This window comes from Pelomonas sp. CA6 (assembly GCF_022549225.1).
In the GTDB taxonomy this organism is placed as follows: domain Bacteria; phylum Pseudomonadota; class Gammaproteobacteria; order Burkholderiales; family Burkholderiaceae_C; genus Roseateles.
Genome location: NZ_JAKZFD010000002.1, coordinates 275,579 through 331,604 on the forward strand (window position 1 = coordinate 275,579; position 56,026 = coordinate 331,604).

At 69.7% G+C, this 56,026-nt stretch carries 48 protein-coding genes and 1 pseudogene (2 of these 49 cut by a window edge); 29 read left to right on the forward strand and 20 right to left on the reverse strand.

Features of this window, described 5'->3' with window-relative positions:
* A protein-coding gene (locus LZ017_RS05035; protein WP_241298978.1) for a DUF1611 domain-containing protein crosses the window boundary here: on the reverse strand, positions 1-895 show its 5' portion. It extends 134 nt beyond the left edge of the window; 895 of the gene's 1,029 nt are visible here — the first part of the coding sequence; its start codon is at positions 893-895; its stop codon lies off the left edge, out of view.
* Positions 896-1,306: 411 nt separating this feature from the next.
* Positions 1,307-1,897 (reverse strand): annotated as a pseudogene (locus LZ017_RS05040) (transposase).
* A gap of 146 nt (positions 1,898-2,043) precedes the next feature.
* On the opposite strand from LZ017_RS05040, the gene LZ017_RS05045 reads away from it, so the two are divergent.
* Both LZ017_RS05045 and LZ017_RS05050 read left to right on the forward strand, forming a co-directional pair.
* A complete protein-coding gene (locus tag LZ017_RS05045) occupies positions 2,044-3,231 on the forward strand; it encodes a hypothetical protein (protein WP_241298979.1) in 1,188 nt (395 codons plus the stop codon).
* A 71-nt stretch (positions 3,232-3,302) separates the two neighbouring features.
* On the forward strand, positions 3,303-3,815 hold the full coding sequence (locus LZ017_RS05050) for a GNAT family N-acetyltransferase (protein WP_241298980.1): 513 nt from the start codon (positions 3,303-3,305) through the stop codon (positions 3,813-3,815).
* Between the two features lie 12 nt (positions 3,816-3,827).
* On the opposite strand, the gene LZ017_RS05055 is transcribed toward LZ017_RS05050, so the two are convergent.
* Positions 3,828-4,388 carry a hypothetical protein gene (locus LZ017_RS05055; protein WP_241298981.1) on the reverse strand — a complete coding sequence of 187 codons (561 nt, stop codon included), beginning with the start codon at positions 4,386-4,388 and terminating at the stop codon, positions 3,828-3,830.
* A 304-nt stretch (positions 4,389-4,692) separates the two neighbouring features.
* On the opposite strand from LZ017_RS05055, the gene LZ017_RS05060 reads away from it, so the two are divergent.
* Together LZ017_RS05060 and LZ017_RS05065 are read left to right on the forward strand one after the other, a co-directional pair.
* On the forward strand, positions 4,693-5,058 hold the full coding sequence (locus LZ017_RS05060; protein ID WP_241298982.1) for a helix-turn-helix domain-containing protein: 366 nt from the start codon (positions 4,693-4,695) through the stop codon (positions 5,056-5,058).
* Positions 5,059-5,213: 155 nt separating this feature from the next.
* Positions 5,214-7,148 (forward strand): MFS transporter, encoded by a 1,935-nt coding sequence (locus LZ017_RS05065; RefSeq protein ID WP_241298983.1) that lies wholly within the window; start codon positions 5,214-5,216, stop codon positions 7,146-7,148.
* Between the two features lie 3 nt (positions 7,149-7,151).
* On the opposite strand, the gene queA is transcribed toward LZ017_RS05065, so the two are convergent.
* Positions 7,152-8,198: a tRNA preQ1(34) S-adenosylmethionine ribosyltransferase-isomerase QueA gene (queA, locus tag LZ017_RS05070; protein ID WP_241298984.1), complete on the reverse strand. Its 1,047-nt coding sequence runs from the start codon at positions 8,196-8,198 to the stop codon at positions 7,152-7,154.
* A gap of 169 nt (positions 8,199-8,367) precedes the next feature.
* Between queA and LZ017_RS05075 the strand changes: the two genes are divergently transcribed.
* Together LZ017_RS05075 and LZ017_RS05080 are read left to right on the forward strand one after the other, a co-directional pair.
* Positions 8,368-8,763, forward strand: coding sequence for a TraR/DksA family transcriptional regulator (locus LZ017_RS05075; protein ID WP_241298985.1), 396 nt, complete (start codon positions 8,368-8,370; stop codon positions 8,761-8,763).
* A 60-nt stretch (positions 8,764-8,823) separates the two neighbouring features.
* Positions 8,824-9,204, forward strand: a complete 381-nt coding sequence (locus tag LZ017_RS05080; RefSeq protein ID WP_241298986.1) for a hypothetical protein — start codon at positions 8,824-8,826, stop codon at positions 9,202-9,204.
* A gap of 53 nt (positions 9,205-9,257) precedes the next feature.
* On the opposite strand, the gene LZ017_RS05085 is transcribed toward LZ017_RS05080, so the two are convergent.
* Complete coding sequence (locus LZ017_RS05085) at positions 9,258-10,412, reverse strand: aminotransferase class V-fold PLP-dependent enzyme (RefSeq protein WP_241298987.1); 1,155 nt, start codon at positions 10,410-10,412, stop codon at positions 9,258-9,260.
* Positions 10,413-10,508: 96 nt separating this feature from the next.
* On the opposite strand from LZ017_RS05085, the gene recG reads away from it, so the two are divergent.
* Positions 10,509-12,656, forward strand: coding sequence for an ATP-dependent DNA helicase RecG (recG, locus tag LZ017_RS05090; protein WP_374109888.1), 2,148 nt, complete (start codon positions 10,509-10,511; stop codon positions 12,654-12,656).
* Between the two features lie 12 nt (positions 12,657-12,668).
* Here the strand turns inward: recG and LZ017_RS05095 are convergent, their stop codons facing one another.
* A complete protein-coding gene (locus tag LZ017_RS05095) occupies positions 12,669-14,120 on the reverse strand; it encodes a beta-lactamase family protein (RefSeq protein WP_241298989.1) in 1,452 nt (483 codons plus the stop codon).
* A gap of 247 nt (positions 14,121-14,367) precedes the next feature.
* On the opposite strand from LZ017_RS05095, the gene LZ017_RS05100 reads away from it, so the two are divergent.
* The gene (locus LZ017_RS05100) at positions 14,368-15,852 is read left to right on the forward strand and encodes an alkaline phosphatase (RefSeq protein ID WP_241298990.1); all 1,485 of its coding nucleotides are present in this window, start codon (positions 14,368-14,370) and stop codon (positions 15,850-15,852) included.
* Between the two features lie 18 nt (positions 15,853-15,870).
* On the opposite strand, the gene LZ017_RS05105 is transcribed toward LZ017_RS05100, so the two are convergent.
* From LZ017_RS05105 to panB, 4 genes are all read right to left on the reverse strand, one after another.
* A complete protein-coding gene (locus tag LZ017_RS05105) occupies positions 15,871-16,575 on the reverse strand; it encodes a peptidylprolyl isomerase (RefSeq protein WP_241298991.1) in 705 nt (234 codons plus the stop codon).
* 97 nt (positions 16,576-16,672) lie between these two features.
* The gene (locus LZ017_RS05110) at positions 16,673-17,335 is read right to left on the reverse strand and encodes a peptidylprolyl isomerase (RefSeq protein WP_241298992.1); all 663 of its coding nucleotides are present in this window, start codon (positions 17,333-17,335) and stop codon (positions 16,673-16,675) included.
* A 124-nt stretch (positions 17,336-17,459) separates the two neighbouring features.
* Positions 17,460-18,293 carry a pantoate--beta-alanine ligase gene (gene panC, locus LZ017_RS05115; RefSeq protein ID WP_241298993.1) on the reverse strand — a complete coding sequence of 278 codons (834 nt, stop codon included), beginning with the start codon at positions 18,291-18,293 and terminating at the stop codon, positions 17,460-17,462.
* 2 nt (positions 18,294-18,295) lie between these two features.
* A complete protein-coding gene (gene panB / locus LZ017_RS05120; protein ID WP_374109879.1) occupies positions 18,296-19,150 on the reverse strand; it encodes a 3-methyl-2-oxobutanoate hydroxymethyltransferase in 855 nt (284 codons plus the stop codon).
* A 107-nt stretch (positions 19,151-19,257) separates the two neighbouring features.
* On the opposite strand from panB, the gene LZ017_RS05125 reads away from it, so the two are divergent.
* Positions 19,258-20,178, forward strand: a complete 921-nt coding sequence (locus tag LZ017_RS05125; protein ID WP_241298995.1) for a hydrogen peroxide-inducible genes activator — start codon at positions 19,258-19,260, stop codon at positions 20,176-20,178.
* A gap of 18 nt (positions 20,179-20,196) precedes the next feature.
* Here LZ017_RS05125 and LZ017_RS05130 read toward each other — a convergent pair whose 3' ends face one another.
* Positions 20,197-20,871, reverse strand: coding sequence for a LysE family translocator (locus LZ017_RS05130; RefSeq protein WP_241298996.1), 675 nt, complete (start codon positions 20,869-20,871; stop codon positions 20,197-20,199).
* Between the two features lie 243 nt (positions 20,872-21,114).
* Here LZ017_RS05130 and LZ017_RS05135 point away from each other — a divergent pair, with 243 nt between their 5' ends.
* The 7 genes from LZ017_RS05135 (at position 21,115) to LZ017_RS05165 (ending at position 29,778) form a co-directional block, all read left to right on the forward strand.
* Entirely contained in the window at positions 21,115-22,578 is a 1,464-nt protein-coding gene (locus tag LZ017_RS05135; RefSeq protein ID WP_241299272.1) for a catalase, read from the forward strand.
* 321 nt (positions 22,579-22,899) lie between these two features.
* Positions 22,900-24,387: a methyl-accepting chemotaxis protein gene (locus tag LZ017_RS05140; protein WP_308194061.1), complete on the forward strand. Its 1,488-nt coding sequence runs from the start codon at positions 22,900-22,902 to the stop codon at positions 24,385-24,387.
* Between the two features lie 83 nt (positions 24,388-24,470).
* Entirely contained in the window at positions 24,471-24,968 is a 498-nt protein-coding gene (locus LZ017_RS05145) for a DNA starvation/stationary phase protection protein (protein ID WP_241298998.1), read from the forward strand.
* Between the two features lie 6 nt (positions 24,969-24,974).
* On the forward strand, positions 24,975-26,411 hold the full coding sequence (locus tag LZ017_RS05150; protein ID WP_241298999.1) for a TolC family protein: 1,437 nt from the start codon (positions 24,975-24,977) through the stop codon (positions 26,409-26,411).
* 37 nt (positions 26,412-26,448) lie between these two features.
* The gene (locus LZ017_RS05155; RefSeq protein ID WP_241299000.1) at positions 26,449-27,420 is read left to right on the forward strand and encodes an HlyD family secretion protein; all 972 of its coding nucleotides are present in this window, start codon (positions 26,449-26,451) and stop codon (positions 27,418-27,420) included.
* Between the two features lie 4 nt (positions 27,421-27,424).
* Positions 27,425-28,606, forward strand: a complete 1,182-nt coding sequence (locus tag LZ017_RS05160) for an ABC transporter permease (RefSeq protein WP_241299001.1) — start codon at positions 27,425-27,427, stop codon at positions 28,604-28,606.
* On the forward strand, positions 28,603-29,778 hold the full coding sequence (locus LZ017_RS05165) for an ABC transporter permease (protein ID WP_241299002.1): 1,176 nt from the start codon (positions 28,603-28,605) through the stop codon (positions 29,776-29,778). The genes LZ017_RS05160 and LZ017_RS05165 overlap by 4 nt, the downstream gene beginning before the upstream one ends.
* A 13-nt stretch (positions 29,779-29,791) precedes the next feature.
* On the opposite strand, the gene LZ017_RS05170 is transcribed toward LZ017_RS05165, so the two are convergent.
* Positions 29,792-31,270 carry a PLP-dependent aminotransferase family protein gene (locus LZ017_RS05170; RefSeq protein WP_241299003.1) on the reverse strand — a complete coding sequence of 493 codons (1,479 nt, stop codon included), beginning with the start codon at positions 31,268-31,270 and terminating at the stop codon, positions 29,792-29,794.
* Positions 31,271-31,422: 152 nt separating this feature from the next.
* Here LZ017_RS05170 and LZ017_RS05175 point away from each other — a divergent pair, with 152 nt between their 5' ends.
* On the forward strand, positions 31,423-31,731 hold the full coding sequence (locus LZ017_RS05175) for a DUF2917 domain-containing protein (RefSeq protein WP_241299004.1): 309 nt from the start codon (positions 31,423-31,425) through the stop codon (positions 31,729-31,731).
* A gap of 85 nt (positions 31,732-31,816) precedes the next feature.
* Complete coding sequence (locus tag LZ017_RS05180; RefSeq protein WP_241299005.1) at positions 31,817-33,469, forward strand: peptide chain release factor 3; 1,653 nt, start codon at positions 31,817-31,819, stop codon at positions 33,467-33,469.
* 15 nt (positions 33,470-33,484) lie between these two features.
* On the opposite strand, the gene LZ017_RS05185 is transcribed toward LZ017_RS05180, so the two are convergent.
* Entirely contained in the window at positions 33,485-34,015 is a 531-nt protein-coding gene (locus LZ017_RS05185) for a porin family protein (protein WP_241299006.1), read from the reverse strand.
* Positions 34,016-34,257: 242 nt separating this feature from the next.
* Between LZ017_RS05185 and LZ017_RS05190 the strand changes: the two genes are divergently transcribed.
* Complete coding sequence (locus LZ017_RS05190; protein WP_241299274.1) at positions 34,258-35,355, forward strand: PQQ-dependent sugar dehydrogenase; 1,098 nt, start codon at positions 34,258-34,260, stop codon at positions 35,353-35,355.
* 19 nt (positions 35,356-35,374) lie between these two features.
* Here the strand turns inward: LZ017_RS05190 and LZ017_RS05195 are convergent, their stop codons facing one another.
* The gene (locus tag LZ017_RS05195) at positions 35,375-36,328 is read right to left on the reverse strand and encodes an MBL fold metallo-hydrolase (RefSeq protein WP_241299007.1); all 954 of its coding nucleotides are present in this window, start codon (positions 36,326-36,328) and stop codon (positions 35,375-35,377) included.
* A gap of 262 nt (positions 36,329-36,590) precedes the next feature.
* On the opposite strand from LZ017_RS05195, the gene LZ017_RS05200 reads away from it, so the two are divergent.
* The 6 genes from LZ017_RS05200 to ubiA all read left to right on the forward strand — a co-directional run bounded on the left by LZ017_RS05200 (position 36,591) and on the right by ubiA (position 42,248).
* A complete protein-coding gene (locus tag LZ017_RS05200) occupies positions 36,591-37,364 on the forward strand; it encodes an ABC transporter ATP-binding protein (protein WP_241299008.1) in 774 nt (257 codons plus the stop codon).
* Positions 37,361-38,071, forward strand: coding sequence for an ABC transporter ATP-binding protein (locus LZ017_RS05205; RefSeq protein ID WP_241299009.1), 711 nt, complete (start codon positions 37,361-37,363; stop codon positions 38,069-38,071). The genes LZ017_RS05200 and LZ017_RS05205 overlap by 4 nt, the downstream gene beginning before the upstream one ends.
* 27 nt (positions 38,072-38,098) lie before the next feature.
* Positions 38,099-39,316, forward strand: coding sequence for an ABC transporter substrate-binding protein (locus tag LZ017_RS05210; protein ID WP_241299010.1), 1,218 nt, complete (start codon positions 38,099-38,101; stop codon positions 39,314-39,316).
* A gap of 128 nt (positions 39,317-39,444) precedes the next feature.
* Entirely contained in the window at positions 39,445-40,332 is an 888-nt protein-coding gene (locus LZ017_RS05215; RefSeq protein WP_241299011.1) for a branched-chain amino acid ABC transporter permease, read from the forward strand.
* Position 40,333: 1 nt separating this feature from the next.
* Positions 40,334-41,317: a branched-chain amino acid ABC transporter permease gene (locus LZ017_RS05220; RefSeq protein WP_241299012.1), complete on the forward strand. Its 984-nt coding sequence runs from the start codon at positions 40,334-40,336 to the stop codon at positions 41,315-41,317.
* Between the two features lie 28 nt (positions 41,318-41,345).
* A complete protein-coding gene (gene ubiA / locus LZ017_RS05225) occupies positions 41,346-42,248 on the forward strand; it encodes a 4-hydroxybenzoate octaprenyltransferase (RefSeq protein ID WP_241299013.1) in 903 nt (300 codons plus the stop codon).
* Positions 42,249-42,260: 12 nt separating this feature from the next.
* On the opposite strand, the gene LZ017_RS05230 is transcribed toward ubiA, so the two are convergent.
* The 4 genes from LZ017_RS05230 to LZ017_RS05245 all read right to left on the reverse strand — a co-directional run bounded on the left by LZ017_RS05230 (position 42,261) and on the right by LZ017_RS05245 (position 46,094).
* On the reverse strand, positions 42,261-43,049 hold the full coding sequence (locus tag LZ017_RS05230) for a hypothetical protein (RefSeq protein ID WP_241299014.1): 789 nt from the start codon (positions 43,047-43,049) through the stop codon (positions 42,261-42,263).
* Positions 43,050-43,127: 78 nt separating this feature from the next.
* The gene (locus LZ017_RS05235) at positions 43,128-43,685 is read right to left on the reverse strand and encodes a chorismate lyase (protein ID WP_241299015.1); all 558 of its coding nucleotides are present in this window, start codon (positions 43,683-43,685) and stop codon (positions 43,128-43,130) included.
* Between the two features lie 15 nt (positions 43,686-43,700).
* A complete protein-coding gene (gene proC / locus LZ017_RS05240; protein ID WP_241299016.1) occupies positions 43,701-44,513 on the reverse strand; it encodes a pyrroline-5-carboxylate reductase in 813 nt (270 codons plus the stop codon).
* A gap of 63 nt (positions 44,514-44,576) precedes the next feature.
* Positions 44,577-46,094: a PLP-dependent aminotransferase family protein gene (locus LZ017_RS05245; protein WP_241299017.1), complete on the reverse strand. Its 1,518-nt coding sequence runs from the start codon at positions 46,092-46,094 to the stop codon at positions 44,577-44,579.
* A 189-nt stretch (positions 46,095-46,283) separates the two neighbouring features.
* Here LZ017_RS05245 and LZ017_RS05250 point away from each other — a divergent pair, with 189 nt between their 5' ends.
* Positions 46,284-46,622 carry a hypothetical protein gene (locus LZ017_RS05250; protein WP_241299018.1) on the forward strand — a complete coding sequence of 113 codons (339 nt, stop codon included), beginning with the start codon at positions 46,284-46,286 and terminating at the stop codon, positions 46,620-46,622.
* Positions 46,623-46,782: 160 nt separating this feature from the next.
* Here LZ017_RS05250 and LZ017_RS05255 read toward each other — a convergent pair whose 3' ends face one another.
* Positions 46,783-50,367, reverse strand: coding sequence for an L-glutamate gamma-semialdehyde dehydrogenase (locus tag LZ017_RS05255; RefSeq protein WP_374109880.1), 3,585 nt, complete (start codon positions 50,365-50,367; stop codon positions 46,783-46,785).
* Positions 50,368-50,475: 108 nt separating this feature from the next.
* On the opposite strand from LZ017_RS05255, the gene LZ017_RS05260 reads away from it, so the two are divergent.
* Positions 50,476-50,946: an Lrp/AsnC ligand binding domain-containing protein gene (locus LZ017_RS05260; protein ID WP_241299019.1), complete on the forward strand. Its 471-nt coding sequence runs from the start codon at positions 50,476-50,478 to the stop codon at positions 50,944-50,946.
* Positions 50,947-51,103: 157 nt separating this feature from the next.
* Here LZ017_RS05260 and rtcR read toward each other — a convergent pair whose 3' ends face one another.
* A complete protein-coding gene (gene rtcR / locus LZ017_RS05265; RefSeq protein ID WP_241299020.1) occupies positions 51,104-52,708 on the reverse strand; it encodes an RNA repair transcriptional activator RtcR in 1,605 nt (534 codons plus the stop codon).
* A 206-nt stretch (positions 52,709-52,914) separates the two neighbouring features.
* Here rtcR and LZ017_RS05270 point away from each other — a divergent pair, with 206 nt between their 5' ends.
* Both LZ017_RS05270 and LZ017_RS05275 read left to right on the forward strand, forming a co-directional pair.
* Positions 52,915-54,489 carry an RNA-binding protein gene (locus LZ017_RS05270; RefSeq protein WP_241299021.1) on the forward strand — a complete coding sequence of 525 codons (1,575 nt, stop codon included), beginning with the start codon at positions 52,915-52,917 and terminating at the stop codon, positions 54,487-54,489.
* A 655-nt stretch (positions 54,490-55,144) separates the two neighbouring features.
* On the forward strand, positions 55,145-56,026 hold the 5' portion of the coding sequence (locus LZ017_RS05275; protein WP_241299022.1) for an RtcB family protein. Its footprint extends 345 nt past the window's final position; 882 of the gene's 1,227 nt are visible here — the first part of the coding sequence; the start codon lies at positions 55,145-55,147; its stop codon lies beyond the right edge, outside the window.

The window sequence follows — 56,026 nt, forward strand, 5'->3', positions numbered from 1 at the left end:
CGTCCAGCGTGGACGAATTGATGCTGATGCCGACGCAGCGCACCGCCGGATTGGTCAGCCGCCCGGCGCGCAGGTAGGCGTCGATGGCCTCGGCCAGCGAGGGTGTCGGGAAGTCGGGCCAGCCGTCCAGGCGCTCTCGGCCAGCGTGATGACACAACACCAGCGCATCGGGCTGCGAGCCATGCAGCAGCCCCAGGCTGACGCCGGCATAGGCGGGGTGGAAGAGCGAGCCCTGGCCTTCGATCACGTCCCAGTGGCCGGCCTCGTTGTCCGGCGACAGTTGCTCGGCCACGCCGGCGATGAAGTCGGACACCACCGCATCGATGGCCACGCCGCTGCCCGCGATCATGATGCCGGTCTGCCCCGTGGCGCGGAAGCTCGCAGGCACGCCGCGCGCCTGCAGCGCGCGGGTCAGCGCCAGCGCGGTGTACTTCTTGCCCAGCGCGCAGTCGGTGCCCACGGTCAGCACGCGCTGCCCGCGGCGCTTGCGCCCGGTGCCGGTCACGCGGGGCCAGTGGCCGTGGCGCACGTCGTGCAGCTGCACGCCCGCCGCGCGCGCGGCCTCGGCCAGCTCGGGAATGTCGGCCAGCCGCGTGTGCAGGCCGCTGACGATATCCAGCCCGGCGCGCACCGCGGCCATCAGCGTGGGCAGCCAGTGGTCCGGCAGCCGGCCTCCGATCGGTGCGATGCCGATCAGCAGCGAGCCGGCCCCGGCCGCGACCGCCGCCGCGATGTCCATCGCCGGCTTGCCGGTGCTGACCGCGGCCTCGGGGAAGGCCAGCTCGCCGAGCACGTCGTCCGGGCACCAGTCGGCCACGCCCAGCGCGGTCTTGGCGTCCGCGACCGAGGCCGCGTCGCCGAGGAAGATCAGATAGGGTTTGCGCAGTACAAGCATGGTGGAAGCTTCCGCAGGGAAAAACCGGGGGGCCGTCGCCGCAACGCTCGAACGTCAGGAGGCAGGGGCGCGGTAACAGGCGCTGCGCCCCCGCAGCGCCATCCCGACGGCCAGCCCCGGCGCGCCGCCGCGGTCCAGCGGGTCGAGCCGCGCATCCGGCGCGACGCTATGGGACTCGGAGGACATCGGGACGGAAGGCATCGGGGAGGGCTCTGAGGCCTTGTGGCAAGACCTAGACGAGCCACGCGGCCGTTTCCCCCAACAACATGGGGTATCTACCGAGGCCCGCCGTGCGGGCAAAGCCTTTGCGCCCGGCATATCGGAGGGGAGTGCCGCCTCCGGACCAGCGTGCCGGTGGATGCCGTCCATACGTAAGCTCCTCCGTCAAGTAGACAGCTCAGAAGCGGAGACTTACTGGTTGAATACTGTGGGCTTGACAACAGCCGGCGGCACACTGCCCGAGGAATCGTGCGGCCGGTATTCGTTGTAGTCGGTGCGCCAATCGTCGGCGGCCTGGACTTCGCTCGCAGCGTTGAACAGCCAGGCATCGAGCACCTCGAAGGCTCCGGCAGTCAACTCCGGCCCGTTGTCCACGCGGATCGCTTCGGGCTTGCCGTAGACCTCGACCAACTGGCCCATCACGCGCAGCACGCGCGACGACGGGATCGCGGTGACGCACTCGATGCGCAGCGCCTCACGGTTGCCTTCGTCGATCACGTTGAGCGGGCGATCGGCCTCACAATTTTCGCGACAGGACGTCCTTGATCGCGACGTTCTTCAGGGCCAACTCGGCGCACATCTTCTTCAGTCGCGCGCTCTCGGCCTCCCGCTCCTTGCCCCGCTTGAGCTCGTTGACTGACATGCCCGCGTGCTTGTTCTGGCACTGGCAGCACGTCGCCGCCCTGCCGCCGTGCTGTCGGCATACCTCCGCCATCGGCAGGCCAGGGCCCCCTTTTCCCGGATCGCCATGATCTGGGCCTCCGTGAATCTCGACTTCCTCATCGCTCTTTTTCCCGAAGATGCGGAAGCCTCTATTTTCAGACTGTCCCTTTAATAAGGGAGCTTACGGGCATGAATGCGTTCAACCAGGAAAGAAAATCTTTAACCTCAACTCCACACCACCAGCAAATCACCCCAGGGGGTTTCGAATGAAATATCCGATTTACACACAAATCCACTTTCTCCTGACGATGACTGCGTCCACATTTTCAGCCCTCGGACAGACTTGTGCCGCCCTGGTGGAAGGAAATGGAAAACTCTACGCAACCACCAGTGACGGGAAAATACTAAATCAATTTCCCACCAACGCAAGGGATAAATCAAACATTTCTCTCTCCCCCGATTTTAAGAAGGTATCTTTTCAGTCCACGACTGAACCACAATATCTCAGCATAATCAATGCGGCTGGAGTGTCGTCTAAGATCTACATCGCGGGCAACATGTACTCGAATTTATTTGAATCAACCTGGGATTCAGAAGACTTGTTGCAAATACGTCACCGCTACGGCCACATACAAGATAAGTTTTCTTTTATATATGTAGACGAAGCGCCATCCCTCCATATAAAACCAAGTCACATTCGCACGGATTCCGCTGCATGCCAAGCTCATGGGCGCCCAGTTTCGATAGCATGCATTACCGAAGGCGTGGTTGAAATAAATTCGGAAAGAATATATACACCGAACAAGTTCGCACAAGGAAAATCTAGAACTCTGGCCGTACACAAAATTCATGTTGGAACAGGAATTTACACACAAACAGCCCCAAGCTTCCATATTGAATTAATCTCCATCAAAGACGGCATTACACTGAAGTTGAGTTCTCCCACGGGGTACTCCTCAACATCGCGCATCAACGAAGGAGAGGTTTTCGACATACCTCTTGGTGACGACATTTATGGTGTAACAGCAAAGGTTCTTGATTCAAGAACTGGCATCGTCGAAGCAAAACTTCTCAAAAGCGGCTACAACTCAACAATTGCCGAAACTGCAATCGCGTGGAAGGGAAAGGGGAAAGTGGTAATTTTTGAGAGGCTTCATTCGGGAGATAGCTTGGTGATCATCAACACCACTTATCCACACCAGCATACAAAATTCCCTGCTTCACTTCCGATGTCCATTTCCTATATGAAGTTCATCTCTCCTTCAAAAATATTTTTCAAGGGTTCGCCGGATGAGTTCACCTTGGGCACAATCAATCTCAATAATTCAAACGGGAATGTCATTGAATCAATTGAGGTTCTGCCACGCTTACTGGCGGTGAAGTCCGAAGACGAGCCCTTGCCGCTACCTGTCCTCGACTGGGTCTGTGGGGTACAGGCCAAGGATCGCCCTTGAGGGCAGCCCCCGCCGTTCATCATCGATATGCTGCGAGCCGCCTTCTCCCCCCTGGATTCCGCTTGCCCACCATGACTGCTACGCCGCGACCACAGATCCGCCCCTACGCCGCTGCCGACCGCGCAGCCTGTCTCGCGATCTTCCGCAGCAACCTGCCACGCTACTTCGATCCGTCGGAACTGCCGGAGTTCGAGGACTTCCTTGAGCGGCCCAGCGGCGACTACGTCGTGGTGGAACAGGACGGCCTCGTCGTCGCCTGCGGCGGCTGCTATCTCCGCGAAGGCGTCGGGCGCCTGAGCTGGGGGATGGTGTCGCAGCAGCACCACCGGGCCTCGCTGGGCACTGCGCTGCTGGTCTGGCGCATCAACCACCTGTTCCAGCACACCGAGACACCCGAAATCACGATCGACACCAGCCAGCACACGGCGGGCTTCTTCGCGCGCCACGGCTTCCGCACGACGCTGCAGGTCGCCGATGGCTTTGGCCCGGGCATAGACCGGGTCGCGATGTCGCTGCGGCGCGAGGACTGGCTGGCGCGGGCTCAGCCGTCCCCACGGGGCGCCACCGCATCGCCAGGGGCCTGAGGGCGGACGGGCCTACGCCCCCGGCGAGCCGCCACGCGTTGCCGGCACGCGCAGCAGGTCCCGCCGCCGCAGCAGATGGCGCCGAATGAGCAGCCGGCCCCGACGGTCGAAGGCGATCAGCACGCCGACCCAGGCGGCCAGTTCGGGCGGACAGACCCGCTGACGCGCACGCAGCTCCTCGATCAGCGAGCCATAGCGCAGGCACTGCGACTCCAGCAACTCGATGCGGGCCCGCTGCGCGGCGCGCAGTGGCGGCGTCCGTCCGCGACAGGACTGCCAGCACACGCGCTGCCACAACCGCTCCAGCCGTAGACGCTGCCGTTCAAGCGCCCGCAGGGTCTCGGCCATGTCTTCGCTGTGCACCTCGGACAGCGTGGGCGCATCGCGATAGGCCTGCCAGACGGTCGCATCGAAGACCAATGCCACATCCACCCAGGCCCAGCCCTCCCGGTCGCGCAGCGTCACGGCCCAGGCCTGCAGCTGCTCCAGCGCACGGTACTGCGCCGCGCTCAGCGCGTCGAACCCGCCCTCGGGGAGCCCGCGCACCAGGCCGGTCGCGATGGACCCGTACACGCAAGACCCGCCCCCCTGCCCTGACGGCAAGGCGTCCGCGGCCGCCGCCAGCAGCGCCGGCCCGGCATGACCGCTCCCCGGAGCGGGCCTCTTCCTGCCCAGACGTAGCGCTCTCACCGGCAATGCCCCGTCGTGGCGGATTCCGACGGACCGACCGTGTGCAACACCGGCGGACGCGCCGGACCTCGAACCTCTTTGCCTGCTTCAATCACCATCGGGAACCTGAGATCAACACGGGGATCCCTCAATTGTGTGTTACGTATAACGTAACGACAATTATGAACGATGTTACGAGACTCGAAACATGTCTCGTAGCTCCGAAAGTCCATCCGTCCTCGGCCGGCGCATGCGCGCGCGGCGCGAGGAGCTGGGTTGGTCGCAGGAGAAGGTAGGCGTCGAGATCGGCATCGACGAGTCCAGCAGCCGCACCCGCATCAGCCGGTACGAGTCGGGGATTCACGAGCCACCCGGTCCCACGGCCAAGGCGATCGCCAGGGCCTTGAAGGTGCCACTGGCCTATCTGTACTGCGAGGACGACGGCGTGGCCGCGCTGCTGCTGGCTCTGCACTCACTGCGCCGCGAGGAGCGGGACGCCCGGGTCAGGCAGTTCGTCCGCCTGCTGGCCGAAGGTGGCGGCACTCAGGCCGGGCCCGGCCGGATGAACCGCTGAACGCCCCGGGGCCCGGCCCCGGCACGGGTCCGTCATTCACCGCGGGTAGCATCAGACGCGCCCGCCCGGGCCAGCGGCTGCGCCCCCAGGGTTCGGCCTCATCGAAGGGGCGCCGGGGCGGGCGATGATGCGCCCCACACCACCCGAGCCCACCCATGAGCCGACCTCCCGAGCACGCCAACCAGTTCGCCCTGCTGACGCAAGCCCGCTTCGCGCCCTTCTTCTGGACGCAGTTCCTCGGCGCGGCCAATGACAACCTGTTCAAGTTCGCGCTCACCGTGCTGCTGACCTATCAGCTGCAGATCGCGTGGCTGCCGCCCGCGCAGGCCGGGCTGGTGATCGGGGCGCTGTTCATCCTGCCCTTCGTGCTGTTTTCCGCGACCGCGGGCCAGCTGGCCGACAAGCACAACAAGACAAGGCTGATTCGCCTCGTGAAGACGCTGGAGATCGCGATCATGGCCCTCGCCGCCTGGGGCTTCATGGCCGGCCATGTGGCGCTGCTGCTGGCCTGCGTCTTCCTGATGGGGCTGCACTCCACGCTGTTCGGCCCGGTGAAATACGCCTATCTGCCGCAACAGCTGGACGAGCGCGAGCTGACCGGCGGCAACGGCATGGTGGAGATGGGCACCTTCGTCGCGATCCTGCTGGGTAGCCTGGCCGGCGGCGTGCTGGTGGCCTCGCCGCAGGTGGGCGCCACCCAGGTCGCGCTGGCCTGCCTGGCGCTGGCGTTGCTGGGCCGACTCGCGGCCCAGGCCATCCCGCCCGCGCCGGCGACCGACCCGGGCCTGCGCATCAACTGGAACCCCATCAGCGAAACCCTGGCCAACCTGCGCCTGGCGCATGGCCAGCTGGCGGTGTTCCGTTCGCTGCTGGGCATCTCGTGGATGTGGTTCTTCGGCGCGGTGTTCCTGGCCAACTTCCCGGCGTTCGCCAAGGAGGTGCTGCACGGCAACGAGCAGGTCGCCTCGCTGCTGCTGATGGTGTTCTCGGTGGGCATAGGCGTGGGCTCGCTGGCCTGCGAGATGCTGTCGCGTCGCCATGTGGAGATCGGCCTGGTGCCCATGGGCGCGCTGGGCATGAGCGTGTTCGCGCTGGACCTGTACTTCGCCTCGCGCGCGCTGCCGCCGGTCCCGACGGCCTGGAGCGTCGGCGAGTTCCTCGCCCAGCCGGCGCACTGGCGCGTGCTCGCCGACCTGGCCCTGGTGGCGCTCAGCGCCGGCCTCTACAGCGTGCCCATGTATGCGCTCATCCAGCTGCGCGCCGAGCCCACGCACCGCGCCCGCATCATCGCGGCCAACAACATCCTCAATGCGCTGTTCATGATCGTCAGCTCGTTGATGGCCGGCGCCTTCCTCGGCGCGGGGCGCAGCGTGCCGGAGCTCTTCCTCGCGGTGGGCCTGCTCAACGCGGTGGTCGGGGCCTACATCTTCCTGGTCGTGCCGGAGTACCTGCTGCGCTTCGTCGCCTTCCTGCTGTCGCGGCTGGTCTACCGCTACCGCCTGCGCGGCGACGAGCACATCCCGCTGCAGGGCCCCGCCGTCCTGGTCTGCAACCACGTCAGCTTCGTCGACGCGGTGCTGCTGATGGCCGCCAGCCCGCGCCCGGTGCGCTTTCTGATGGATCACCGCATCTTCCGCATCCCGGTGCTGGGCTGGCTGTTCCGGCTCGCCAAGGCCATCCCCGTCGCGCCGCAGAAGGAGAATCCCGCCGTCTACGAGGCCGCGTTCGCGCAGGCCCGCGCGGTGCTGGACGAGGGCGAGCTGCTGGGCCTGTTTCCCGAAGGCGGCATCACCCGCGACGGCGCGCTGCAGCCCTTCAAGGGCGGCATCATGAAGATCCTCGAGACCCACCCGGTGCCCGTGCTGCCCATGGCGCTGCAGAACCTGTGGGGCTCGTTCTTCTCGCGCGTCGAGCAGGGCCAGGCCATGGTGCGGCCCTTCCGCCGCGGGCTGTTCAGCCGCGTCGTGCTGCAGGTCGGTGCGCCGCTGGCGGCGGCCGAGGTGTCGCCGGAGCTGCTGCGCGAACGGGTCGGCGCGCTGCTGGCGTCGGATGCCACCGGGCCCACGCCGGGCCGCGTCGAACTCTCCTGAGGCTCAGGCCGGCGCCCGCTCCAGCAGCATCGCGTCGCCATAGCTGAAGAAGCGGTAGCGCTGCTCGATCGCGTGGCGGTAGAGCGCCATCACCGGCTCGTAGCCGGCGAATGCGCTGACCAGCATCATCAGCGTGCTCTTGGGCAGGTGGAAGTTGGTCACCAGGCGATCCACGACGCGGAACTGGAAGCCCGGGGTGATGAAGATGTCGGTCTCGCGTGCGCCCGGCTCCAGCACCCCGCCCCGCGCCGCCGATTCCAGCGCGCGCAGCGTGGTCGTGCCCACGGCGGTGACGCGCCCGCCGCGGGCGCGGCAGCGCGCGATGGCGGCCACCGTCTCGTCCGGCACCCGGAACCACTCGCTGTGCATCTTGTGCTCGGCCAGCTGCTCGACGCGCACCGGCTGGAAGGTGCCCGCACCCACGTGCAGCGTGACATGCGCGCTGTCCACGCCACGCTCGGCCAGCGCCGCCAGCACGCCTTCGTCGAAGTGCAGCGCCGCCGTCGGCGCCGCCACCGCACCGGGCTCCTTGGCGAACACCGTCTGGTAGCGGCGCACGTCGTCCTCGGAATCGCCGTGCTCGATATAGGGCGGCAGCGGCACATGGCCGTGGCGCTCGAGCAGCTCGAAGGGGTCACCCGACAGGCGCAGATGGAACAGGCCCTGGTCCGGGCCGCAGCGGCCCAGCACCTCGGCGTCGAAGGCGCCATCGGCAAAGCTCACCCGCGCGCCCGGCTTGGGGCTTTTGCTGGCACGCATGTGGGCCCAGACCTCGCGGGTACCGGGCAGCACGCGCTCCACCAGCGCCTCCACCGCACCGCCACTGGCCTTGTGACCGTACAGCCTAGCCTTGATCACCTGGGTGTTGTTGAACACCAGCAGATCGCCGGGATTGAGCAGCTGCGGCAGATCGCGGAAGACGCGGTCCACCGGCGGCCACTGGCGGCCGTCGAGCAGGCGCGAGGCGCTGCGCTGCGCGGCGGGATGCTGGGCGATGAGTTCGGGAGGCAGAGCGAAGTCGAAGTCGCTCACCGTGTAGTGACGGGACATGGTGTTGAGGGCCGGACAGACCCGTGCCAAGCGAAGGATGGGCGGCGATTGTCGCACCGCCCCCCCGGCCGCACGCCGCCGCCGGGCCCGCGCTGAATTGACCCGCGTCAACCTTCGCGGGCGGCGCGGGTGCCACCATGGAAGCGCCAATCGGAACAAAGGACAGACGATGAGCAGCGCGTTGACACCCGGCCAGCATGCCCTTCTGGAAGCCGCGCTGGTCCGCCGGCAGCATGAGCTGGAGCGGACTTTGCACACGCAGCTGGGCGACCAGGACCGCGTGGCCCACGCACGCGAACAGCTGCTGCAGGACCTGGACGGCGAGACCGCGCATGAGGCCGACCGCGAGGTCGATCTGGCGCGCAGCGACCGCGGCCTGCAGGCGCTGCGCGAGATCGGCGCCGCGCTGACCCGGCTGCGCGAGGACGCCGACTACGGAAGGTGCACGGACTGCGGCGCCGCCATCCCCTTCGACCGCCTGAAGCTGCAGCCCGAGGCGCTGCGCTGCGTCGCCTGCCAGGGCGCGCTGGAGAGACAGGCCGGGCTCTCCACCCCCAGCCTCTGAACCCCTTTACTGACCCCGCGCGGCCCGCCGCGCACCCGTGAGCGAGAAAGCGAGAGAACCATGAGCCTGTTTCACGCCGTCGTCTGGCTGGACCACCACAACGCCAACATCCTGCAGTTCGACGCCGAACATGTGCAAGCCGAGAAGGTGAAGTCCAGCAGCCGCCACAGCAAGCAGCACGGCAGCGCCGTGCGCACCGAGCACGAGTTCTATGCCGAGGTCTGCGCCGCGCTGGACGGCATCGCCGAGATCCTGGTCGTGGGCTCCAGCACCGCGCAGGCGGACTTCAAGCACTACGTGGAGAAGCACCGCCCCGCGCTGGCGCCGCAGATCGTGGGCTACGAGACCGTGGACCACCCGAGCGACAAGCAACTGGTCGCGATGGCGCGCCAGTACTTCCTGAAGTACGACCGCATGAACGGCACGCCGACGCCGATGTGAGCCGGACCGGCACGCCGCGTCGCTGAATCAAGGCCCCTCGCGAGGGGCCTTTCTCATGCCGGGTCGCCCCGGGGCCCGTGGCCCAGCACGCGACCCAGCGCGGCGTCCAGCGCCGCCACCGTGCGCTGCGGCTGGGCGAGCTTGTCCAGGCCGAAGAGCCCGATGCGGAAGGTCTTGAAGCCCGGACCCTCGTCGCATTGCAGCGGCACGCCGGCGGCGCTCTGCAGCCCCTCGGCCGCCAGGGCCTTGCCGCTGTGCAGCCCGTCGTGCTCGGTGTAGCTGACCACCACGCCGCTGGCCTCGAAGCCCGGCGCGGCGACGCTGGGCAGGCCATGCGCGCGCAGCATCGCGCGCACGCGCCGGCCCAGGTCGATCTGCGCGTCGCGCAGCGCCTCGAAGCCGCGGCCGCGGCTCTCCAGCATCGCGTCGCGGCAGCGCGCCAGCGCGTCGGTGGGCAGGGTGGCGTGGTAGGCATGGCCGCCGTTTTCGTAGGCCTCCATGATCTGCAGCCACCGGCGCAGGTCCATCGCGAAGCTGGTGCTGCTGCTGTCGTCCAGCAGCGCGCGGGCACGCTCGCTGAGCATCACGAAGGCGCAGCAGGGCGAGCCGCTCCAGCCCTTCTGCGGCGCGCTGATCAGCACGTCCACGCCCAGCGACTCCATGTCCACCCACAGCGCGCCGGACGCGATGCAGTCCAGCACGAACAGCGCGCCCACCTCGTGGGCCGCCTTCGCGACGGCGCGCAGGTAGTCGTCCGGCAGCAGCAGGCCCGAGGCGGTTTCCACATGCGGCGCGAAGACCAGCTCGGGGCGCTGCGCGCGCAGGGTCTCGACGACCTCGTCGAGGGGCGGCGGCGCATAGGGCGCCTGCGCGTCGCCGGACAGCGGCCGGGCCTTGAGCACCAGCTGCTCGGACGGGATGCGCCCCATCTCGAAGATCTGCGTCCAGCGGTAGCTGAACCAGCCATTGCGCAGCACCAGGGTCTTGCGGCCGCCGGCGAACTGGCGCGCCACCGCCTCCATGCCAAAGGTGCCGCTGCCCGGCACGACGATGGCCGAACGCGCGTGATAAACCGACTTCAGCACGCCGGACAGATCGCACATCACGTGCTGGAAACGGCGCGACATGTGGTTGAGCGCGCGGTCGGTGTACACCACCGAGTATTCAAGCAGGCCATCGGGATCGACGTCGGGCAGCAGTCCGGGCATGGGGCGTCTCCTCGTTGCATGACGAAGCCGAGTCCAGCTTAGCACCCATGCGCCGGAGCCGGCGGCAACCGGGGCAGAATCGCGGCCATGTCCGACATGCCCGAGGCCAGCCCCGCTCCCGCGCCCCGTCCCAAGTCCGCGCCGCAGAAGGCGATGGAGAAGCTGGGCCTGCTGCGCGACATCGACCTGGCCCTGCACCTGCCGCTGCGCTACGAGGACGAGACCCGGCTCACCCCCATCGCCGAGGCGCGCGACGGCGACACCGTGCAGTGCGAGGGCGAGGTGGTGGACAACCGCATCGAGCTGCGCGGCCGGCGCCAGCTGCTGGTCAAGCTGCGCGACGAGCGCGGCGCCCAGCTGCTGCTGCGCTTCCTGCACTTCTATCCCGCGCAGCAGAAGGCCATGGCCATCGGCCTGCGGCTGCGCGTGCGCGGCGAGATCCGCGCGGGCTTCTTTGGCCGCGAAATGGTCCATCCCAGCTTTCGCAAGGTGGACGAGGACACGCCGCTGGCCGCCGCGCTGACGCCGGTCTACCCGGCCAGCGCCCAGCTGCCCCAGGCCTATCTGCGCAAGGCCATCGCGTCGGCGCTGAAGCGTGCGCCGCTGGACGAGGTGCTGCCCCCCGCGCTGATGCAGCTGCCGATCACGCGCGGCCTGCCGCCGCTGCGCCAGGCGCTGGAGTTCCTGCACCATCCGCCGCCGGACGCGCGGCTGCAGACCCTGGAGGACCACAGCCACCCGGCCTGGCAGCGCCTCAAGTTCGAGGAGCTGCTGGCGCAGCAGCTGAGCCAGCAGCGCGCCCAGCGCGAACGGGCGCTGCTGAAGGCCCCGGCGCTGCGCGCCGCGCCCGGCGGGCTGCACGAGCGGCTGCTGGCCGCCCTGCCCTTCCGGCTGACCGACGCGCAGCAGCGCGTCGCCGAGGAGATCGCGCAAGACCTGGCACGGCCGCAGCCCATGCACCGGCTGCTGCAGGGCGACGTGGGTTCGGGCAAGACCGTGGTCGCCGCGCTGGCCGCGGCGGTGGCGATCGACGCCGGCTGGCAGTGCGCGCTGATGGCACCGACCGAGATCCTGGCCGAGCAGCATTTCCGCAAGCTCATCGGCTGGCTGGAACCCTTGGCGGTGAAGGTGGCCTGGATCACCGGATCGGTCAAGGGCAAGGCGCGGCAGAAGATGCTGGACGCCGCCGCCTCCGGCGAGGCGATGCTGATCGTCGGCACCCACGCGGTGATCGAGGACAAGGTGCAGTTCAAGCGCCTGGGGCTGGCCGTGATCGACGAGCAGCACCGCTTCGGCGTGGCGCAGCGGCTGGCGCTGCGCAAGAAGCTGCAGTCCCAGGTCGCGCACCTGGACATGGCCCCGGGCGCGCCCGCCACGGCGCAACGCCCCGCCGCGCCGGCGGCATCGCAGGCGCCGGCGCAGGAGCCGCACATGCTGATGATGAGCGCCACGCCCATCCCGCGCACGCTGGCGATGACCTACTTCGCCGACCTCGCCGTCTCCACCATCGACGAGCTGCCGCCCGGCCGCAGCCCCATCGTCACGCGTGTCTTCGCCGACAGCCGGCGCGACGAGATCATCGAGAAGATCGCCGCCGCGGTGCGCGACGGACGCCAGGTCTACTGGGTCTGCCCGCTGATCGAGGAGAGCGAGGCGCTGGACCTGAAGAACGCCACCGAAACCCACCAGGAACTCAGCGCCGCGCTGCCGCAGCAGATGGTGGGGCTGCTGCACGGCCGCATGCCGCCGAGCGAGAAGGCGGCGGTGATGTCCCTGTTCTCCGGCGGGCAGATGAGCGTGCTGGTCGCGACCACGGTGATCGAGGTGGGCGTGGATGTGCCCAATGCCAGCCTGATGGTGATCGAGCACGCCGAGCGCTTCGGGCTCAGCCAGCTGCACCAGTTGCGCGGCCGCGTGGGCCGGGGTTCGGTGGCCAGCGTCTGCGTGCTTCTGTACACCGGCCCGCTGTCCGACACCGGCAAGTCGCGCCTGCGCGCGATGGCCGAAACCACCGACGGCTTCGAGATCGCGCGGCGCGACCTGGACATCCGCGGCCCCGGCGAGTTCATGGGCGCACGCCAGAGCGGCGCCCAGCTGCTGCGCTTCGCCGACCTGCAGGAAGACGCGCCGCTGCTCGGCGCGGCGCGCCGGCTTGCGCCCCAGCTGCTGGACCAGCACCCGGCGGCGGCGGCGGCGCAGGTGGACCGCTGGCTGGGCGGCAAGGCCGAGTATCTGAAGGCCTGAGGTCAGAGGCGCTCAGGACACCCAGGCGATCAGACCCAGGACGCCGACGCCCAGCAGCGGCAGCCACGGCGCAAGCCAGGGATGGCGCGGCCGCCAGGGCCGGTGGCGCCCGCGCCAGAGCAGGGCCAGCGCCTCCAGCCCCAGCAGCAGGCCGACCGCCATGGACACCCACAGCGGCCAGCCCGCATAGGCCCAGACCAGCCCCAGCGCGCCCGCCGCCAGCAGCAGTTCGCCGACTTGCTGCAACCGGCTGCGCGGACGCCAGGCGCCCAGCGCCAGCGCGAGCGCCACGCTGCCCAGCAGCACCGCGCCCAGCCAGACCGGCCACAGCGAACGCGCCGCCGGGGCATCGTCCGGCAGCAGTGGGAACCGCGGGTTGAGCAGGTGCAGCCCCAGGTCATCGAGCATCATCCGCCCGTTGGCCATCAGCAGCACGGCGCGGCCGGTGGCGCGGCTGGTGCCGATGAAGCTGCTGAAGCCGCCGGTACCCCCGACGTGCGCGGTGATGACATCGCCATGCGCGGCGATCAGCGCCCAGCCCAGGCCCATGCTCTGTCCCTGCACCGCGGGGATGTGCGATCGCTGGGCGCCGGCATCGAAGGGCGGCGCCCCATCGCGCAGGCGCTGCAGCAGCGGTGCCATCTGCGCGGCGCTGGCGCGCAAGGCGCCGGCGCCGACAAATGCGTTCAAGGTCCAGGGCGGCTGCGCGCGACGGCCCCGGTAGCCGCTCACCTGGCCCTGGCGCCAGGCGGGGTCGTCGCCCATGCTGGCTCCGTCGGCGCCCGCCGGGACGAAGATCTCGCGCCGCATCAGCTCACCCAGCGGCTGCTGTGCCGCAGCCTCCAGCGTGAGCCCCAGCAGCGCGTAGCCGAGGTTGGAATAGCTCAGCTTCGGCGTGTCCCCCGACGCGGACCAGCGGCGCAGGTCGTCCAGCAGTTCGCTGTGGCTGTAATCGCGGTAGGGGTCCTCCTGCAGCAGAAAGCTGCTGTCGCGCAGGAAGTCCCAGGACATGGGCAGCCGCGGCAGCCCCGAGGTGTGCGTGGCCAGGCTCAGCAGGGTCAGGCGCCCGGCGTCGGTGCCGCGCAGCTCGGGCAGCCAGCGCTGCACCGGATCCTGCAGGTTCACGCGCCCGTCGGCCGCCATGCGCGCCAGCAGGCTGCCCACCATGGCCTTGCTGATCGAGCCCAATTCGAAGACGGCATCGGCATCGAGCGGCCGGCCGGACCGGTCGGCCTGGCCCAGCAGCAGGATGCGCGGGGTCTTTTCCTTCCCCTCCAGCAGCACCGCCGCGATCCCCGTGGCGCCGCCGGCGCGCGCGGACAGCGCCGCTTCCAGCCGCTGCTGCGCCTGTCGGCGCCAGGTCTCGCCCTCGCCGGTCACCGGCGCGTCGGCCGCGAATGCGCCGACGCTGCCGAGCAGCAGGACGGCCACCCCATGGCGCAAGGCCAAGCTCACAACGTTCATGCCTCCCCCCTTTCTCCGTCGATGGCGGCAGGCCGGATGCCTGTCGCTTGAAATGATGTCCGTCACCGCGGCGTCACGCGGTCTCTCCAGCATGCGGCGCTGCCCCCGAACGCCCAGGAGTCATGTCATGGACCGCCGCCGCTTTCTGAATACCAGCGCCCTGTTGCCCGGAGCCCTTTGCGGGGCAAGTCTGCGGCCCGCCACGGCCGCCCCCACACCGGCACCCGCCCTCATCACCCGCGACGCCATGCGCCCGCAGATGCCGCATGGCGTGCAAAGCGGCGATCCACTGGCGCGGGCCGCCATCGTCTGGACGCGCAGCGACCGGCCCGCGCGCCTGTGGCTGGAGTGGTCGACCACGCCCCGCTTCATCAACGCGCAACGCCTGCGCGGCCCCCATCTGCTCGAGACCAGCGACTTCACCGGCCGCATCGACCTGCAGGGCCTGCCCGCCGGGCAGGAGATCTTCTACCGCGTCATGCTGCAGGATCTACGCAACGAACGCGTGATGTCCGAGCCCCTGGCCGGGCATTTGCGCCTACCCGCCGACTTCGGACGCGCCGCGGCGCGACGCGACGTCCGCTTCTGCTGGAGCGGCGACACCGCGGGCCAGGGCTGGGGCATCAACGAGGCCTGGGGCGGCATGAAGATCTACGAGCAGATACGCCGCCTCAACCCCGACTTCTTCCTGCACTGCGGCGACACCATCTATGCCGACGGCCCGATCAGCGCCGAGGTGAAGCTGCCCGACGGCAGCCTGTGGAAGAACCTGGTGACGGAGCAGGTCAGCAAGGTCGCCGAGACGCTGGACGAGTTCCGTGGCCGTTACCGTTACAACCTGATGGACACCCATGTGCGGCGCATGTCCGCCGAGGTCGCGCAGATCTGGCAGTGGGACGACCACGAGGTGAGCAACAACTATTCCGACAGCAAGGACCTCCGCGACGACGCGCGCTACACCGAGAAAAACGTGCCGTTGCTGGAGGCGCGCGGCCGCACCGCCTTCCTGGAATACGCGCCGATGCGGCCCTTCCACGCGGCGGAGTCGGCGCGCGTCTACCGCCACCTGCCGCAGGGCCCGCTGCTGGACCTGTTCGTCGTCGACATGCGCAGCTACCGCGGCCCCAACAGCGCCAATCTGCAGCGCGAGGAGAACGACGACAGCGCCTTCATGGGCCGCCCGCAGATCGCCTGGCTGCTGGATGGGCTGAAGCGCTCCAAGGCGGTGTGGCAGGTGATCGCCGCCGACATGCCACTCGGCCTGCAGGTGGCCGATGGCAAGGACGCCCAGGGCCGCGACCGCTGGGAGGCGATCGCCAACGGGGACGACGGCGCGCCGGCCGGACGCGAACTGGAGATCGCGCGGCTGCTGGCCGGCATCAAGAAGGCGGGGCGGCACAACGTGGTCTGGCTCACGGCCGACGTGCATTACACGGCCGCGCACCACTTCGATCCGGCACGGGCGCGCTTCAGCGACTTCCTGCCCTTCTGGGAATTCGTTTCCGGCCCGCTGCATGCGGGCGGCTTCGGCCCCAACCCGGCCGATGCCACCTTCGGCATGCAGGTGGTCTACCAGCGCGCGCCCGACGCGCCCAACACCCCGCCGACCAGTGGCCTGCAGTTCTTCGGCCAGGTCGACATTGACGCGAAAACGGCGGCGCTGACGGTGACGCTGAAGGACCTGGCCGGACAGGCGCTCTTCAGCAAGACGCTGGCCCCCAGGCGCGCCTGAGGGCCGGCGCCAAACGCGTCACTGCAGCCGCTGCACCCAGTACACCAGCACCTCGGTCTGCGGCCTCAGATCGCCGCTGCCGTAGTCGTAGACCGGCTGCTGGTTGATGGCCTCCACCGTGCCCATGCCAGAGATCACGCGGCCGAACACGGTGTAGCCCGGCTGGCCGGGATTTTGGTAGTCCAGGCCCGGGTTGTCGCGGGTGTTGACGAAGAACTGGCTGGTCGCGCTGTTGGGATCGCCGCGCCGCGCCATCGCCAGCGTGCCGGGCAGATTGGCCAGCCCGTTGTTGGACTCGCTGACGATGGGCGCGTAGGTGGGCGGCTTGTAGCGCATGCCCGGCGTGTAACCGCCGCCCTGGAACACGAAGTTGCGCTCCACATGGTGGATCAGGGTCTGGCTGTAGAAGCCGTCGGAGACGTACTTCAGGAAGTTGTTCACCGTGACCGGTGCGTAGGAGGGATAGAGCTCGAACACCATCTCGCCGGCGCTGGTCAGCATGCACACGGTGGTGTAGCGGCTCTGCGCCGAGGCGGCCAGCCCGGCCGGGCTGCAGCTGTAGGTGGGCGGATAGGGTTGGGGATTGGGCCGCGGTTCGGGCGGCGGCAGCGGGCGGTCGTCGCGACCGCCGCCCCCACAGGCGCTCAGCAGCAAGCCGCAGCTCAGCAGCAGGCCGGTCAGGCCGATCAGACGCAGATGACGACGGGACAGTAGATAGCGCATGGCGGGCTCCTTGCCCCGCTCAACGCGCCCGCCGCACGGTTGTTGACGCCGCTGACAGCCTGTTACCGCGGGCGACCATCGCCCGCGGTGGTGGGCCTCACTGGGTCTGCGTGACCGCGGTGACGACGACGTCCTGCGTCGGCACGTTGCTGTACAGACCTTCGTTGCGCACCGGCAGGTTGCGGATGCGCTCGACCACGTCCGCACCGGACAGCAGCTTGCCAAAGACCGCGTAGCCGTAGCCGTCCGGGTTGGGATAGTTCAGCTTGGCCGCGTTGTCGACGACGTTGATGTAGAACTGGCTGGTGGCGCTGTCGGGCACCTGGGTGCGCGCCATCGCGATGGTGCCGGCGACGTTGGACAGCCCGGTCTTGCTTTCCAGCGCGATGGGCGGATAGGTGGTGGCCTTGTCGACCAGGCGGCCCACGGTGTCGCGGGCCATGCCGCCGCCCTGCACGACGAAGTCCTTCTCGACGCGATGGAACAGCGTGCCGACGTAGTAGCCATCCTTCACGTACTTCAGGAAGTTGGCCGTGGTGACCGGCGCATGCTGGGCGTCCAGGCCCAGTTCGATCTGGCCCTGGCTGGTGGTGATCAGCACCTTGTGGGTGATGACCATGGTCACCGGCGGGATGGGCTGCGGCTGCGGGTTGATGGGGCTGCCGGCGTCGGAGCCGCCGCCGCCGCAGGCGGTGATCAGGGCGGCCGTGCCGGCCAGGGCCAGGGCTTGGCCCTGGCGCTTCAGGTGGGGTGCGCTCATCGTGCTGCTCGCCAAAAAAGCGGGCAGTATGGCGGCCGTCATGCCGCCGTCACACAGGGCGAACCCCGCAGCCGTGCGGGCCGCGCACGCTCATGCGTACGCGGTCGGCCCGCGCACCCGCTGCTCAGGCTTCCAGGTTGTCGATCAGGCGCGTGGCGCCCAGCCGCGCCGCGCCCAGCGCCACCAGCGGCTCGCCGTCGCGCGCCTCGCCCAGGTCGTGCTGGCGGCGCAAGGTGACGTAGTCGGGCTGCCAGCCGGCGTGGCGCAGCGCCTGCATCGCATCCTCTTCCAGCACGGCCAGATCGCGCTCGCCGGCCTGCCAGCGGGCGATCAGCTGCTTGAGCGTCCGCGACAGCAGCAGCGCCTGCTGCTTCTGCGTCTCGCTGAGATAGCCGTTGCGCGAGGACAGCGCCAGGCCCTGCGGGCTGCGCTCGGTCTCGCCGGCGAGGATCTCGATGGGCAGCGCCATCTGCGCCACCATGCGGCGGATCACCATCAGCTGCTGGTAGTCCTTCTTGCCGAACACCGCGACCTGGGGCTGCACGATGTTGAACAACTTGGCCACCACGGTGCAGACACCGACGAAGAAGCCGGGGCGGAAATGCCCCTCCAGGATGTCCGCCAGTTCGGCGGGCGGATGGACCTTGTAACCCTGAGGCTCGGGGTACATCGCCGCCTCGTCGGGTGCGAACACCCAGTCGCAGCCGGCGCCGTCGAGCAGCTCGGCGTCGCGCGCCAGCGTGCGCGGGTAGCGGTCGAAATCCTCATGCGGCGCAAACTGCAGCCGGTTCACGAAGATGCTGGCCACCACCAGCCCCTGCGGCCCGACCGCGGCGCGGGCCTGGCGCACCAGGGCCAGGTGGCCGTCGTGGAGATTGCCCATGGTGGGCACGAAGGCGATGGGGCCGCGGCCCTGCAGCGCGGCGCGCAGCGCGGGGATGTCGTGATGGATCTGCATGATCAGTACCCGTGCAGCTCGTCTTGCGGGAAGCTGCCTGCCTTGACCTCGGCGACATAGCGGCGCACCGCGTCCTGCACCGACACGGCGCCCTGCATGAAGTTCTTGACGAAGCGCGGACGGCGGCCGGAGCTCAGGTCCAGCATGTCGTGCAGCACCAGCACCTGGCCCGAACAGCCGACGCCCGCGCCGATACCGATCACCGGGATGGGCAGGCTTTGCGTCAGCTCGCGCGCCAGCGCGGCCGGCACCATCTCCAGCACCAGCATGCGCGCGCCAGCCTCGACCAGGGCCTGGGCCTGGGCCTTGAGCTGGGCGGCGCCCGCCTCGTCGCGGCCCTGCACCTTGTAGCCCGACAGCGAGACCACGGTCTGCGGCGTGAAACCCAGATGGGCGCAGACGGGAATGCCGCGCTCGGTCAGGAAGCGCACCGTGTCGTCGATCCAGCCGCCGCCTTCCAGCTTGACCATGTGGGCGCCCGCCTGCATCAGCTGCACCGCGTGGGCCAGCGCCTGCTCGCGCGACTGGTGGTAGGCGCCGAAGGGCAGGTCGGCCACCACCCAGGCATGGCGCCGGCCGCGCGCGACGCAGCGCGTGTGGTAGACCATGTGCTCCAGCTGCACCGGCATGGTGGTGCTCTCGCCCTGCAGCACATTGCCCAGCGAGTCGCCCACCAGCAGCACGTCCACGCCCGCGTCGTCCAGCACCGACGCGAAGGTCGCGTCATAGCAGGTCAGCATGGCAATCTTGTCGCCGCCGGCATGCATGTCCAGCAGGCGTTGCAGAGTCATGGGTTTGCGTTCGCTCATGGGGTCCCCCGGGGTACATCGCGGTTGGGAACCGGCCGTAACCGGCATCCGGTGGGCCGGCAGTGTAGCCGCCACCCGCCGCAGCCTCCCATTCTGAACGGACCGCCCGGCGTTCCCTCCGGCGGAGGACAATGCGCCATCCCCAGGAGTTCCGCATGACCTTGACCGAGTTGCGCTACATCGTCGCCGTCGCCCGCGAGCGCCATTTCGGCCGCGCGGCCGAGGCCTGCTTTGTCTCGCAGCCCACGCTGTCGGTGGCGATCAAGAAACTGGAAGAGGAGCTGGACGTCAAGATCTTCGAGCGCGGCGCCAACGAGGTTTCGGTCACGCCGCTGGGCGAGGAGATCGTGCGCCAGGCCCAGTCGGTGATCGAGCAGGCCAGCGCGATCAAGGAGATCGCCAAGCGCGGCAAGGACCCGCTGGCCGGCGCGCTGCGCCTGGGCATCATCTACACCATCGGCCCCTACCTTCTGCCCGAGCTGGTGCGCCACTGCATCGAGCTCTATCCGCAGATGCCGCTGATGCTGCAGGAGAACTTCACGACCAAGCTGCTGGAGATGCTGCGCACCGGCGAGCTGGACTGCGCCATCATGGCCGAGCCCTTCCCCGACACCGGGCTGGCGCTGGCGCCGCTGTACGACGAGCCCTTCATGGTGGCCGTGCCCAGCCACCACCCACTGGCCAGCCGCGAGGCCATCAGCGCCCAGGAGCTGAAGGCCGAGACCATGCTGCTGCTGGGCAACGGGCACTGCTTCCGCGACCACGTGCTGGAGGTCTGCCCCGAATTCGCCCGCTTCTCCAGCGACGCCGAGGGCATACGCAAGAGCTTCGAGGGCAGTTCGCTGGAGACCATCAAGCACATGGTGGCCTCGGGCATGGGCGTGACCGTGGTGCCCTCGCTGAGCGTGCCGGCCCAGCCGCCTACCCATCTGCGCTACATCCCCTTCGAAGGCACGCCGCCCAGCCGCCGCGTCGTGCTGGCCTGGCGCCGCACCTTCACACGCTACGAGGCGATCGCCGCGCTGCGCAATGCCATCTATGCCTGCGAGCTGGACGGCGTCACGCGCCTGAGCTGAGCCGCGCGAGCCCGCTCGCTAGCGCGCCTGCGGCCAGCTGTTCCACAGCGTCGCCACCGCCAGGCCGATCAGCAGCAGCCCCATCGCCCCGGCCAGCAGCGACTGCCAGCGGCCGGTGCCGGGCGTCGCGACCCGCTGCGCGCCCAGCGTCGCGGCCAGCACCGCGCCATAGATCGCGATTTGATTGCCCGCGATGATCAGCGCCAGCCACAGCGCCTGCACCGCCAGGCCGCGTTCCGGACTGCGCAGAAAGGCCGGGAAGACCGCCAGCATGAAGGCATAGGCCTTGGGGTTGAGCAGGCAGTTGACCATGCCGTTGACGAAGATGCGCCGGCCCGGCGGGACCGCGGCGGGTGCCGCGGGCGGGCTCGCCGGAGTGGCCGGCGCCGCCGGCGCCGCGGGCCGCCACGCGGCGCGCAGCATCTGCCAGCCTATCCAGGCCAGGTACAGCGAGCCGGCGACCAGCAGCCCCTGGAAGGCGCCCGGCAGCAGCATCAGCAGCGCCGACAGCCCGCTGAGGTTGAGCAGCACATGGACCAGCCCGCCCGCGACGATGCCGGCCAGGGCCAGCAACCCGCCGCGCCGCCCCGACTGCAGCGCATGGCCGACGATGTAGGCCATGTCCATGCCCGGCAGCACGATGATGCCGAAGGTCAGCAGGAAAAAGAGCCAGAGGCTGTGCGAACTGTCCATGGCTGGGCCCGGCGGCGGTGACGAAGGAGGATGCGCAGTCTAGGCAGCGTCCCTGACAGCCGCTGTCAGCTGCGGCCCGCCCGCAATTCTGGCTATTGCCGCCTTTAGGCTATTAAAATGGCATGTTTGATAGCTGAAATCTAAAGTCTCTCCATCGCCAAGACGCCCCGCTTCCCAGGGGCCGCCACGACCGCAAGGAGAGACGCCATGAAGCCGCAAGACCGCCCCGCCCAGTGCCCCGTGATGCATGACGCGCCGCGCCTGACCACCACCGCCGGCGCCCCGGTGGCCGACAACCAGAACTCGCTGAGCGCCGGCGCCCGCGGCCCGCTGCTGCTGCAGGACTATGCGCTGATCGAGAAGCTGGCGCACCAGAACCGCGAGCGCATCCCGGAGCGCGTGGTGCATGCCAAGGGCTGGGGCGCCTTCGGCACGCTGACGGTCACGCAGGATCTCTCGCGCTACACCCGCGCCCGGCTGTTCGGCGAGGTCGGCAAGACCACGCCGCTGCTGGCGCGCTTCTCCACCGTGGCGGGCGAGCTGGGCGCCGCCGATGCCGAGCGCGATGTGCGCGGTTTCGCGCTGAAGTTCTACACCGAGGAAGGCAACTGGGACCTGGTGGGCAACAACACGCCGGTGTTCTTCATCCGCGACCCGCTCAAGTTCCCCGACTTCATCCGCACGCAGAAGCGCCACCCGGCCACCCATTTGCGCTCGGCCACCGCGGCCTGGGACTTCTGGAGCCTGTCGCCGGAAAGCCTGCACCAGATCACCATCCTGATGAGCGACCGCGGCATCCCGCTGAGCCCGCGCTTCATGAACGGCTACGGCTCCCACACCTTCAGCTTCTGGAACGCCGACGGCGAGCGCTTCTGGGTCAAGTTCCACTTCAAGACCCGCCAGGGCCACCGCCACCTGAGCAATGCCGAAAGCGAGCAGGTCATCGGCCGGAGCCGCGAGAGCTACCAGGAAGACCTGTACGGCGCGATCGCGCAGGGCGACTACCCACGCTGGACGATGTACGTGCAGGTCATGCCCGAGCTGGACGCGGAAAAGACCGCCTACAACCCCTTCGACCTGACCAAAGTCTGGCCGCATGCCGACTACCCGCTGATCGAGGTGGGCGTGCTGGAACTCAACCGCAATGCCGAGAACTACTTCGAGGAGATCGAGCAGGCCGCCTTCTCGCCCAGCAACGTGGTGCCCGGCATCGGCTTCTCGCCGGACCGGGTGCTGCAGGCACGCCTCTTCAGCTATGCCGACGCGCACCGCTACCGGCTGGGCACGCACTACGAGGCGCTGCCGGTGAACGCGCCGCGCTGCCCCGTCCACCACTACCACAAGGACGGGGCCATGAAGTTCTTCCGCACCCCCACCGGCCACCCCGAGGCCTATTACGAGCCCAACAGCTTTGGCGGCGCGGTCCAGGACCCCGGCGTCGCCGAGCCGCCGCTGCGCCTGCGGGGCGACGCGGCGCGCTTCGACCACCGCGTCGGCAACGACGACTACGGCCAGCCGGGCGCGCTGTTCCGGCTGATGGACGAGGGCCAGCGCGCGCGCCTGGCGGCCAACATCGCGGCCTCGATGCGCGGCGTGCCGGCCTTCATCGTGGACCGCCAGCTGGCCCACTTCGATCGCGCGGATCCCGCCTACGGCCTGGGCGTGCGCGCCGCGCTGCGCGAGGCCGGCGTGGTCTTCGGCGCCTGACCGAGGCGGATGGAGCCATGGCGATGAAAAAGGGACGCCGCCTGTTCGGACTTGCGCTGGTGGCGGCCGGCACCTTCATCCAGGTCCGCCATCTGGCGGGCTGGATGTGGCATGCCGGCCTCTAGGAATTGTCCAGATTTGCGCATTCGACGACGATTTGTGCGCAGGACTGGATCCAGAGCAAGAAAGCGTGCGGCTTTCACGCGCGGGCGGCCTTGAGGCAGGTCACCATCGGTGCTTTGTGCGGCCTGCGGCCGTTTCGCTGTACCGAAGGAGGCCCAGATGCGGCAAAACCTCCCCGTCACCCAAAAAGAATTCCCGGTGCCTCCGCACGCGCTGCTGGTGTCCACGACCGACCTCCAGGGGCGCATCACCCACTGCAACCGCGCCTTCGTCGAGGTCAGCGGCTACAGCTACGAGGAACTGCTGGGCGAGCCGCACAACCTGGTGCGCCATCCCGACATGCCGCCCGAGGCCTTCAAGGACCTCTGGGCCACCGTCGGGCGGGGCCGGCCCTGGACCGGCATCGTCAAGAACCGGCGCAAGGACGGCGACCACTACTGGGTGCGCGCCCATGTGACGCCGGTGCTGGACGAGGGCAAGCCGGCGGGCTACATGTCGGTGCGCGAGCCGGCCTCGGCCGAGGAGGTGCGTGGCGCCGAGGAGTTGTACGCGCAGATGCGCGAGGGCCGCGCCCGCGTGCGCCTGCATGCCGGCCGGCTGCGCGGCCGCGGGCTGGGCGAGCTGGTCGCCCGCGTGCACCGGCTGAGCCTGAGCCAGCGTCTCAGCGCCGGCCTGCTGGTGCTGCTGCTGACGGGTCTGTGGGCGCAGCCCTTGGGCCTCTGGGTGCTGGGCGGCGTGCAGCTGGGCGTGGCGCTGGCGCTGCTGGCCTGGTTCCGCATCAGCATCCAGAACCGACTGGACGAGGCGGAAGAGGCGGCGATGCGCCTGGCCAGCTGCAATCTGCGCGGCGTGCTGGAGCCCGTGCATCCGCATCCGCTCAGCGGGCTGACGCGCGCCCTGGGACAAATCCAGGTCAACCTGCGTGCCGTGATCGGCGATGCGCGCGAGGAAGTGCGCGGCACCATCAGCACCACCGACGCGCTGGCGCGCGGCGGCCAGGACCTGTCCAGCCGAACCGAGGTGCAGGCCGGCGCGGTGCAGAAGACCGCGGCCTCGATGGAACAGATCGCCGGCACCGTGCACCAGACCGCCGGCACCGCGCAGCAGGTGGCCCAGCAGGGCGAGCGCGCGGCCGCCACCGCCCATGAGAGCGGCCAGGCCGTCGCGCTGGTGGACGAGGCCTTCCGCGCCATCGAGGACTCCTCGCGCCGCGTCGCCGACATCGTCCAGGTCATCGAGGGCATCGCCTTCCAGACCAACATCCTGGCGCTGAACGCCGCCGTCGAGGCCGCGCGCGCGGGCGAGCAGGGCCGTGGCTTCGCGGTCGTCGCCGGCGAGGTGCGTACGCTGGCCCAGCGCAGCGCCGGCGCCGCCAAGGAGGTGCGCGCGCTGATCGAGGCCTCCACGCGCAGCGTGGCCGACAGCGCGCGGCGCATGGGCGGCGTGCACAGCGCGATCGCCAGCGCGGTCGACGAGGTCGGCCGCATGGGCAGCATGATCCGCGAGATCACCGCGGCCACGACGGAGCAGTCCTCCGGCATCGCCGAGGTCAACCAGGCCGTCGCCGAGCTGGACCGCATGACCCAGGCCAACGCGGACATGGTGGTGCAGACCACCGCCGCGGTCGAGGCGCTGAGCCGCCGCACCGAAACCCTGGACCGCTCGCTGCAGGTGTTCCGCACCTAGGACGACTTCGGGCGGGGCGACACGCAGGAGGCGTAAAGTCCAGGCATCCTCTGTCCACGCCTCGCAACGAAGGGAGTCTTTTCATGGCAAAGAGCAAGTCCACCGCCCCCGCGCTGAACATCGGCATCAGCGCCAAGGACCGTGGCGCAATCGCCGCCGGCCTGTCCAAGCTGCTGGCCGACACCTACACGCTGTACCTGACCACGCACAACTTCCACTGGAACGTCACCGGCCCGATGTTCAACACGCTGCACACCATGTTCATGGGGCAGTACACCGAGCTGTGGAACGCGGTGGACCCGATCGCCGAGCGCATCCGCTCGCTGGGCCATCCGGCCCCGGGCTCCTATGCCCAGTTCAAGGCCCTCAGCTCGCTGAAGGACGCGCCCACGACGCCGCCCAAGGCGCTGGAGATGGTGCGCATCCTGGTCGAGGGCCACGAGGCCGTGGCGCGCACCGCGCGCGAACTCTTCCCGCTGGTGGACAAGGCCAGCGACGAGCCCACGGCCGACCTGCTCACCCAGCGCCTGACGGTGCATGAGCAGACCGCCTGGATGCTGCGCAGCCTGCTCGAAGAGTAAGGCGAGGTGAGCCCGCGCAGAGCGGACCGGCCGCGCCACGCGGGCCGGGCCAGCCCCGCCCTGCCCCGCGCGCCGCGCCGCCTGGCCGCGCTGCTGGCGCTGGTGCTGGGTGGTGCGACGGCCCAGCCGCTGAGCTGGGACGAGGCGGCGGCACGCCTCAAGCAGGCGTCGCCGCGCCTGGCCGCGGCGCGCGCGGCGCTGGAGCAGCGCGAGGCCCAGGCCGAGGGCATACGCCGCCTGGGCGGGCCGGTGCTGAGCCTCTACGGCTTTGCCTACCGCTACCAGGCCAGCCTGGATCTGGACCTGGACCCGCTGAACCAGCGCGTCGACCAGATGACCGGCGTGCTGCCGCCCCCCATCGCCGGCATGCTGCCGTCGCTGCCCCAGCTGCCGCCCAGCTACACGCTGCAGCGCCGCGACGGTGGCAGCGTCGCCAACCTCGGCGCGGTCTGGCCGATCTACACCGGCGGCGCGGCCGACGCCGCGCGCGGCCTGGTCAAGGCCCAGGGCGAGGAAGCCCGCGCCGACCTGGGCCAGCACGAGGACGAGACCCTGGCCCAGCTGGCCCAGCGCTACTTCCTGACCCAGCTGGCCGAGCGCGCGGCGCGGCTGCGCGAGGCCGCCGCCAGCGCGATCGCCGAGCACGATGCCGCCGCCGAGAAGGCGCTGCGCGCGGGCCTGGCCTCGCGTCTGGAGCGGCTGCAGGCCCAGGCCGCGCTGGCCGACGCCCGCCAGGCCGCCCGCAAGGCGCGCAGCGACGCCGAACTGGCCGCCAGCGCGCTGGCGCGCAGCCTGCAGCTGGCCGAGCGGCCACGGCCTAGCACGCCGCTGGCGGTGGACGCCGAGCCGCTGGCGCCGCTGCCGCAGTTCATCGACCAGGCCCTGCTGCGCCACCCCGGGCTGGCCAAGGTCGCGGCCAAGAAGAGCCAGGCCGAGCAACTCAAGGCGGCCAGCGACGCGCTCAACCGGCCGCAGCTGTTCGCCTTCGGCCAGTACCGCATCGGCCACCATGGCGACTGGGTCGCCGGGCTGGGCCTGCGCTACAACCTCTGGGACTCGCTGGACCACCAGGCGCTGGAGCGCAGCCATGCGCGCCAGATCGCGCAGGCCGAGGCCACCGACGCCCAGGCGCGCAGCGACATCGCGCTGCTGGTGGAACAGCAATGGCGCGCCGCCGAGTCCGCGCGCGAGCGCTACCAGTCCATGGCCGCGCAGGATGAGCTGGGCCAGGAGCTGCTGCGCCTGCGCCAGGCCGGGCTGCGCCAGGGCACCAGCACCGCGCTGGACCTGATCGACGCCGAACTCAAGCTCGCCCAGCTGCGCACCGAGCGTGCCCAGGTGGCCTATGACTACCTGATGGCCCTGACCCAGCTGTTGCAGGCCAGCGGCCAGATCGGCCGGCTGGGCGAGCATCTGGCGCGGGCCCGGCTGCGCGTCGAATGAGCGCGCCCGGGCGCCGCCCCCCACGAGGACCGACCGTATGAAAGCCAAGCAAGTCCTGACCCCCGTGCTGCTGATCGCCGCGCTGGCCGGCATCGTCGCGCTGTGGCGTGCCGGTCGCGGCCCCGAGCAGGCGCCGCTGCAGGGCATGATGGAAGCGCAGGAAACCGACATCGCGCCCAAGCTGACCGGGCGCATCGCCGCGATCGCGGTGCAGGAAGGCCAGAACATCGCCGCCGGCGCGCTGCTGTTGCGCATCGACAGCCCCGAGGTCGAGGCCAAGCTGGCCCAGGCCAGCAACGCCGAGGCCGCGGCCTCGGCGGTGGCGGCCAAGGCGCGCAATGGCGCGCGGCCGCAGGAGCTGGTGATGGCGCAGGCCAATTACGAGCGCGCGCGCGCCGGCGCCGAGCTGGCGAAGAAGAGCTTCGAGCGCGTGGACAGCCTCTACCGCGACGGCCTGATCGCCGCGCAGAAGCGCGACGAGGCCGAGACCCACTGGCGCGCCAGCGAGCGCCTGGCCGAGGCCGCCCGCGCGCAGTGGGACATGGCGCGCGCCGGTGCGCGCGCCGAAGACCAGGCCGCCGCCGCCGCGCAGGCACGCCAGGTCGCCGGCCTGGTGCGCGAGGTGGAGGCCGCGCGCGCCGAGACCGAGCTGAAGAGCCCGGTCGCCGGCGAGGTGGCCAAGGTGCTGGCCAAGGTCGGCGAGCTGTCGCCGGCCGGCGTGCCGGTGGTCACCGTCGTGGACCTGAAGGACCAGTGGGCGCTGTTCAATGTGCGCGAAGACCAGCTGGCTCGCTTCGCGGTGGGCCAGGAGTTCGACGCCGAGCTGCCGGCGCTGGCGCAGCGCCGCGTGCGCTTCAAGGTGGTGGCCAGCAAGGCCCTGCCGGACTTCGCCACCTGGCGCGCGACGCGCGGCAACCAGGGCTACGACCTGAAGACCTTCGAGGTCAAGGCCCGACCGCTGCAGCCGGTGGCCGGCGCCCGCCCCGGCATGAGCGTGATCCTGCCCTGAGCCCATGGCCGTGAACCCGTCCGGCGCCTGGTCCGCGGTCTGGCGGCGCGAATGGGCGCGGCTGCGCGCCGCCCCGCTGGACCTGGCGATGATCTCCTGGGTGCCACTGCTGCTGGCCCTGCTGCTGCTGTGGACCTTCTCCGCCGGGCTGGCGACGCGGCTGCCGGTGGCGGTGCTGGACCAGGACCACAGCACCGTCTCGCGCCAGCTGCTGCGCCTGCTGGACGCCGCGCCGGGCCTGCGCCTGGCGCTGCCGCTGGCCGACGAGGGCGAGGCGCGCGCCGCGCTGCACGAGGGCCGCGTCTATGGCGTGGTGGTGATACGCGACGGCCTGGCGCGCGAGCTCAAGAGCGGCCGCGCCGCCACCGTGACCTTGCTGCACAACGCCCAGTTCAGCACCCATTCCGGGCTGATCCAGAAGGACGTGCGCGCCGCGGTAGGCACGCTGTCCGCGGCGCTGGAGATCCTCGGGCGCGAGAAGCGCGGCCAGGCGCCGCTGGCCGCTGCCCAGGGCTTCGAGCCGCTGCGCGTCGCGCTGGCCTCGCAGTACAACCCGGCGGGCAACACCCAGCAGTTCCTCGCCAGCGCGCTGCTGCCGGCGCTGCTGCACCTGCTGGCCATGGTGGCCGGCGCCTGGACCGTGGGCCGCGAGCTGCGCGACGCCAGCAGCCCGCAGTGGTGGGACGCGGCGCGCGGCCGCGCCTGGCCGGCGCTGCTGGCCAAGCTGGCGCCGGCCTGGCTGGCACTGTGCGGCGTGGACCTGCTGGCGGGCCTGGCGCTGCACGGCCTGGGCCTGCTGCCGGGCGCCGCCGCGGCGCCGCTGCTGGCGCTGCATGCGGCGCTGCTGGCGCTGTACCTGGCGCTGGGCGCGGCGGCGGCGCTGCTGTCGCGCTCGCTGCGGCTGGCGCTGTCCGCCGCGGGCTTCATCACCGCGCCGGCCTTCGCGTTTTCCGGCATCGGCTTTCCGCTGATGGCCATGCCCGAGGGCGCGCGGCTGTGGGCCGAGGCCCTGCCGCTGACCTGGCTGATGCGCGCCCAGGTGGCGCTGCAGCAGCAGGGCGCGCCGGCCGCGACGGCGTTGCCGCTGCTGGGCGCGCTGCTCGGCGGCGCGCTGCTGCTGCTGGCGCTGTCGGCCTGGCGGCTGCCGCGCGTGGCGAACGACCCGGCGTCCTGGGGGCGGCGATGAGCGCGCCGCGACCGGGTCAGGTCTTGCCCACCGCGCCGGGCTGGGCCGCCGCGCTGTGGGACACCGTGCGCGCGGTGCTGCGCGACCCCGGCGTGCTGCTGATGCTGGTGCTGGCCCCGGTGCTGTACTCCTTCTTCTACCCCTGGCCCTATGCCACCGAGCAGCTGCAGCGCGTGCCGGTGGCGCTGGTGGACCAGGACCACAGCAGCCTGAGCCGCCAGGTGCAGCGCTTCGCGCAGGCCAGCCCGCGGCTGGCGCTGCGCCTGGTCACCGCCGACGAGGGCGAGGCGCGCGCCGCGATGGCGCGCGGCGAGATCCACGGCTATGCGCTGCTGCCCGCGGGGCTCAAGCGCGATGCCGGCCGCGGCCGGGGTCAGGTCGTGCCGGTGCTGGCCGACGGCGCCTATGTCCTCGTCAACAAGGTGGTGCTGAGCGGCTTTGGCGAGGTGCTGGGCACGGTGTCGGCCGGCATCGAGCTGCGCCAGCTGCAGGCCGCCGGGCAGGCGCCGCTGCAGGCCCAGGCCAGCCGCAGCCCGCTGGGCGTTCAGCTGGCCGCGCTGGTCAACCCGCACGAGGGCTACGGCAGCGCCGTGGTGCCGGCGGTGGCGGTGCTGATCGTGCAGCAGTTGCTGCTGATCGGCGTCGCAATGTGGGTGGGCCAGCGCTTCGAGGACCGCGGCCGCCGCGCCGAGGGCCTGCGCGCCTGGTGCGGGCGCACCACCGCCTTCGCGCTGTTCGGGCTGGCCAGCGCGGCCTGGTTCTTCGCGCTGATCTTCCCCTTCTTCGGCTATGCGCACGGCGGCAACCCGGCCGGTGCCGCGCTGCTGCTGCTGCCTTTCTGCTGGGCCATCGCGGCCGCCGGCGTGGCGCTGGGCGCGTGGCTGGCCGAGCGCGAACGGGCCATGCAGCTGCTGTTGTGCAGCTCGTTGCCCATGGCCTTCCTGGCCGGCTTTTCCTGGCCGCGCGAAGCCTTGCCGGCGCCGCTGTGGTGGCTGGGCGAGCTGATCCCGGCGGTGCCCGGCATCCAGGCCTTCGTGCGCCTGAACCAGATGGACGCGCCGCTGCAGGCCGTGTCCGCCCAGGCGCTCGCGCTGGGCCTGCAGGCCCTGGGCTACAGCCTGCTCGCCGCCTGGGCGCTGCGGCGCGCCGAGCGGCGGCCGGCACGGGGCTAAGGGCCCCGGGCTCTCACCCCGCCGCGCCCCGCATCGCACGGGCCAGCTCGCCGACGCGGCGCAGCGCGGCGGGATGGCGCTCGCTCCAGTCGGCCCCGACGCCGATGCGTAAACAGCTCTTGAAGCGCGCATGGGCGCTGAACAGCGAGCCCGGCGCCACCAGGATGCCCTCGGCCTGCGCGGCCAGCTGCAGCGCCTGGGCTTCCAGGCCGCGCGGCAGCTCCACCCACAGCAGGAAGCCGCCCGGCGGATCGCTGACGCGGGTGCCGGCCGGGAAGTGCTCGGCGATCAGGCCGCGCGCCAGGTCCAGCCGGCCCGCGGCCCAGCTGCGCAGCTGGCGCATCTGCGCGCTGTGCCCGGCCTGCGACAGCAGGTCGGCCACGGCCAGCTCCAGCACCGCGGTCTGCGCGCCCTGCACGTTCTTGAGCCGGCGCAGCTCGTCGGTCCAGCGGCCCGCCTCCACCCAGCCCAGGCGCAGGCCCGGCGCCACGGTCTTGGTGAAGGAATCGCACAGCATCACGTGGCCGCTGGTGTCGTAGCTCTTCACGGTGCGGCGCAACTCGTCGTGGAAGACCAGGTCGTTGTAGACCGCGTCCTCGATCACCGCGATGTCGTGGCGCGTGGCCATCTGCGCCAGGCGGCGGCGCTCGGCCAGCGGCATGCAGCTGCCCAGCGGGTTGGACAGCGTAGGCACCACCATCACCGCCTTCACCGGCTGGGTGTCCAGCGCCAGCTGCAACGCGTCCAGCGACAGCCCATGGCGCGGATGGGTGGGGATCTCCAGCGCGCGCAGATGCAGGCTCTGCAGCAGCTCCAGGAAGGAGTAGTGCGTGGGCGACTCGATCGCGACCACGTCGCCCGGCCGGGTCACGGTGCGCAGGCACAGGCTGATCGCCTCCATGCAGCCCGCGGTCAGCGTGATGCGCTCGGGGTCCAGGCTGCAGCCCAGGTGCAGCGCGTAGCGGGCCAGCGCGCGGCGCGCCTCGACATGGCCATGCGGCTCCGGATAGTGGCACAGCAGGCCGCGGTGGCGCTGCACCGCGCGCACCAGGGTGCGGCGCACGCGCTCGGCGTCCAGCATGGCTTCGCCGGGCGTGCCGCTGCTGAAGCTCACTACGTCGCGCGCCTGCGCCGGCCCCAGCAGGCGCTGGCCCAGCACGTCGACGCAGACCGGATGGGCGCGCCGCAGCGGCCGCGTGAAGCTGGGCTCGGGCAGCCGCGCGGCGGGCTTGCCGGCGACGAAAAATCCCGAGCGCGGCCGCGCCTCGATCAGGCGCGCGTCCTCCAGCCAGTGATAGGCCTGCACCGCGGTGCTGATGGCCACGCCGTGCTGGCGCGCGGTCTCGCGCACCGAAGGCAGGCGCTGGCCGCGCGCCAGGCCGCCGCGGCGTATCGCCTCGGCCAGCCCCTGCGCGATGCGCAAATAGAGCGCCCCCTCCTCGGCCAGGGGCGCGGGCGTGGCCACGGCGGGGGCGCTGTGCTGCAGGTCCATACCTGGATTCTGTACGGGCCGGTGCGAAATGACCCGGTACAGATGGCCGGCGGACCGACCCATACAGATGCGCGCCCGGCCGCTCTGTGCGGCTCCGGCTCGCGCGGCGCTGTGTCTGTCGCACCGGCGTCCCGGCGCCCACAGTGAAGGCCATGAACACGCCAGCCCTCGCCCCCCTTCCCACCGCCCCCGCGGCCCGCAGCGGCGCGCCGGACCACCTGCTGGAGCTGCCGCCCGTGGCCCAGGCCGCGCACCCGGTGCGGGCGCTGGACTGCGAGCCGGACGGCTGGACCGAGCTGCGCGTGCTGCGCGGCCGGGTCTGGCTCACCCGCGAGGGCTGGCCGCAGGACGTCTTCCTGGATGCCGGCCAGCACTGGCGCGTCGAGGGCGCGGCGCGGCTGCACCTCAGTGCCGAGGGCGAAAGCGGCGCCCAGCTGGGCGTGCGCCTGCGGCGCTGGTGAGCCCCCGCGGTGGCCGGATGGAGGGGCTGCCGCGATAATGGCGGGTTTTCCGCCGTCCGGGCCGTCTGCCGGCCCCTGCCCCGCCATGTCCACCGAGCTGAACAGCCGCATCGACACCGAAGTGCGCCGCCGCCGCACCTTCGCCATCATCTCGCACCCTGACGCGGGCAAGACCACGCTGACCGAGAAGCTGCTGCTGTTCTCCGGCGCGATCCAGATCGCCGGCTCGGTGAAGGCGCGCAAGGCCAGCCGCCACGCGACCTCGGACTGGATGGAGATCGAAAAGCAGCGCGGCATCTCGGTGGCCTCGTCGGTGATGCAGATGGAGTACCGCGACTGCGTGATCAACCTGCTGGACACCCCGGGCCACCAGGACTTCTCCGAAGACACCTACCGCGTGCTGACCGCGGTGGACGCGGCGCTGATGGTGATCGACGCGGCCAATGGCGTGGAGCCGCAGACGCGGCGCCTGCTGCAGGTCTGCCGCGCGCGCAACACGCCCATCCTCACCTTCGTCAACAAGCTGGACCGCGAGGTGCAGGAGCCGCTGGCGCTGATGGACGAGATCGAGCGCGAGCTGGGCATGACGGTGGTGCCCTTCACCTGGCCGGTGGGCATGGGCAAGCATTTCCACGGCGTGATGGACCTGCGCCAGCAGCGCATGCGCGTGTTCTCGCCCGGCGAGGACCGCGTCGCCGGCACCGAGGAGGTGCTGGACGGGCTGGACAACCCGGCCTATGCCGAACGGTTCGGCATGCAGTATGACAACGCCCAGGGCGAGATCGAGCTGGTGCGCGAGGCCGCGCCCGAGTTCGACCTGCAGGCCTTCCTGTCCGGCCGGCAGACGCCGATGTTCTTCGGCTCCGCGGTGAACAACTTCGGCGTACAGGAAGTGCTGGACGCGCTGGTCGAGCTGGCGCCCGCGCCGGGCGAGCGCGCCGCGCTGCAGCGCGTGGTGCAGCCGCAGGAGCCCAAGTTCAGCGGCGTGGTCTTCAAGATCCAGGCCAACATGGACCCCTCGCACCGCGACCGCATCGCCTTCCTGCGCGTGGCCTCCGGGCATTTCGAGCGCGGCATGCGGCTCAAGGTCGTGCGCAGCGGCAAGGAGCTGCGCCCCAACACCGTGGTGAGCTTCCTGTCCCAGCGCCGCGAGCTGCTGGACGAGGCCTTCGCCGGCGACATCATCGGCATCCCCAACCACGGCGTGCTGCAGCTGGGCGACACCATCACCGAGGGCGAGGCCCTGCAGTACACCGGCCTGCCCTTCTTCGCGCCGGAAATGTTCCGCTCGGTCGAGGTGGCCGATCCGCTCAAGACCAAGCAGCTGCGCGAGGGTCTGCGCCAGCTCGGCGAGGAAGGCGCGATCCAGGTCTTCCGCCCCGAGGCCGGCACCGTGCTGTTGCTGGGCGCCGTGGGCCAGCTGCAGTTCGAGGTCGTCGCGCATCGGCTGGAGCATGAATACGGCGTCAAGGCCCGCATCACCCCGGCGCGCTACAACGTGGCGCGCTGGGTGACCTGCGAGGACTTCGACGGCATCGGCGGCAGCGGCGAGAAGGAGTTGCGCCGCTTCATCGACCACAACGCCCACCGCGTCGCCTGGGACGCGGTGAACGCGCCCACCGTGCTGCTGGAATACGCCGGCGAACTGCGCGCGATGCAGGACAACTGGCCGAAGATCAAGTTCCACGCGCTGCGCGAGCACGCGGGCCTGGTGTTCCAGCAGAAGATGGACGGTTGAGCGGCGCGGCCGCCATCAGAACCTCAGTTCTGCGCCCAGCAATGTGACCCCGGAACTGATCTTGGTGTAGCGCTCGTAGCCCAGATTCATCGAGAAGCTGGGCGTGATCGCATAGCTGACGCTCAGGCCGCCGGACAGCGAGGTCCGCGAGCCCGAAGCGCTCAGATCACGGCTGCGCTCCATCTTCGTGCGCCCCACCCCCAGGCGGGCATTGAGGGCCCACGAATCGCTCAGGGGCATGGAGCCGATCACCGCCACCCCGAGGTGCGAATCGGGATACTCATAGGACCGGGTCTGGAACATCGGAAAGAGCTCGAAGCTCAGGCTGCGCCAGAAGACTTCCGTCGAGAGGTTGGCGCTGAAGCGATAACCCAGGTTAAAGCCGAAGGACGGGCTGCTGCCGATGCGGTAGGTTTCGGCGCTGCCGCTCGCGCGGCCAATGGCGAGGCCGGCATACACGCCCTCCTGCTTGGCATCGGCGGCCGCGGCCGTCCCCGATGCGACGAGGCCGAGGACGGCCACCCAGCGTTTGCTGTGCAATTTCATTCTGTCTCCCTTGATGATGGATGCGCTCCGCGGTCGGCGGAGCCGGTGGCAGCTTAGCGAGCCGCCCATCGCTTGCGTCAAGCGACACGGCGAGCCAGGGCCAAGGTCGTGCGCTCTGCGCCCCATCCCCTGCCGGCGAGCGGGACTTGGTCGGAAAGCAGCGCCGTGGAGGCATCATGGACTTCATCCTCAGCCGGGCCCTGTCTATGCGACTGCTCCTGATCACCGCCCTCGTCGCCACCATGTTTGCGGCTCGCGCCGCCGAGGCGCCCCCCACCCCGGCGCGGCTGGAACCCGTGGTCACCGGCCTGGAATCGCCGTGGGCGATGGCCTTTCTGCCCACGGGCCGGCTGTTGATCAGCGAACGCCCCGGACGTCTGCATGTGGCCGCGCCCGGCGGCAAGCCGGGGCCGGCGCTGCAGGGCGTGCCTGCGGTGGATGCGGGCGGCCAGGGCGGACTGCTGGACCTGGTGCTGGACCGCGAATTCGCGCAGAACCGGCGCCTGTTCTTCTGCTTCAGCGAGGCCGCGGCCGACGGCAAGACCAATGGCACGGCGCTGGCCAGCGCCCGGCTCAGCGAGGATGAGACGCGCCTGGAGCAGGTCCGCGTGATCTTCCGCCAGCAGCCCAAGCTCGCGAGCCGGCTGCACTTCGGCTGCCGCATCGTCGAAAGCCGCCAGGGCCTGCTCTACCTGACGCTGGGCGAGCGCTTCCACGCGATGGACCAGGCCCAGCGCCTGGACAACCACCTGGGCAAGATCCTGCGGCTGCGCAAGGACGGCAGCGTGCCGCCCGACAACCCCTTCGTCGGGCGCGCGGACGCCCTGCCCGAGATCTGGTCCTACGGCCATCGCAACCCGCAGGGCGCGACGCTGGACGACGCGGACCGGCTGTGGGTGCACGAGCACGGCCCGCAGGGCGGCGACGAGCTCAACCTGATCCAGCCCGGCCGCAACTACGGCTGGCCGGTGATCACCTATGGCGAGAACTACGGCGGCGGCAAGATCGGCGAGGGCATCACCGAGAAGCCCGGCATGGAGCAGCCGCTGCTGCACTGGACGCCGTCCATCGCGCCGTCGGGGCTGGCGCTGCTGCGCAGCGCCCGCTATGGCGCGGACTGGCAGGGCAGCTTCTTCATCGGCTCGCTGAAGTTCCGCCACCTGGAGCGCGTGAAGCTGGACCCGCGGACCCTGAAGGTCCAGGCCCGCGGTCCCGCGCTGCCCGACGTGGGCCGGCTGCGCGACGTGCGCGAGGGCCCGGACGGGCTGCTCTACCTGCTGACCGAAAACCCGGGCCAGGTGCTGCGCCTGCGCCCCGCGGCCGAGCCCGAGTCGCGCTGACGCGCGCCGGCCGGCCCCCTCAGCGCGGCTTGGCGCTGTAGTTGGCCGGCAGCCAGAGATAGCCCTTGCCGTCCGGCCGCAGCTTGCCGATCCCGGGGAAGGACACGTGGGCCACGGCCACGTAGTAGCCCTGGTCCGCCGCATCGGCATAGGCCTGCTGGCGCTGCGGCATCGCGGCCTTGGCGTCGGTGTCGAAGGCGATGGTCACGCTGGGGTCGTGGAACTGCACCGCGGCCACATGCATCAGGTCGCCCCAGACGGCCAGTTTCTGGCCCTTGCTTTCCACCATGTACACGGTGTGGCCGGGCGTGTGGCCGGGCGTGGCGACGGCGCGCAGGCCCGGCAGCAGGTCGGTGTTGCCCTCGAAAGGCTTGAAGCGGCCGGCATCGACGTACGGCTTCATCGAGCTCATCGCGCCCTGGAAAAAGCCCTTGGCCTCGGCCGGCGCCTTGGCCGCCTGCTCGGCGCTGAGCCAGAAATCCGCATCGCGCTGGTCGGCGCGCACCACCGCGTTGGGGAAGACCGCCTGGCCGTTCTGCGTCAGGCCGCCGACATGGTCGGGGTGCATGTGGGTCAGGTAGATCTCGTCCACCTGCTCCGGCTCGTAGCCCGAGGCGCGCAGATTGGCGACCAGCCGGCCCAGCGTCGGGCCGAACAGCGAGGCGGCGCCGGTGTCGATCAGCACCAGCTTGCTGCCGGTGTTGACCAGGTAGCCGTTCACCGAGGTCTCCAGCGGCACGCCCAGGTAGGCCTGCTGCAGCGCGCGCAGCACCTGGCCGGGGCGGCGCTCCTTGAGCAGCTTGTCCACCGGCAGGTCCACCGTGCCGTCGTTCAGCGCGGTGATCTCGAAGTCGCCCAGCATCATGCGGTAATAGCCCGGCGCCTGCGATTTCTGCTGCGGCGCGCCGGCCTGCGCGAGGGTGGCGCCCCCCAGGGCCAGCGCCAAGGCCAGGGCTGCGAAACGTGCGGTCATGGAAGTTCCCTTTCTTGCCACGGGCTCCCGGGGCCAGGCCTTGCCCGACGCCGCCCGGAAGATCAGCGCCGCAGCATAGCGGCCGCCCGCCATTTGTGCACCACCATGGCGCGCCCGCGTCACCCGGAGGACAGCGGCTCCCCGGGTTGACCCTTGCGAAAAACTGCGTACAGGGTAGACACGGGTGCCACCGGGCGGGCTTCGCCCTAGATTTCGGGCTTCCACCTCCCCCGAGATGCCGCCCACGGCATCCATTGCGCCGATGAGTGAACTCATCCTGGAGACACGCAAGCTCAGCAAGTCCTTCAAGGGCTTCACCGCGGTCGATTCGGTCGACCTGCGTGTGCGGCGTGGCCACATCCATGCCTTGATCGGCCCCAACGGCGCCGGCAAGACCACCTGCTTCAACCTGCTGACCAAGTTCCTCACGCCCACCAGCGGCGAGATCCTGTTCAACGGCATCGCCATCACCGGCGAGAAGCCGGCCGAGATTGCGCGGCGCGGGGTGATCCGCTCCTTCCAGATCTCCGCGGTGTTCCCGCACCTGACGGTGCTGGAAAACGTGCGCATCGGGCTGCAGCGCTTCACCGGCACCAGCTTCCATTTCTGGAAGGGGCTGGCGGGCCTGCGCCAGCTGGACGCCCGGGCGCTGGAGCTGCTGGAGCTGGTGGACCTGCACAACATGGCGCAGCTGCGCGCCGCCGACCTGCCCTATGGCCGCAAGCGCGCGCTGGAGATCGCCACGACGATGGCGATGGAGCCCGAGCTGATGCTGCTGGACGAACCCACCCAGGGCATGGGCCATGAGGACGTGGAACGCGTCACCGAGCTGATCAAGCGCGTGGCCGAGGGCCGCACCGTGCTGATGGTGGAGCACAACATGCGCGTGATCTCGCGCATCGCCGACCAGATCACCGTGCTGGCCCGCGGCGCGGTGCTGGCCGAAGGCGACTACGACACCGTTTCCCGGCACCCGGCGGTGCTGGAGGCCTACATGGGCAGCGAAGCCACCGAGCTCCAAGGAGCCCATGGATGAGCGCCGCGCTGGACATCAAGGGCCTGCAGGCCTGGTACGGCGAAAGCCACATCCTGCACGGCATCGACCTGCAGGTGCCGCAGGGTCAGGTCTTGACGCTGCTGGGGCGCAACGGCGCCGGCCGCACGACCACGCTGCGCGCGATCATGGGCCTGACCGACCGGCGCAGCGGTTCGGTCAAGGTGCACGGACAGGAGTCCATCCATCTGCCCCCCCACCGGGTGGCCCACCTGGGCCTGGGCTACTGCCCGGAGGAGCGCGGCATCTTCGCGTCGCTCTCCACCGAGGAAAACCTGCGCCTGCCGCCGCCGCTCAAGAGCGGCCGCGGCAAGCCCATGAGCGAGGCGCAGATCTACCAGATGTTCCCCAACCTCGCCGAGCGCCGCCACAGCCAGGGCACGCGGCTCTCGGGCGGCGAGCAGCAGATGCTGGCCGTGGCGCGCATCCTGCGCACCGGCGCGGACATCCTGCTGCTGGACGAGATCTCGGAAGGGCTGGCGCCGGTCATCGTGCAGGCCCTGGCGCGCATGATCCGCGCGCTCAAGGCCGAGGGCTTCACCATCGTGATGGTGGAGCAGAACTTCCGCTTCGCCGCGCCACTGGCCGACCACTTCGCGGTGATCGAGCATGGCCAGGTCGTCGAGTCCTTCCCGGCTGCCGAGCTGGAGTCCAAGCGCGCGCTGCTGGACGAACTCTTGAGCGTCTGATTCCCCCATTCACCAAGGAGACAAACGATGCAACACAAGCGCAAGCCCCTCACGCATGCGGCCCTGGCCGCGCTGCTGGCCTGTGCCGGCTCCGGCGCCCAGGCCCAGATCTCGGGCGATGTGGTGAAGATCGGCATCATCACCGACATGTCCAGCGTCTATGCGGACATCGACGGCGCCGGCGGCGTGGAGGCGATCAAGATGGCCATCGCCGACATGAAGGGCCTGGCCGCCGGCAAGAAGATCGAGCTGATCTATGCCGACCACCAGAACAAGGCCGACGTCGCCGCGTCCAAGGCGCGCGAGTGGTTCGACACCCAGGGGCTGGACCTGCTGATCGGCGGCACCAACTCCGGCACCAGCCTGGCGATGGCCAAGATCGCCGCGGAGAAGAAGAAGCCCTTCATCTCCATCGGCGCCGGCACCTCGCGCCTGACCAACGAGGACTGCACGCCCTACACCATCCACTACGCCTACGACACCGTGGCCCTGGCCAACGGCACCGGCGCGGCGGTGACCAAGGGCGGGGGCAAGAGCTGGTACTTCCTGACCGCCGACTACGCCTTCGGCGCCTCGCTGCAGGCCGACACCTCGGCGGTGGTGACCAAGAGCGGCGGCAAGGTGCTGGGCAGCGTCAAGCACCCGCTCAACGCCAGCGACTTCAGCTCCTTCCTGCTGCAGGCGCAGGGCAGCGGCGCGCAGATCCTGGGCCTGGCCAACGCTGGCGGCGACACGATCAACTCCGTGAAGGCGGCCAACGAGTTCGGCATCACCAAGACCATGAAGCTGGCCGGCCTGCTGATGTTCATCAACGACATCCACTCGCTGGGCCTGAAGACCACCGAGGGCATGTACCTGACCGACTCCTGGTACTGGAACCAAAGCCCCGAGGCGCGCGCCTGGAGCCGCCGCTTCTTCGAGAAGATGAAGCGCATGCCCTCGTCGCTGCAGGCGGCCGACTACTCCGCGGCCATGCACTACCTGAAGGCCGTCGACGCGCTGAAGAGCGACGACAGCGACAAGGTGCTGGCGAAGATGAAGGACACGCCGATCAACGACTTCTACACCAAGGGCACGATCCGCAAGGAAGACGGCCGCGGCGTGCACGACATGTTCCTGCTGCAGGTGAAGTCGCAGAAGGAGTCCACCGAGCCCTGGGACTACTTCAAGGTCGTGACGCGCATCCCCGGCGCCGAGGCCTTCACCAAGCTGGCCGACTCCAAGTGCCCGCTGGTGAAGAAATGAGCCCCTCGCCCCGGCCCATGGCGCTGAACGCGCGGGGGTCTGGGCGGTTCCCCCAGGGGACGCCCGGCGGGCGCCCCGGCAAAACCTTGCGAGCGCGGCCGAGAAGGCAAAGACCATGAGCGAGGGTCATGACTGAACTCTTTGGGATTCCGCTGCCGGCCCTGATGGGGCAGCTGCTGCTGGGCCTGGTGAACGGCTCGTTCTACGCGATGCTGTCGCTGGGCCTGGCGGTGATCTTCGGCATGCTCAACATCATCAACTTCGCCCACGGGGCGCTGTACATGATGGGGGCCTTCCTGGCCTGGATGGGCATGGAGTACCTGGGACTGAATTACTGGGTCATGCTGGTCCTGGCACCGCTGGTGGTGGGCGCGGTCGGGCTGCTGATCGAGCGGCTGATGCTGCAGTGGCTGTACAAGCTGGACCACCTGTACGGCCTGCTGCTGACCTTCGGCATCACGCTGGTGATCGAAGGGCTGTTCCGCTCCTTCTACGGCGTTTCGGGCCAGCCCTATGCGGTGCCGGAGCAGCTCTCGGGCGCCACCAACCTCGGGTTCATGATCCTGCCCAACTACCGCGCCTGGGTGGTGGTCGCGTCGCTGGTGGTCTGCCTGGGCGTGTGGGCGCTGATCGAGAAGACCTCGCTGGGCGCGCTGCTGCGCGCCGGCACCGAGAACCCGCGGCTGGTGCAGGCCTTCGGCGTCAACGTGCCGCGCCTGGTCACGCTGACCTATGCCGGCGGCGTCGCGCTGGCCGCCTTCGCCGGCGTGCTGGCCGCGCCCATCCTGCAGATCAACGCACTGATGGGCTCCAACCTGATCATCGTCGTGTTCGCGGTGGTGGTGATCGGCGGCATGGGCTCCATCCTCGGCTCCATCCTCACCGGGCTGGGCCTGGGCGTGGTGGAGGGCCTGACCAAGGTGTTCTATCCCGAGGCCTCGAACACCGTGGTGTTCGTGGTGATGGCGCTGGTCCTCCTCGTGCGGCCGGCCGGACTGTTCGGGAAAGAGAAGTGATATGAACCAACGAGTGATCGGCTACGCCGCGATGTTCGCCGGCATTGCGCTGCTGCCGTGGCTGGGGGTCTATCCCATCTTCGTGATGAAGGTGATGTGCTACGCGCTCTTCGCCTGCGCGTTCAACCTGCTGATCGGCTTCACCGGGCTGCTGAGCTTCGGCCACGCCGCCTTCCTGGGCGCCGCGGCCTACAGCGCCGGCCATGCGTTGAAGGTCTGGGGCTTTCCGCCGCTGCTGGGGCTGGCCTATGGCACGGTGATCGCGGCGGCCGTGGGGCTGGTGTTCGGGCTGCTGGCGATACGCCGCTCGGGCATCTACTTCTCGATGATCACGCTGGCGCTGGCGCAGATGCTGTTCTTCTATTTCCTGCAGGCGCCCTTCACCGGCGGCGAGGACGGCCTGCAGGCCGTGCCGCGCGGCCACCTGTTAGGGCTGGACCTGGAGAACGACCTGCTGCTGTTCTACCTGGTGCTGGCCGTCTTCGTGTTCGGCTTCTGGCTGATCTACCGCGCCGTGCACTCGCCCTTCGGCCAGGTGCTGACCTCCATCCGCGAGAACGCGGCCCGCGCCACCTCGCTGGGCTATGACGTGGACCGTTTCAAGCTCGTCGCCTTCGTGCTCTCGGCCGCGCTGGCCGGGCTGGCCGGCGCGACCAAGACCCTGGTGCTGGGCTTCGCGACGCTGACCGACGCGGTCTGGACCACCTCGGGCCTGGTGATCCTGATGACCCTGGTCGGCGGCATGGGCACCATGGTGGGCCCCATCGTCGGCGCGCTGGTCATCATCGCGCTGGAAAACAAGATCGGCGACCTGGGCCAGGCCCTGGCCGGCCTGACCGGCATCGCCTGGTTCAACGGCCTGGGCGAATCGGTGAGCCTGGTCACCGGGCTGATCTTCATCCTCTGCGTGCTGGCCTTCCGCCGCGGCCTGGTCGGCGAGGCGGGCGCGCTGTGGGCGCGCCTGCGCCGCGGGGCGTCCACCTAGGCGCCGGGGGCGCGCGACAATGCGGCGCATGTCCACCGCCGCCCCCTCCCGCTTCGCGCTCTACCTGAACCTGATCCGCTGGGACCGCCCGGCCGGCACCTGGCTGCTGCTGTGGCCCACGCTGGCGGCGCTGTGGATCGCCGCGGACGGCTGGCCGGGCTGGCATCTGCTGGCGGTGTTCGCGCTGGGCACCTTTCTGATGCGCAGCGCCGGCTGCGCCGTCAACGACGTGGCCGACCGCGAGTTCGACAAGCATGTGAAGCGCACCGCGCAGCGCCCGGTGACCAGCGGCGCGGTTTCCATCCGCGAGGCGCTGGGGGTGGGCGCGGCGCTGGCCCTGCTGTCCTTCGCGCTGGTGCTGACGACCAATGCGCCGACCATCCTGCTGTCCTTCGCCGCGCTGGCGGTCACGCTGGTCTATCCCTATGCCAAGCGCTTCGTCTCGATGCCTCAGGCGGTGCTGGGCGTGGCCTTCTCGTTCGGCATTCCGATGGCTTTTTCGGCCGCGCAGGGCGGCAGCGAATGGAGCCTGGCCAGCGTGAACGCGGCCGTGCCGTGGACGGCCTGGGGCCTGCTGGTTTCCAACCTGTTCTGGGTGCTGGCCTACGACACCGAGTACGCGATGGTGGACGCCGACGACGACATCAAGATCGGCATCAAGACCTCGGCGCTGACCCTGGGCCGCTACGACGTCGCCGGCGTGATGGCTTTTTACGCGCTCTTCATCGCCAGCTGGACCTGGCTGGGCCTGCGCCTGGGGCTGGGCCGCTGGTTCCTGCTCGGCATGGCCGTGGCCGTCGCACAGGTGCTGTGGCACTACACGCTGATCCGCCGGCGCAGCCGCGAGGGCTGCTTCAAGGCCTTCCGCGACAACCACTGGCTGGGCTTCGCGATCTTTGCCGGCACGGCGCTGGACCTGGCGCTGCGCTGAGCCCCGGCGGCGCTAGAAGCGCAGCCCCGCCGAGAACCGCGTCGCGTCGTCGGTGGAGAAGTTCTGCTTCGGGTCGCGCGCCAGGCGCAGAAACCAGCGCGGCCAGTCCCAGGTCGCGCTCCAGCCCCAGGCGCGCACCGGCCCGCCGTCGCCCTGGCCGCGCTTGTGCATCAGGTCCAGGGTCAGGCGTTGCCCCTCTGCCAGGGGCCAGCGCAGCAGAACGTGGGTGTCGCGCTGGCCGGTGTGCAGGCGATCGTCGGCGACGACGAAGAGCTGCAGCCCGCGGCCATCGTCCTCATGCCAGCCCAGGCCCACGGTGATCGCGTCGTTGGGATCGAAGTTGAGGTTGTAGTAGGGCTTGAGGTTGGTCCGTCCCCAGCCCAGCAGGCCATACCAGCGCGTGCCCAGCTGCAGATTGACGCTGCCGCCGACGAAACCGCGCGAAGCCAGTTGCAGCGAAGGCTGGAGCTGGGCCCAGCCGGTCAGGTTGATGCTGGCATCGGCGCCGGCCCGCGCCTGCGAGCCGAACTGGGGATCGTGGTACAGGCCGACCCAGGCCTCGCGGTCCTCGCCCCGCCAGCGCAGGTTCAGGTCCTGGCCGGCGTAGCCGCCGTAGTCGTAGTGCCCGGCGGTGAGCTTGAAGGCCGGCTCGTCCGCCTGAGCCGCCGTCGCCATCAGGCCGGCGAGCAGCGCGCCCGCCCACGGCGCGCCGCGCGGCGCAACCGGCAGGAGCCGTCCGGGACGGCGGTGTTCGTGCGAGGTCTTCGGTCCGGGCCAGCGCGCGGCGCGACATTCCGTCATGGCGTGTTCTCCTGGTTGAGCGGCCGGTCCAAGGGCCCTGCCCCCGCCCGCACCGCCGCGGCATGCCGGGCGCAGACTTCAACGAACCGGCTTGCGGCGCCGCAGCGAACCTGGCTTGTAGTTCGCCAGTTCGGGGACGAACAATTCCATCACGCGCAGCTGGGCGCCGCGCCGGGTGAACACCGAGTTGCGCGACCACAGCATCTGCGGCGAGGCCTCGGCGCCGGTCGCCGCCTGCCATTGCTTGAGCATCTGGCGCCGGGTATGGCCCTGGCGGGCCAGGCGGCGCGGCTGCAGCTCGCTGCGCTGGATGCGCGGGTCCTCGTAAAGCAGATGGCCCAGCGGACGTGAGCCCAGGCCCTTGACCGCCTTCCAGGGCCCCTTGAGCGCCACCGCGTGCAGCGCCGAGCGCGCCCACACCAGCGGCCGCCCATCCACGCGCAGCAGCACCTCGCGCACCACCGTGCAGCCGCTACGCGGCAGCCCGAGCGCGCGGCGCTCCAGCTGGCGCAGCGGGGCCACCTCTTGCCGCAAGACCTGCACCTCGAAGCGCTGGCCCAGCGCCGCCACGCGCTTGCTCAGCGAACCCGGTGCACGCAGCCAGCCGCGCAGGCTGCAGCGCGTCGCAATCCCCATCGAGCGAAACTCTCCTCAGCCGCCGAACTCGTCGCCCAGCTCGCGCGCGCGCTGCTCGGCGGCGCGCACCGCGCGCCGCAAGGCCGCGTCCACGCCGTCCGCCTGCAGGCTGGAGATCGCCGCGTGGGTGGTGCCGCCCTTGGACGTGACGCGCTCGCGCAGCAGCGTCGGCGACTCGCCCGACTGCAGCGCCAGCGCGGCCGCGCCGGCGCAGGTGGCCAGCGCCAGCTCGCGACCCTGCGCCTCGCTGAGGCCCATGTCGCGCGCCGCGGCCACCATCTGTTCGACGACGAAGAAGAAATAGGCTGGCCCCGAGCCCGACAGCGCAGTGACCGCGTCCAGGTCCTGCTCGCGCGCCACCCACAGCGTGCGCCCGGTGGGCGCCAGCACCTGCTCGATCCAGCGGCGCTCCGGCTCGCCGACCTCGGCGCGCGCGAACAGCCCGGTGATGCCCTGGCCGATCAGCGCCGGCGTGTTGGGCATCGCGCGCACCACGCGCGCGCTGCCGCTGGCGCGCGCGATCGCGTCGCTGCGCAGGCCGGCCATCACCGACAGCTGCAGCGCCGCGCCCACATGCGGCGCGCAGGGCGCGGCGGCCTCGGCGAAGAGCTGCGGCTTGACCGCCCACACCACCAGTTGCGCATCCGCCAGCGAGGCATCCGCCTGCGCCAGCGCCTGGATGCCCAGTTCCGCCGCGAGCCGCTCGCGCTGCGGCGCATGCGGTTCGACGACGCGCAGATCGCGGGCGGCATGGCCGGCCTTCAAGAGGCCGCCCAGGATGGCGCTGGCCATGTTGCCGCCACCGATGAAGGCAATGCAGGAGCTCATGGAGTTGGGCTGCGGAATCGCTAGGGGTCGTCAGTGTAAGCCGGGGGCAGGCCCGGGCCGGCGCTAGGCGGGCTCGCCCGGCGCTGACAGCGCCCAGGCGGGCGAAAGGTCGACGTCGCGCACCGCGCCGGTCGGTCGCTGCAGGGCCTGCTCGCACAAGCGCCCCAGCGTGCGTATGGCCTCGTGCTGGGCCGCATCCATGGGATGGCCGCAGTTGATGCGCACGAAGCCGTCGAAGCGGGTGGCGTTGGAGAACATCACGCCGGGCGCCAGGCGGATGCCGCGCTCCAGCGCGGCGCCGAACAGCCATTCGGAGGACAGGCCCGGCGGCAGCGCCAGCCACAGCGCCATGCCGCCCGGCGGCAGGCTCAGGCGCGTGCCGGCGGGCAGGTGGTCGGCCAGGGCCTCGGCCATCTGGCCGCGCTGCACGGTCAGGCGGCGGCGCAGCCCGCGCAGGTGGCGGTCCATCTGGCCACCGGAGAGGAAGGCGGCGACCACCGCCTGGCCCAGGGCCTCGTTGGGCCGGCTCTGCGTGTACTTGAGCATGCGCGCGCGCGCATGCCAGCGCCCGGCCGTCATCCAGCCCAGGCGCATGCCCGGCGCCAGGGTCTTGTGCAGCGAGGAGCAGAGGATCACCCGTCCGTCGCGGTCCCAGGACTTGATGGCGCGCTGCGGATCGTCGGCCAGCGCGCCGTAGGTGTCGTCCTCGATCAGGGCCAGGTCCTGCTGATCGCACCAGGCCAGCAGCGCCTTCTTGTGCGCGTCCGGCATGACCGAGCCGAGTGGGTTTTGCAGATTGGGCATGACCACCACGGCGCGCAGCGCGGGCTCCTGGCGGGCGGCCGCCTGCAGCGCGTCCAGCGACAGGCCCGTGTGCGGGCTGGTGGGGATCTCCAGCGCACGCAGCCCCAGGCTTTCGAGGATTTGCAGCAGCCCGTAGTAGGTGGGCGATTCCACCGCGACCGCATCGCCCGGGCGCGCCACGGCGCGCAGCGCGATGGTCAGCGCCTCGGTGCAGCCGTGGGTAACCAGCACCTCGTCGGCGCGCAGCGCGACCTGGGCGTCCAGCGCCAGCCGCGCCAGCGCCTCGCGCAGCGCGGGCAAGCCATCGGGCGGTGGCGGCTCGACCAGCAGCTCGGGATGGCGGCGTAGCAGCCGCTGCCCCTGCAGCGCCAGCGCGCGCAGCGGGTACAGCGCGGCCTGGGCGCTGGCGCCGGCCAGGTTCACCTGCACGCGCGCCGCCAGCGCGCGCGCCAGCAGCGCCGAGATGCGCTGCTGCACGCCCACATAGCGCGCCGGGTCGGGCGGTGCCGGCAGCGGCTCGGCCGCCGGCGGCAGGCGCCGCTGCAACGCCGTGGCGCGCACGAAATAGCCCTGGCGCGGGCGCGCTTCCAGCAGGCCTTCGCTTTCCAGATGGCGGCAGGCCTGCAGCGCGGTGGCCAGGCTGACGCGGTGCAGCGCCATCAGCGCGCGCACCGAGGGCATGCGCGCGGCCGGCGCCAGGCTGCCGGCGGCGATCGCGCGGCGGTAGTGGCTGGCCAGCTGCAGGTACAGCGGGCCCGTGCGTTGCTCGGCGTCCATGGCCCATTGTGCGGGCTGGCCGGGGCCGCGGACCGCAACAGCGCGCCGCATGGCGGACCGGAACAGAGCGCGGGAACCCGCTGTTGCGCATCACAAAGCGCCGCGCTGTGCCTGTTTTCGCCGGGTGCCGCTGCGCACACTGGACCCCGTCATCCCCCACGACGCGGCGCACCACCGCCGCCCCATGCCATGGCCCTGCTGCTCAGCCCCCGCCCCTCGTTCTGGATGCTGCTGCGCGCGCGCTTGCGCGGCGGGCGGCGCGCTGGCACCCCACCCGCCGCTGCCCCGCAGGCCCAGCCGCTGAGGCTGGAACCGGGCCTGAGCCAGGCGCTTTACCTGCCGCGCGGCAGCGTGCTGCACCTGCAGCAGGGCCAGCTGCGCCTGCAGCCGGCGCCGCAACTGCTGGCCGAAACCCTGTGGGCACCGGCGCTACGGCTGCACGCGGGCGCGGTCTGGGAGGCCTCGCAGCGAGGATGGGTGCTGATGCAGGCCGGGGACGCAGGGGCGGTGGTGGCGGTGAGGCGTTGACCGAGGCCTGCGTTTGGCACGGGTTTGGGGCCGAGCGCCGGGCCGCCCCAAGCCGGCCCGTTGGCCGATGTGGGCGGCTCAAGGGCGGCTCAAGGCCGGCCGCATCGGCGCCCCCTCGGGGGGCCGACCAGCGGCCCCGCTGGGCGGGGGGCTTCGTGGTCTACAGCCCCGCCAACAACGCCGCATTGCCCCCGGCCGCGGCGGTGTTGATGGTCAGGGTCTGCTCGGCGGCAAAGCGGTAGAGCTGGTGCGGGCTGGCGGCCTCGGCCAGGCTGATCAGCGGCAGGATGGCGCCGTCACGCGTCGCCAGCTCGCGCTGGACGGCGCGCAGCATGCCGGCCTCGCCGCAGACGCCGGCCAGGCGCGGCGCGCGCAGCACGGCGGCCAGCTGTTCGGCCGCCACCAGGCGCATCGCCGCGGCGGGCACGCCGCCGCGCAGCAGGGCCTGGTGCAGTTCGCGCGCCGGCGCGCCGTCGCCCACCACCAGCACCGCGTTGCCGGCCAGCAGTGCGCCACCCAGCAGCTGGGCCAGCGACTTGGCATCGGCCCCCTGCGCCAGCACCGCGATCACGCCACGTCCGTGCAGGCGCAGCTCGTTGCTCTCACCGGTGGGGCCGGGCAGGCTCTGGTCCACCAGGCGGCGACGCGCCGCCTCGGCCTGCACGCGCCAGGCCTGGGCCACGTCGGCCGGCTGGCCGGCGCCGGCGCGTTCCAGCGCCTGGCAGCGCTCGTCCAGCGCGGTGGCGGACCAGGCTTCGTGCGCCTGGAACAGCGGCTCCAGGTTCTCCACCGCGGTGGTCGGCGGCAGCGCCGGCGACGCGGCCACGGCCTGGGCCGCGGGCTGTGCGATGAAGCGCAGCAGGTAGTGCGGGCCGCCCGCCTTGGGGCCGGTGCCCGACAGGCCCTCGCCGCCAAAGGGCTGGACGCCGACGACCGCGCCGATGATGTTGCGGTTGACGTAGACATTGCCGATGCGTGCCTCGCCGGCCAGGCGCAGCGCGCGGCTGTCGATGCGGGTCTGGATGCCCAGCGTCAGCCCGTAGCCCAGCGCGTTGACCTGGGCGATCACCTGGTCCACATCGCCCTTCCAGCGCACGACGTGCAGCACCGGGCCGAAGATTTCCTTCTTCAGCTCGGCGATGGAGGCCAGCTCGAAGGCCACCGGCGGCTGCAGGCGCGGGCAGGGATCGGAGGCGCGGCCCTCGGCGATCAGCTTGGCGTCGCGCTTGAGGCGCTGCACCTCGCCGGAGATCAGGCCATGGGCCTCGTCGTCGATCAGCGGGCCCACATCGGTGGCCAGGTCGGCGCTGTCGCCCACGCGCAGCTCCTTCACCGCGCCGCTCAGCATCTCGATCACGCCGTCGGCCACCGCCTCGTGCACCAGCAGCAGACGCAGCGCGGAGCAGCGCTGGCCCGCGGAGCGGAAGGCGCTCTGCACCACCGCGTCCACCACCTGCTCGGGCAGCGCGGTGGAGTCGACGATCATCGCGTTGAGGCCGCCGGTCTCGGCGATCAGCGGCAGCGCGGTGCTGCCCTCCTTCGCGGCGAGCTGGCGGTTGATGATTTGCGCCACCTGGGTCGACCCGGTGAAGCACACGCCGGCCGTCTGCGGCGCCGCCACCAGGCGCGCACCGACGGTTTCGCCGCGGCCATGCAGCAGCTGCAGCGCGCTCACCGGCACGCCGGCGGCATGCAGCAGTGCGACGCACTCGCGCGCCACCACCGGCGTCTGCTCGGCCGGCTTGGCGGCCACCGCGTTGCCGGCGGCCAGCGCGGCCACCACCTGGCCGGCGAAGATGGCCAGCGGGAAGTTCCACGGCGAGATGCAGACGAAGACACCGCGCCCCTGCACCGCCACGCCGTCCTGCTGCAGCAGCTCGGCCTGGTCGGCGTAGTAGCGCATGAAGTCGATCGCCTCGCGCACCTCGGCGATCGCGTCGCCCAGGCTCTTGTAGGCCTCCTTCACCAGCAGCGCGCAGTACTGCGGCAGCTGGGCCTGGAGCGCGTCGGCAGCGCGGCGCAGCACAGCGGCGCGCTCGGCCACCGGCGTGGCGTTCCAGCCGCCGAAACCGGCCTGCAGGCGTTCCAGCGCCGCGTCGACCTCGGCCTCGGTGGCCTCGCTCATCGCCGGCACCTGGCAGGCCGCCAGCGCGTCCAGCAGCGGCTGGCGCTGAGACGGCACGGCCAGGTCCAGGCCCGAGGAGTTGTCGCGGCCCCGGCCCTGCGCGTCGCGGTACAGCGCGATGGGCAGCGGCAGGCTGCGCTGCGGCTGAATCTGGGTCAGCGGCGACGCGAGCAGCTCGGCCGGCGCCACCGACGGGTCGGCCAGCTGGTGCACGAAGGAAGAGTTGGCGCCGTTTTCCAGCAGCCGGCGCACCAGGTAAGCCAGCAGGTCGCGGTGCTCGCCCACCGGGGCATAGACACGGCAGGGGATGGAGCCGTCCTTCAGCACCTCGCGGTAAACGCCCTCGCCCATGCCGTGCAGGCGCTGCATCTCGAAGCGGGCGCCGAGCGCATGCGCCATCTGCACGATGGCGGCGATGGTGCCGGCGTTGTGGCTGGCGAACTGCGGGTAGATCACCTCATGGTGCTGCAGCAGCGCCTTCGCGCAGGCCAGGTAGGACACGTCGGTGTGCGGCTTGTGCGTGAACACCGGGTAATCGACCAGGCCCAGTTCCTGGGCGCGCTTGATCTCGCCGTCCCAATAGGCGCCCTTGACCAGGCGCACCATGAAGCGCAGCCCGTGCTTGCGCGCGATCGCGGCCACCTCGTCGACCACCGCACGGGCGCGGGTCTGGTAGGCCTGCACCGCGAGGCCGAAGCCGCGCCACTGCGGGAAGTGGCTGGCGATGCGCTCGGCCAGCGCGTCCAGCAGGTCCAGCGAGATTTCCAGCCGGTCGACCTCCTCGGCATCGATGGTCAGGTTGATGTTGGCCTGCGCCGCCTTCTCGACCAGCTGCCAGACGCGCGGCAGCAGCTCCGCCGCCACGCGTTCGCGCTGCAGCACCTCGTAGCGCGAGAACAGCGCCGACAGCTTGATGGAGATGCCGTCCGCCTCCTCGGGGCTGGCGGCCTGGCGGCCACCGGCGATCGCGGCGATGGCGCTGAGATAAGAGGCCTGGTAGCGCTCGGCGTCGCGCTCGGTGCGGGCGCCTTCGCCCAGCATGTCGTAGGAGAAGCGCAGCTGACGCTGCGCCTTGCGCGCCGCGTCCGCCTCGCCCATCGCTTCCTGAATGTTGCGGCCCAGCACGAACTGGCGGCCCAGCAGCTGGATCGCGCGCACGGTGGCGGCGACCACGGTCTGCGCGCCCAGGCGCTTGATCAAGCCGGCCTCGCCTTCGGCGTCGGGCAGGAATTTCTTGGACAGCGAGATCGCGCTGGCGGCCAGGCCGGCCAGCATCTTGTGCGGGCCGCCGGAACTGCCGTCGAAGTCGGCGCGGCCCAGCTGGTCGGCGGTCAGCGCGATCGCCGTTTCGGCGTCGGGCACGCGCAGCAGGGCTTCAGCCAGGCGCATCAGCGCCAGGCCCTCGGCGCTGGTGATGGGGTATTCGCGCAGCAGCGACTCCATGGCCCAGAACGGTGCCGGGTTGGCGCGCACCTGCTGCACCCAGGGCGTGGCCTGGTCGATCACCGCCGCCCAGGGCAGGTCCTGCAGCTGCGCGGCCAGCTGCTGCACCAGCGGCAGCTCGTCACGGTAGGGATCGGGCAGGCGCGCCGATTCCGGCGGCAGGGCGAAGGCGGTCATGGCAACTCCTGAGCGGGGCGCAACACCCCTAGTGAATGCCGGGACTTTATGGGCGTTGAGTCTGGATTAAATTCGGATGATTGAAATCACGACCGAAGAAAATCCAGCATGGCCGGCGAATTGGACCTGGACACCATCGACCTGCGTATTCTGCGCGTGCTGCAGCAGGATGGACGCATCAGCAATCTGAAACTGGCGGAGACGGTGCACCTCTCCCCCACCGCGGTGCTGGAGCGCGTCAAGCGCCTGACCCGCGAGGGCTACATCCTGGGCTACGAGGCCAGGCTCAACCCCGCCAAGCTGGGCGCGGGCATGCTGGTCTTCATCGAGATCCTGCTCGACCGCACGGTGCACGACGTGATGGACAACTTCCGCGCCGCGGTGCAGAGCCGGCCCGAGATCCTCGAATGCCACCTGGTCGCCGGCGGCTTCGACTACCTGCTCAAGACCCGCGTGCACGACATGGTGGCCTACCGGGAATTCATCGGCGCCGTGATCTGGACCTTGCCCGGCGTGCGCGAAACGCGGACCTACGCGGTGATGGAGGAGGTGAAGAACAGCACGGCGCTGCCCTTGTAGCGGTGCCCCTGGGGTGTCACTGAACAATGACATTCGTCCCCACGTCTATGACATTCCAGCGTGACTGAGGCAGTTGGACATCGGGTGATACCTCCGCCCGGTGCCGGCGCGAAACGCCAATTGGCTGCTCAACATCGGTCGGCCAGGCAGTGGCCCTTCATGCCGCCTGCCGAATCGTTGCCCAGGAGAGCCCAAACTTCAGCAAGTACTTCCGCAGCCGGTCCGCGTCGTTGACGACCGAACGTTGAACGCGCGACCGATCAAACAGCCGGCGTCCCGCCTCAGAGAGCGTGTCCGACTCCTGGCAGATGCGAACCACCGCTTCGAGTTGCAGCCGGTCAAACAGGTCCAAGGCCTCCGCGACGTCCGGCGCCAGGAGCCCATTCAGGCCCACGTCCGCCTCAAGAGGAGCTCCGGGCGACTGCCATAGCCACTGGAGCCGCTGAATCTCAGCTTCCACCAGGCTCGTCGTAATCCGGCCGCCGTCCGCAAGGGTGGCCATTCGAGTTACGCTGCCCGACAAGTCACGGAAGTTGCCACTCCACATAGCGTTGGCCGACTTGGCGAACCGCAGATACGTTGCCTTTGCCTCAACGTTGAACCGCGCCGCTCGGCCCGACTCAGCAGCAAAGCGGCTCAGCAGATGGTCGACATTTGGCTCGATATCCTCTGGTCGCTGAGCCAGGCCCGGCAGCGTGTAGGCCCAGAGGTTGATGCGCGCGAACAGGTCCTCCCGAAATCGCCCCTGCGCCACGTCGACGCGCAGGTCACGATTGGTACCGGCGATCAGTTGGAAATCGCTGCTGACCTCTCGGTCGCTGCCCATGGGGAAGAAGCGCTTTTCTTCTACAGCCTTGAGCAGCATGGCTTGCTCGTCGAGGCCCAGTTCGCCAATCTCATCAAGGAACAGCACGCCTTGATGGGCTGTCCGCAGCAGGCCTGCACGATCCGCCGCCGCGCCGGTGAACGCGCCCTTCTTGTGACCGAAAAGGGTGGATGCTGCGCTGTCGCCACGCAAAGTGGCGCAGTTCACCTCAACGAAATCGCCCTGCACCTGGTGCCGCGTCTTCTTGAGCTCGAACATTCGCCGGGCCAGATGCGATTTGCCCGCACCCGTCGGCCCAGTCAGGAGGACGGGCGCTTGCGAGCGCACGGCGACGCGCTCAATCTCTTCAATGAGGGCGTTGAAGCGCTTGTTGCGAGTGGGGATGCCGCTTTTGAGGAACTCCAGCGCTTCTGCATGGGCCTGGTTGAAACGCTGAGCCAGCACGTCGTAACGGGAGAGGTCCAGGTCAATCAGCGTGTAGCTGCCTGGGTTGCCAAGCTGCTGCTTCTTGGGCGGTGCCGTCTGCAGCAACACGCCAGGGATGAAGCGCGACTCCACCATCAGGAACATGCAGATTTGGGCGACATGCGTGCCGGTGGTGATGTGCGCCCAATACTGCTCGTGCGCCAGGTCAAAGCGGTAGCCCCGCGCCCAGTCGTAGAGGGCGGCATACATCTCGCCGAAGTCCCAGGGGTCCACAACATCCATGGGCACCAGATTCACCACGGTGTCCGGCGATGCGTTGGCAATGTCGCGCACCAACTGCTGCGCCAACGCTGTGTGTTTCGCCGAGTGGAGCAATTCCAGTCGGTTGATCAGCGTGTCTTCATGCTGGACGAGCGAAATCGTCGGCCGCCATTTCTCCCAGCGGCCCGCCCCCATTCCTGAGTCCAGCTGCGACCCAAGGAATCCGATGACGACCGTTCTCTTTGACATAGCCAATCAGATAAGTGACTAGCCAATAGTCTATCTTTGGTGGGCTTGTGTTCATCCCCTGAAATCGCCAAAGGAGTCAGAGAAGTGAAATTCTCCAATTAAATCAATTAGTTACTTGGCGATCTGGTGACGGGAATCAGACCTGGCACACCCATTGCAATAAAGGAGGCACGAACAAGACGTTGAATGCAAAAGAGGAGAACCTCATGGTCAACACGCAACTCTTCCAAACGATCAAGGGCGCCCGGCTGCCGGCAGCCACGGCACGCAACGCCGAGCAAGCGCCTGCCTATGCCTTCGACCCTCGGCATCAGCTGGCACAGCTCGCCGCCACGGGCTGCCTGAGTCGCACCTTCTACGCAAATGCTGAAGACCAGCTCGACCAGGTGCTGGCGCTGACCCAGACGCTGGAACCCTCTTTCGTCGCCAAGACCGCGATTTATGGCCGCGAGTCCGGCTACATGAAGGACGTTCCCGCCCTGCTGGCTGCCAGCCTGGCTGTCCGTGATGTCGCGCTGCTGAGCCAGGTGTTCTCTCGCGTCGTCGACAACGGCAAGATGCTGCGCAACTTCGTGCAGATCCTGCGTAGCGGCGCGGTGGGCCGCAAGTCGCTGGGTTCGCGCCCGAAGAAGCTGGTCCAACTGTGGCTGCAGACGGCGACCGAGAAGCAGTTGCTGAATGCGGCGGTGGGCAACACGCCCTCGCTGGCCGACGTGGTCAAGATGGTTCACCCCAAGCCCGCCGAGGCTTGGCGTGCGGCTTGGTTCGCATGGTTGATTGGCAAGCCGATCAATGAAGCGTCACTGCCGCCTATCACGCAAGCGTTCGAGCGCTTCAAGCGCGAGGCCGTCCTGGGTGTGGCCACCGCGGTGCCCGACGTTCCGTTCCAGATGCTGACGGCGCTGGAGTTGAGCGCCGCGCAATGGGCGCAGATCGCTCGCCAGGGCTCCTGGCACATGGTGCGTCAAAACCTGAACACCTTCGCACGGCAGGGCGTGTTCGACCTACCCGGCATGACCGGGTTGGTCGCAGCCAAGCTGTGCGATGCGCAGGCCGTGGCCAAGGCGCGTGTCATGCCGTACCAACTGCTGTCCGCCTTCAGGGCGACCGGTGACTCTGTGCCGGTACAGGTTCGCGATGCGCTGCAGGATGCGATGGAACTGTCGCTGGCCAACGTGCCCAGCCTCGCGGGTCGTGTCGTCGTGTGCCCCGACGTGTCGGGCTCAATGAGCTTGGCTGTGACCGGTCACCGTGGCTCGGCAACGTCCAGCGTGAGTTGCATTGACGTGGCCGCCTTGGTGGCTGCCGCCGTGCTACGCAAGAACCCGCAGGCCCGTGTTCTGCCATTCGAGCAGGATGTGGTGAAGCTGTCGCTGAATGCCCGCGACTCGGTCATGACCAACGCCCAGGCGCTGGCCAAGATCGGCGGTGGCGGGACCAGCTGCAGTGCGCCACTTGCCCAGCTGAACCAGGAAGGTGCCTCGGTGGACCTGGTGATCCTGGTCTCGGACAACGAGTCCTGGGTTGACACCAACCGGCACGGCGCGACGCAGACCCTGCGCGAGTGGGAAGTGCTGAAGAAGCGCAATCCGCAAGCACGCCTGGTGTGCGTTGACATCCAGCCGACCGCGACCACCCAAGCCGCGGAGCGGCACGACATCCTGAATGTGGGAGGCTTCTCGGATGCGGTGTTCACGATGGTGGCGAACTTCGCCAACGGCACGATGGACGCCGAACACTGGGTGGGCGAAATCGAGAAGGTGTCGTTGGCCGCGCAGTAGGGTCACGGCATATCGAGTAGGAAGGTGTCCCAGGCGAATGCCTGCAGGAGTACAGCACCATTTGGCCGCGCGGGCCGGCAAGCCCGCAACGGAGAACCCGTAGGCCGCTCTTGCAAACTTGGTCGCCCGGGGCATCAACCGAACCGGAACAATCGTCGTCGCGTGGCGAATGCCGGTGGGACTACATCTGCCAAACGTGTCTCACCAACTGTTTGTCGCCACGCGGGGGCTGTCGATTTTTGCGCGAATGCTGGCAGGAATACATCGGAACGCCGGGGGTTCGAATCCTCAACCGGGAAACCGGCATGGCATCTTCTTGCCGATCCTTGTCGCGCTCTTTTGAGATGTCCTGCTGCGAATGCAGGTGGAACTACAGACTATTCATCTCGGTGTCGCGGGTTCGAGTCCCGTCGATCCCCGCAAGGGGACCGTAGCTCAGTGGGTAGAGCACGATGTTTCACCAAAACCTTGTCGCAGCCAGACATCCCATTTCGCGGTGAATGCAGGTGGAATTACAGGTAGACGCACGCAGCGAGAGCTGCGTGTTTCGGGAGAAATCCTGAGGCATCCCGGGTTCAAGTCCCGGTCCAGCAATGGATGGCAGAGTGAAGATTTCATCGCCTCCCGTCACCGCACTTTTGTTGAGAAGAACAGCATGTCAGAACTGAATTACAACGTCGAAGAAGTTCCTGGCGGCGTGCCCGTCAAGATGTGGACCAAGGGCGTCACCATTGAAGACGAAGCCAGGCAGCAGCTCATCAATACGGCCCGCCTGCCCGTCGTGTTCAAGCATGTTGCGGCCATGCCGGATGTGCACTACGGTCTGGGGGCGACTATCGGCTCGGTGGTTCCCACCATCAAGGCCATCATTCCGGCTGCAGTGGGTGTGGACATCGGCTGCGGCATGATGGCCGCGAAGACGACGCTACGAGCCGAAGACCTACCTGACAATCTTGGCCCGCTGCGCTCCGCTATCGAGAAGGCCGTGCCCCACGGTTCGGTGCCGCGAGGCCGCGGCCGCGATACCGGCAGCTGGGAGAACCCGCCCGAAACGGTGGACCAAGTCTGGGCGACTTTGGCCGACGAGTTCGACGCGCTCTGCGAACTTCACCCGCGCCTGAAGAATACGAACAACCGCAAGCACCTGGGAACGCTGGGTACAGGCAACCACTTCATCGAGGTCTGCCTCGATGAACTGGGCTTTGTGTGGTTCATGCTGCACTCAGGTTCACGCGGCGTGGGCAACGCCATCGGCACGCACTTCATCGAGTTGGCCAAGAAGGACGCTGAACGCAACCAACGCAACCTTCCCGACAAGGACTTGGCCTACCTGGAAGAAGGCGCTCAATACTTCGGAGACTATGTGCGCGGCGTGTCCTGGGCGCAGAAGTTCGCGATGAAGAATCGCGAGGTGATGATGGCCAACCTGATCGCCACGGTCCGCAAGGTCATCACCAAGCCCTTCGAGTCGCATGTGGAGGCAGTGAACTGCCACCACAACTATGTGCAGCAGGAACGTCACTTCGGTGAAGACGTG

Coding starts and splice junctions, on each gene's coding strand:
- LZ017_RS05045 (WP_241298979.1), top strand. CDS start 2,044: ATGAAATATCCGATTTACACACAAATCCACTTTCTCCTGACGATGACT.
- LZ017_RS05050 (WP_241298980.1), top strand. CDS start 3,303: ATGACTGCTACGCCGCGACCACAGATCCGCCCCTACGCCGCTGCCGAC.
- LZ017_RS05060 (WP_241298982.1), top strand. CDS start 4,693: ATGTCTCGTAGCTCCGAAAGTCCATCCGTCCTCGGCCGGCGCATGCGC.
- LZ017_RS05065 (WP_241298983.1), top strand. CDS start 5,214: ATGAGCCGACCTCCCGAGCACGCCAACCAGTTCGCCCTGCTGACGCAA.
- queA (WP_241298984.1), bottom strand. CDS start 8,198: ATGTCCCGTCACTACACGGTGAGCGACTTCGACTTCGCTCTGCCTCCC.
- LZ017_RS05075 (WP_241298985.1), top strand. CDS start 8,368: ATGAGCAGCGCGTTGACACCCGGCCAGCATGCCCTTCTGGAAGCCGCG.
- LZ017_RS05080 (WP_241298986.1), top strand. CDS start 8,824: ATGAGCCTGTTTCACGCCGTCGTCTGGCTGGACCACCACAACGCCAAC.
- LZ017_RS05085 (WP_241298987.1), bottom strand. CDS start 10,412: ATGCCCGGACTGCTGCCCGACGTCGATCCCGATGGCCTGCTTGAATAC.
- recG (WP_374109888.1), top strand. CDS start 10,509: ATGCCCGAGGCCAGCCCCGCTCCCGCGCCCCGTCCCAAGTCCGCGCCG.
- LZ017_RS05095 (WP_241298989.1), bottom strand. CDS start 14,120: ATGAACGTTGTGAGCTTGGCCTTGCGCCATGGGGTGGCCGTCCTGCTG.
- LZ017_RS05100 (WP_241298990.1), top strand. CDS start 14,368: ATGCGCCCGCAGATGCCGCATGGCGTGCAAAGCGGCGATCCACTGGCG.
- LZ017_RS05105 (WP_241298991.1), bottom strand. CDS start 16,575: ATGCGCTATCTACTGTCCCGTCGTCATCTGCGTCTGATCGGCCTGACC.
- LZ017_RS05110 (WP_241298992.1), bottom strand. CDS start 17,335: ATGAGCGCACCCCACCTGAAGCGCCAGGGCCAAGCCCTGGCCCTGGCC.
- panC (WP_241298993.1), bottom strand. CDS start 18,293: ATGCAGATCCATCACGACATCCCCGCGCTGCGCGCCGCGCTGCAGGGC.
- panB (WP_374109879.1), bottom strand. CDS start 19,150: ATGCCGGTTACGGCCGGTTCCCAACCGCGATGTACCCCGGGGGACCCC.
- LZ017_RS05125 (WP_241298995.1), top strand. CDS start 19,258: ATGACCTTGACCGAGTTGCGCTACATCGTCGCCGTCGCCCGCGAGCGC.
- LZ017_RS05130 (WP_241298996.1), bottom strand. CDS start 20,871: ATGGACAGTTCGCACAGCCTCTGGCTCTTTTTCCTGCTGACCTTCGGC.
- LZ017_RS05135 (WP_241299272.1), top strand. CDS start 21,115: ATGCATGACGCGCCGCGCCTGACCACCACCGCCGGCGCCCCGGTGGCC.
- LZ017_RS05145 (WP_241298998.1), top strand. CDS start 24,471: ATGGCAAAGAGCAAGTCCACCGCCCCCGCGCTGAACATCGGCATCAGC.
- LZ017_RS05155 (WP_241299000.1), top strand. CDS start 26,449: ATGAAAGCCAAGCAAGTCCTGACCCCCGTGCTGCTGATCGCCGCGCTG.
- LZ017_RS05160 (WP_241299001.1), top strand. CDS start 27,425: ATGGCCGTGAACCCGTCCGGCGCCTGGTCCGCGGTCTGGCGGCGCGAA.
- LZ017_RS05165 (WP_241299002.1), top strand. CDS start 28,603: ATGAGCGCGCCGCGACCGGGTCAGGTCTTGCCCACCGCGCCGGGCTGG.
- LZ017_RS05170 (WP_241299003.1), bottom strand. CDS start 31,270: ATGGACCTGCAGCACAGCGCCCCCGCCGTGGCCACGCCCGCGCCCCTG.
- LZ017_RS05175 (WP_241299004.1), top strand. CDS start 31,423: ATGAACACGCCAGCCCTCGCCCCCCTTCCCACCGCCCCCGCGGCCCGC.
- LZ017_RS05180 (WP_241299005.1), top strand. CDS start 31,817: ATGTCCACCGAGCTGAACAGCCGCATCGACACCGAAGTGCGCCGCCGC.
- LZ017_RS05185 (WP_241299006.1), bottom strand. CDS start 34,015: ATGAAATTGCACAGCAAACGCTGGGTGGCCGTCCTCGGCCTCGTCGCA.
- LZ017_RS05190 (WP_241299274.1), top strand. CDS start 34,258: ATGTTTGCGGCTCGCGCCGCCGAGGCGCCCCCCACCCCGGCGCGGCTG.
- LZ017_RS05195 (WP_241299007.1), bottom strand. CDS start 36,328: ATGACCGCACGTTTCGCAGCCCTGGCCTTGGCGCTGGCCCTGGGGGGC.
- LZ017_RS05200 (WP_241299008.1), top strand. CDS start 36,591: ATGAGTGAACTCATCCTGGAGACACGCAAGCTCAGCAAGTCCTTCAAG.
- LZ017_RS05205 (WP_241299009.1), top strand. CDS start 37,361: ATGAGCGCCGCGCTGGACATCAAGGGCCTGCAGGCCTGGTACGGCGAA.
- LZ017_RS05210 (WP_241299010.1), top strand. CDS start 38,099: ATGCAACACAAGCGCAAGCCCCTCACGCATGCGGCCCTGGCCGCGCTG.
- LZ017_RS05215 (WP_241299011.1), top strand. CDS start 39,445: ATGACTGAACTCTTTGGGATTCCGCTGCCGGCCCTGATGGGGCAGCTG.
- LZ017_RS05220 (WP_241299012.1), top strand. CDS start 40,334: ATGAACCAACGAGTGATCGGCTACGCCGCGATGTTCGCCGGCATTGCG.
- ubiA (WP_241299013.1), top strand. CDS start 41,346: ATGTCCACCGCCGCCCCCTCCCGCTTCGCGCTCTACCTGAACCTGATC.
- LZ017_RS05230 (WP_241299014.1), bottom strand. CDS start 43,049: ATGACGGAATGTCGCGCCGCGCGCTGGCCCGGACCGAAGACCTCGCAC.
- LZ017_RS05235 (WP_241299015.1), bottom strand. CDS start 43,685: ATGGGGATTGCGACGCGCTGCAGCCTGCGCGGCTGGCTGCGTGCACCG.
- proC (WP_241299016.1), bottom strand. CDS start 44,513: ATGAGCTCCTGCATTGCCTTCATCGGTGGCGGCAACATGGCCAGCGCC.
- LZ017_RS05245 (WP_241299017.1), bottom strand. CDS start 46,094: ATGGACGCCGAGCAACGCACGGGCCCGCTGTACCTGCAGCTGGCCAGC.
- LZ017_RS05250 (WP_241299018.1), top strand. CDS start 46,284: ATGGCCCTGCTGCTCAGCCCCCGCCCCTCGTTCTGGATGCTGCTGCGC.
- LZ017_RS05255 (WP_374109880.1), bottom strand. CDS start 50,367: ATGACCGCCTTCGCCCTGCCGCCGGAATCGGCGCGCCTGCCCGATCCC.
- LZ017_RS05260 (WP_241299019.1), top strand. CDS start 50,476: ATGGCCGGCGAATTGGACCTGGACACCATCGACCTGCGTATTCTGCGC.
- rtcR (WP_241299020.1), bottom strand. CDS start 52,708: ATGTCAAAGAGAACGGTCGTCATCGGATTCCTTGGGTCGCAGCTGGAC.
- LZ017_RS05270 (WP_241299021.1), top strand. CDS start 52,915: ATGGTCAACACGCAACTCTTCCAAACGATCAAGGGCGCCCGGCTGCCG.